The sequence below is a fragment of the Ideonella flava genome, from assembly GCF_051857595.1.
In the GTDB taxonomy this organism is placed as follows: domain Bacteria; phylum Pseudomonadota; class Gammaproteobacteria; order Burkholderiales; family Burkholderiaceae_C; genus Ideonella.
In genome coordinates this window covers 1-55937 of the sequence record NZ_JBPZHD010000006.1, presented here as the reverse complement: position 1 = coordinate 55937, position 55937 = coordinate 1, and the positions used below count along the sequence as shown (strand labels likewise).

Below are 55937 nucleotides of genomic sequence, written 5' to 3'. Positions count from 1 at the left end.
GAGTGCGCGCATGGGCGGCGGCGGCTCGAATTTCAACAACAGCGCTCAGTATGGGCCTGACCCCAGGCGCCGGCCCGGTCGCGCCGGCGCTTGCACGGTCGAACTCACCGAACCTCGTGTCCCGCTGATTCTGTCGGCTTGATCTCGACCATGTCATCCCCGGCCACACTCCACGTTCTCCAAGAATCGCCACGGACGGTTTCGCGATGGCGACGCCTTCCTAGGAGTGGTCGCCTCCCAGGCTGCGAGGCGCCACTGCTTCATCAAGTTAGGGAGTGGTGGCCACATTCCTCGCCCGATTCCGTCTGTGATCACAGCGGCGGGCTAGCGTCGCGAGCGCCACCGCAACATCCAACAAACTTCCCCCTGAGGAGAACCTTCCTTGCGTTCCAATCTTTTGTGGGCCGCGATCGTCGCGGCCGCGATGCTGCCGTTCGCGCCGGCCCGGGCAGCCGAGGCTGCGGGCGGCTGCGCCAAGCCGTCTTGCGTGCGGCCAGACACCCTGGTCTCGTCCACCGGCTACGGCCGCGCGCTGATCGCGGCCGATCCCGCCGAGGCCGGGCGGCTGGCCGTCGGCATGACCGACACGGATCTGTGCGGCTGGTACCGGCAGTCGGTGTCCGTCTCGCTGGACGACGGGGCCAGCTGGCAGGCGCATTGCCTGCCCTTCCCCGACGACGAGTTCTTCGGCTGGCCTCATGACAGCCCCGCCGTCGCGATGGGGCCGCAGGGCGTGCTGCTGGCGGCGGCCAGCTACGACGATGGTGCCGACTCGGACTTCGTCGGCCTGCATCGCAGCACCGACGACGGCGCGAGCTGGGAGTTCATCCACGCCGGCGGCACCGGCTATTTCAAGGGCGACGCCCAGAGCGTGCACATCACCGTCGACGACTCCGGCCCGAGCCCGTACCGCGGCAACGCCTACATCGTCTATGCCGCGGTCGGCGTGCAGGACGACGCCAGCCGCATCCGTCTCTCGCGCTCGACCGACGGCGGGAAGTCCTGGGGTGTGGTCAACGTGTCTCCGGAGTGGGACAACAGCCACCAGGTCGATTCACCCAGCCTCGCCATCGCGCGCGACGGCACGCTCTACCTCACCCACACCCTGTGCTCGTCCTTCCAGTGCACCGGGGGCGACGTGCTGCTCTACGTGTCGACCAACGGCGGGCTGAGCTGGCAGCCCAAGGGCACCATCGCCACGGTGTCGGCGAGCCACCGGCCCCTGCTGGCCATCGATGCATCCAAGGGGCCGTACCAGGGTCGCCTGTACCTGGTGACCGACGACGGCCAGCGGGTGAAGATCCGGCAGTCGTCGGACCAGGGCGTCAGCTGGAGCGCACCGGTGCAGGTCGCCAAGGGCCATTCGACCCAGTTCATGCCATGGGCCTGCGTCAGCCGCGCAGGCGAACTCGCGGTCAGCTGGATGGACACCCGCAACGATCCGCAGGGCAAGAGGTTCCAACCCATGGCCGCCGTGTCTTCCGACGGCGGGGCCAGCTTTTCCAAGCCGTTGGTGCTGGACCCGGACCTGAGCGACGCCTCGCAGACCTGGGGCAGCGACCGGGTCAGCCTCGCCTGGTCGGGCAAGCAGCTGCGCGCGGCCTTCCACGGCCCGAACGATGATGGTTCGGACGGTCTTCGCCTGGGCGGGTTGCGATGACCTTGGCCTCGGCCTGACGGAGCGAGCCAGCGCGCTTTCGCCCGTTGCTCAGGCCGGCGCGGTCGGGGCGGGCCAACGGACGACGAATCGCGTGCCGTCCTCGGCAGACGATGTGACCGAGGCCTGCCCTCCATGCGCTCGCGCGATGGCCTGCACGATGAACAGCCCCAGTCCTATGCTGTGGCTGCCCTCCTGCTCGCCACGCTGCAGAGGCTCGAAGACCGAGGGCAGCAGCTCCGGCGGGATGGGGTCGCCTAGGTTGTGGACGCTGATCTCGCCGCCGGACGCGTCGGCGCGGGTTGCCACGCTGACAGTGCTGTCGCGGGCGCCGTAGCTGACGGCATTGGCCACGAGGTTGCCTACGAGCTGCGTGAGGCGATCGCCGTCGCCATGGCAAGCGCCGCCTGCCTCGCGCTGGTGGACGATGTCCCGCCCCGGGAAGGCCAGCCGCAGGTCTGACACCACTTCCCCCACCCACTCGTGCAGGTCGATGGGGGCCAGCCTGACCACCAGGCCGCTGCCCAGGCGGACCTGGGTCAGGTCCAGCAGGTCCGCGATCATGCGGGCCGCCCGGCCGGTGGCGCTGGTGATGCGCTGCAGGGCCTGGCGGCGAATCTCCGCCTGCTCGCCGACGCCGAGGATCTGCGCGCTGGTGCGGATGACGTTCAACGGGTTGCGCAGGTCGTGGCTGACGACGCCCACCAGCAGCTCCGCCACCTTCGCCCGGTCCTCGGCGAGGCCGCGCTGGCGCTCCAGCTCCTGCCGTGCCTTGGCCAGGTCATCCAGCGCGCGCCGCTCATGCTCGAGCAGGCTTTCCGCCCGTTGCCTCGCCTTGAGCAGCTCCAGCTCGTACTGGTGCCTGTCCTGGGCGACGAAGAAGGCCAGCTCCCAGGTGCTAGCCGGCCCGTGCCCGCGGGCGATCGCGTTGAGCACCATGGGGACGGTGCCGCCGTCGCCCTTGACCACATCGAGCTTGACTTCCGACACCGAGCCCTGGATGTGCAGCAAGGGGGCCAGGTGGGTCTGGAAGAAGATCTGGCCGCCGATCGAAAGCAAGTGCTGCACCTTGCGACGCCCCACGAGCTCTTCGGCCCGCCGCTCCAGCCAACGGCACATCGTCCGGTTGATGCGCAGGATCTCGCCCAGGCCGCTGCACAGCATGAGGCCGCACGCTGCGTCATCGTAGAGCTCGTCGGCACCGGGAACGGACGGGGGTCCGGCGCCTGGCTCGGACATCTCAGCGGCCCAGGCCCGCGAGGAACTCGTCCATCGCGGCGGAGCTCGCGCTCGGCGCGCTCAAGTGCGGACAGTGACCCACGTTCTCGATGATGCGCAGGGCGGCCTGGGGCATCACCTGCTGCATGTACCGGCCCACGCTCACAGGGGCGATGAGATCGTCGCTGCATTGAAGCAGCAGCGCCGGCGTCTTCAGCCTCGGCAGGTCGGCGCGGTGATCGGACAGGAAGGTGACGCGAGCGAAGTGCTTGGCGATCTCCGGATCGGTCCGGCAGAAGCTGTTGGTCAGCTCGGTGGCGAGCTCCGGCTGGTCCGGCGCCCCCATGATGACCGGCGCCATGGTGCTCGACCAGCCGAGGTAGTTGCTCTCGAGGGTGGCCAGCAGGCCTTCGATGTCTTCGCGGGTGAACCCGCCCACGTAGTCGCCATCGTTCACGTAGCACGGCGAAGGGCCCACCATCACATGCCCGACGAAGCGGCCGTGGCTCGCGAGATCGGCCAGCAGGCCGATCATGGCGCTGACCGAATGCCCGACGAAGACCGCCGGGCCGGGGACACATTCGTCGACGATCCGGAGCACGTCTTCGGCATGCCCGTGCAGGCTGCTGTATCGATGGCGGTCGTATTGACCCAGATCTGACCTGCCGCTGCCCATCAGGTCGAACATCACGAGCCTGAAGCGGCCCTCGAAATGCGGCGTCAGCAGGCGCCACATGCTCTGGTCGCAACCGAAGCCATGGGCCAGGACCAGCGTGACCTCGCCATCACCTGTGACCGTCACGTGGTGGCTTTGCATACTGCTCATCGCTGGACCCCGTGGCGAAAGGAGGCGCGAGCTTAGCAGTCGCGCCAAGGCCACGCAGGCCCCATGTCGTGGCTAGCCGAACGTGAAGGCGTAGGCCCGCACGCCGGGGTCGAGGAACTCGATCTCGAAGGTCCGCTCCGCGGCGCCGGAGGCCTGGCGAACGAGTTGGTACAGGCGCTGGGCGCCGACGGTGCCCAGGCCTTGGTCGTCGGTGTCCGCGCCATGGTCGCGTCCCGGTGATTGGCCGTCGATTCGAACGCGAAATCGGATGGGTTGGCCGCTCCCGCTGCCGAGCACCAGGTGCAGGTCGCGGGCGCGAAAGCGGTAGGCGATGCGTCCGCCCGCCCGCCCGAGCGAAGCGAACTCTTCCTCGATGCGCCAGGTGCCCGTCAGCGTCCACTCCTCGGCGCGCAGCGCTGGCGCAGCGGAATAGGTGTGCTCGCGGGCGTCCCTCAGGCCGCCGTCCACCGACACGAAGCCACGCGCTCGCGCCGAACCGAGATAGGTCTCACCCGACTCGGCGGCGACCGCGCCGGCCGCCGCCTGAGTGCCTTGGCCCGTGGGGGAGACGAGGCCATCCGGCACGGAGCGCGCCCCCGATTCGTTCAGCAGCTGCTGGATCAGGCGCTCGGCTGGCGCATATCCCCCTTCGCCGTACTGGCGATGCCGGATCCGCCCCTGCGCGTCGACGAAATACAGCGCCGGCCAGGCGCGGTTGCCGAAGGCACGCCACAGGCCTTGCCGGCTGTCGAGCGCGACGGGGTATTCGATATGCAGGTCCCTGACGGCCTGCAGCACGTTGCCGGCCTGCTGCTCGAACTCGAATTCCGGCGTGTGGACGCCGATCACGACGAGGCCGGCGGCACGGTACTTCTGCGCCCAGGCCTTCACGTAGGGCAAGGTGCGCAGGCAGTTGATGCACGAGTAGGTCCAGAAGTCCACCAGCACGACCTTGCCCTTCAGGGCCTCGGTCGTCAGCGCACCGGAGTTGATCCAGCCGGTGGCCGCCTGCAGCGAAGGCATCGTGCCGGCGGCGGGCGGGCGCTGGACCCCAGCGAACAGGCTGGCCGCAGCGATGAGGCCTGCGAGCACGGACAGCAGCTTCTTCAAAGTCGCCTCTCTTCGCATCGGTTGCGATTTCATCGGATGCGATTTAGTCTAGTCGACGGATGTGATTTGTCAATCGGCAGCGATTCAATCGGATGCGATTTGCATGCCGACGCCAGGCCCCGCTTCGACCTCGCGACGGCCTACTCCGCCACCGGCCGCATCGACTCGACCAGCGAATCCCGCAGCCGGCTCACCGCCTTCTGCAGCTGCCTGAACTCCTGCGCGCCCAGCCCTGTCGCCCCGACGAGGTTCCTGCCCCGCGCCTGCTCCCGCAGCCTCCTGCCCTTGTCGGTCAGGCTGACGATCAGCACCCGCTCGTCCGCCTTGCTGCGCTGCCGCTTCACGTAGCCCATGGCCTCGAGTTTCTTGAGGATGGGCGTCAGGGTGTTCGACTCCAGGAAGAGCTTCTCGCCCAGCTCGCTCACGCTCTGCTCGTTCTGCTCGTGCAGGCAGACCAGCGTGATGTACTGCGTGTAGGTCAGGCCGAGCTGCTCGAGGAGGGGGCGATACGCCTTGCCGTAGGCCAGGTTTGCCGAGTAGATGGCGAAGCACAGGAAGTCGGCCAGCCGGGCATCGGCGGCCTTCGAAGAACTCGGGCTCATGCTGCATTCCTTCGTCGACGCGCCCCTCGCGCCCGGGCGGAAATTGTATCGCTTGCGATTCAAGCGGCTGCGCCTGAAGTCACGCGCAGCGGCGGATGCGGACCGGGCGCAGCCCCCCCAGTTCGAGGCGGCGGCCGCGTTGACGCTGCGCAAGGCAGAAGCCGAGAATCGTCTGCCTCGCGGTCCGCGGGCCGACAGGCGAACGGGCAAGGAGGCCACTCATGAGCATCGCACGTCGACAAGTGCTGGGCCTGGCCGCGGGCTGGCCCCTGCTGGGCACGGGCCTTCCGGCGGCAGCGCAGGTTCCGCGCCGGATCGCCCGGTCGGCCCCCGGCTTCACCCACACCCTCCTGCACGACTTCAGCGCGCAGGACGGGCGGCGGCCACCGCGGCGGCCATACTACGGCGTTCAGCTCGCCGGCGACGGGCTTCTCTACGGCTTGAACGGCGCCTGGGACGATCCCGGCACGGCTTTCCGGCTCGCCACCACGCCCGGCGGCGTCGATGTGCTGCATCGCTTCGGCGTCAAACCCTTCGACGGGACCTGGCCCAACGGGCGCCTGCTGGAAGGGCCCGACGGCCACTTCCACGGCGTCTGCGGAAGTGGCGGACGGTTCGGCAAGGGACTGCTGTTTCGCATGCATCCGAACGGTCACGTCCGGGCTGTGCATGATTTCGCCGGTGCCCCGGAGGATGGCTCCAGCCCGGAGGGCGGGCCGATGCTCGCCGCCGATGGCTGCCTCTACGGGACGACGGCCGGCGGCGGCAGCAGCCACGCCAGGCTGGGCCTCGGCCTGGGCACGATCTACCGCGTCCAGCCCACCGGCGAGTACGAGCTGCTGCATTCGTTTCGCGGCGGACGCCACGGCGACGGTTCCAGTCCGTATTCGCCCTTGGTGCAGACGCCCGACGGCTGGCTCCACGGCGTGACGCGCGAAGGCGGCGTGAACGATTGCGGAACGGTGTTCCGTATTGCCGGCGACGGCCGCTACGAGGTGCTGCACCACTTCGCGAAGGACTCGCTGGGCCGATCGCCCCACGTGCCGCTGACGGTGACCCGCGATGGTCAGGTCTACGGTGTCACGAGCCAGGCCGGCGGCAAGGGCGAAGGGGCGATCTTTCGTCTCGTGGACGGCGGCGGCCTCGAGCGGGTCCACGCGATCGACTTCGAACGCGACGGCGCGCTCGTCCTGGGAGCCCTCGCCGAAGGCGCCGACGGCCTGCTCTACTTCTGCACTTATTTCAGCGGCAGCAACGACTCCGGGATGGTCACGCGCCTGGACCGATCCACCGGCCGCACCAGCGTCGTCCATGCCTTCGACCGGGACGTGGAGGGCTCCGGGCCGACAGGCGCGCTCGCCGCAGGCCCGGACGGCAGCCTGTATGGCACAACCTACTACTCGCCGGATTCGAATGGCGCAGGGCTGGGAACGGTCTATCGCCTGACGCCTGCCTGAGCCCCGCGCCGCAGCGCGCCGTCAACCGCGGCGAGCCGCCTCTATCTTGGCGATGTCGATCCGCGTCATGTGCATCATGGCGTCGAAGGCGCGCTTGGCCGCGGCGCGATCGGGATCATTGATCGCGGCCGTGAGGACACGCGGCGTGATCTGCCACGAAAGGCCCCACTTGTCCTTGCACCAGCCGCAGGCGCTGGACATGCCGCCATTGGCGATGATCGCGTCCCACAGGCGATCCGTCTCGGCCTGGTCGTCGGTCGCCACCTGGAACGAGAAGGCCTCGTTGTGCCTGAAGGCCGGCCCGCCGTTCAAGCCCAGGCAGGGGATGCCCATCAAGGTGAACTCCACCGTCAGGACGTCGCCCTGCTTGCCGGCGGGATAGTCGCCCGGCGCGCGATGGACCGCGTCCACCGAGCTGTCCGGAAAGGTCTCGGCATAGAAACGTGCAGCTTCTTCCGCCGCGCCGTCGTACCAAAGGCAGATGGTGTTCTTGCTCGTCATGCGCGTTCTCCTGGCCAGCCCGGGAACGCGGGCAAATGGCGATCCGGGCGATCTTTCCATCTTGCGCCTTGCAGCTCCGGCCGCCATTCGTGTCCCTTGCCTCATCCGCTCAGGCTTTCGCCAAGGGCCTTCACGCGACGATGGCAAGATCAGCCCCAGGAGGAACGACCGTGCAGACCCTGGACGAAATGCTTGGCCGCAAACTGCTGACGCCTGCGCAGCACGCCGCCATCGCGGCGTGGATAGCCCAGGCCAAGACGCCGGAGGCGATCCGGCGCATGCCGGCGCCGCTGTGGCGCACGCTCGAACTGGCAAGCGTGTTGATGGACGTCGATGCCGACCTCACCCGTCCGCCGCCGATGAGCCTCGAGGCCTGAACAAGCCACGACGGCCGATCGTGACCCACGCAAGGGTTGCGGGAAGTTTGTTTTCGAAGATTCCGGCACGAGGGGCCAATGCCAAGTACATTCGACCTGTAGGAATGCTCAGGACCGTCTCTCGTAGGTCTCTTCTTCCGGTCGGCCGTTCTGGTCAGTCTGTCGAAATCCATCAGGTGAATCTCTTGGCGTCTCTGCATGCGTTGCATGTGCCGCGCATCACTTGAAAGGAATTGGTATGACAATGGAAACTGGCACCGTGAAGTGGTTCGACGAGGGCAAGGGTTTCGGATTCATCGCGCCCGATGGCGGCGGCAAGGATCTGTTCGCCCACTTCAGCGAGATCAAGGGCGGCGGCTTCAAGACCCTGTCCGAAAGCCAGCGCGTGGAGTTCGAAGTGACCAAGGGCCAGAAGGGCCTGCAGGCCTCGAACATCACCGTCGTCGCCTGATCGACGCCCCAGGCTCGTCCGCGAGCCCCAGCAAGACCGCGGCCTGGCCGCGGTTTTTTCATTCCGGAGCTCCCCATGAAGAACCTGCAGCAGGCCACCGAGATGATCTGCGACCTGAAGGGGAGCCTGGTGGCGATGGATGCACTCTTCACCGCGCTGGTGCGGCAGCTGCCGGCCGCGTCGCGTCACGAGTTGACCCAAGCGTTTTCATTGCATGCGGAGGTGGCGCGCACCGTGCTGCTGCATGCCCCCATCTCCGACTTCACCGTGGCCGCCTTCGAGCGCGACGTCTCACGCCTGTCGAGCGTCATCGACGCGTGATCGGGCGGCGCGGCGATCCCGCCGCGTGGCGGCCTTCGCGCCTACTTCCTGGTCAGCAGCAGTTGCCCGGCCTTCTCCAGCCGCCGCTTCAGGCCGCCGGCGATGACGCCGAGGATGCCGGGCAGCTCGATCTTGATGGTCACCGCCTCGTCCAGCACGGTGATCTCGCCGGAGATGGCCTGCCCCATCCCCCCGACGCTGAAGCTGAGCTTGTCGCCCTCCCAGCGTTCGCTGCTGGCGCCTGCCCCCGGCAACTGCCTGACGATGGTCGCGAAACCGCCCTCGATACGACGGCGCGCCTCGGCGCGGCCGAGCTGGTGCGGGACGCTGATGAAAAGAGGAGTCGACATGCTCCGTAGAGTGACCCGAAGTCGGGCTCGGCGCAAGTCGCTGGCGGGCCCGGCGGCACGAGAAGCCTGCCGGGCGCGTGACGCTCATCGGCGCCTGTGCTCCAGCAGCCAGGCGATGGCGTCCGCGCGCTCGTAGGCGGGCGTCCAGGCGTCGTGGCCGACACCGGCGAGCTCGGTGTACCGGACGTCCGCCCCGGTCGCCTTCAAGGCCGTGGCCATCCGCCGTGACTCCTCGACGCTGACCACCGGATCCGCGTCGCCGTGGAAGATCCAGACCGGCAAGCCGGCCAGTCGGCGCGCCACCTCGCGATACGGGTCCGCGGCGTCCGAAACGATCGCCGGGTACCGGATGCCGCTTTGCCGGCCGGTGAATTCGCCGACGAACCCGCAAACGACGAGGGCGGCGGCGAATCGGTCCGGGTCCTGGAGGGCCAGCGACCAGGCCCCGTTGCCGCCCATCGACAGGCCGGTGAGGTAGACCCGCGACTTGTCCGCCGCGTACTCGGCCAGGGTCTTGTCCAGGGCCGCGAGCGCGATGCGCCCTCCCAGGCCCTGGAATCCCGGCGTGCCGTCGGGCGGGACCTGCGGGAAGACGACCAGCGCCGGGAATCGCTCCGGGTGGCTGCGGATGGCCGGCCCGAGGCCGACCCGCGTCTGCGCGACGCCGTCGCGACCGTACTCGCCGCCGCCGTGCAGCGCCAGGATGACCGGCAGCGGACCGGCCAGGCCCTCTTGCGCGGGGACGTAGACCTGGTACCTGTACTCGGCCCCCGCGACGGCGACCGTGCGGTTCAGGAAGCCCGACTCCCGAACGTCCGCGCCCGATGCGCCCGGCAGGTGGCAGGCGATCAAGAAGGCAATGGTCAGGAGTAGGCGCATGCGCTGGCCCCGGTCTCGACCCGCATCGTACGGGTACCGGGCCTCGCCAGCGCCAGGCGGTGGGGGCTCAGGTGCGCATGAAACCCAGGTTGCGCCGGCCGTAGTTCCAGCGGGACAGGCCGGGCAACACCTCGAGCAGCTCGACGTTGGTCAGGCCGAACCAGGAACCGAGCGTGGCCGCATAGGCGTCGACACTGGTGCTCGGCAGCAGCATGCCGCCGGCCAGCTGGTCGTCGCTGGTGAAGCCGCCGTGGCCGTCCGCCGTGCCGTAGACCGGCAGCTGGCCATAGATGTCGCCGCCGCGCACCGCGCCGCCCATCACCATGTGGTGGCCACCCCAGCCGTGGTCGCAGCCGTCGCCGTTGGAGGCGAAGGTGCGGCCGAAGTCGCTCGCGGTGAAGGTGGTGACCATGTCGCCCACGCCCATCTGCGTCGTCACGTTGTCGAAGTAGGCCAGCGCATGCGCCAGCTGGGCCAGCAGCCGGGTGTGGCGCTGCTGCTGCGTGTCGTGGGTGTCGTAGCCGGAGACGCCGACGAAGAAGACCTGGCGCGACATGCCGAGCGTGCTGCGCGCGGCGATCATGCGGGCGACCGCCTGCAGCTGGGCCGCGGTGGGGTTGGGTGCCATCAGGCCGGTCTCGGGATCGAGGTACTGCAGCAGCGGGTCGGGCTGGCCCGGCGGCAGGCCTGGCGTGCCCCAGGGGCCGGCGCCGGCGCCCGGCATCGCACCGGAAAGCACGCCCTCGGCTTCCTGCGAGCGGCCGACGACGGCCGTGTGCTCGCGCTGGACCACGCTGTCGACGCGCGCCGTGCGCACCAGGCCCAGCAGCTTCTGCTGCACGGTGGCCGACCCGAAGGTCAGGCCATCGGCTCCGCCCATGTGGATGGGGCCGCTGGGCGCCATCTGGTAGGAGCGCACGCCCTGCCCCGACAGCCACACGCCGTTGCCGCTCAGGCTCACCCCGGTGAACATCGAATGGGCATTGCCGGACAGCAGGCGATCGGCCATCAGGCCGCCCCAGCCATGGCCGGTGCCTTCGGCGGAGAAGGACTGCCACACCGACTGCTGGTCGTTGTGCGAGAAGAGCTTAGGCGGCCGCGGTGCGGTGCCGGCGATGAAGGCCGCCTTGCTCGTCGGGCCGACCAGCGGACCGACGTTGCTGACGAAGGCCAGGCGCTGGCTGGCGAACAGCGACTGCACGCTCCCCAGCACCGGATGCACGGCCAGCGTGCGCCCCTGCGGGTTGAGCGGGCTGATGGGCAGCACGCCGCCCAGGCGCGCATGCAGCGATGCCTTGAGGTCTTGCGACGGAGGCGTGCCGGGCGCTGCCAGGGCGATGCCCTCGGTGCCGGCCTCGCGCTCCGCGGTGTAGGCGGCCCAGGAGGGGCTGTCGGTCGCCAGCAGGGTGTTGTAGGCGTCGTTGCCGCCCGTGAGGAACAGGCACACGAGCGCCTTGTAGCCCCGGGTGCTGGCGGCCGCGGCGGGCCCCATCGCGGCCAGGCTCAGGCCGAAGGCGCCGAGGCCGGCCAGGGCGGGCGGGGTCAGGGCCAGGGCGGCGCCCTGGCGCAGCAGGGCGCGGCGAGTCGGGTTGGAAAGCGGACGGTTCTTCATGGCTGGGGCAGGCTCGAATGACTTGCGGAGTCGGTCACCGCTGGACGATGAACTCGGGGCTCACCAGCGGCAGGGCCACGGCGGTCCACAGACGGTTGGCCTTGGCCTTGTCGATCAGGGCCTGGTTGGAGCCGTTCTTGTTCAGCGGCGGGATCACGATGGACGAGACCGCGGCGATGGTTTCGTCGCGCAGCGTGGCGTTGACCGGTTCGCCGAACAGGCGGTCGTTGACCGAGTCGACCAGCAGCGCCGGGTCGGTCACCAGTGGCTTCTGCGCGGTGTAGTCGAGCTGCAGGTCGGGCCGTGCGGCCTTCCCATCCACGCCCTTCTGCCCGACCCCGATGCGAACCGCCGTGACCATGAAGTTGACATAGCCGGCCACGCTGGACTCGTCGGTGATCTGCATCTCCGGCAGGGTCATGCCGATCGCCGCCGCCTCGCCGCCCGCGGGCACATAGCCGGGTCGGTAGAAGTTGAAGACGCTGGGCGAGCGCAGGGGCGTCTGGGCCAGCTCCAGGCCGGGGTCGTCGGTGATGTTCATCAGCACCTTGCCGCTGTCGCTCCTGGCGCCGAAGGCACGCAGGAAGGCCGTCAGGCGCAGCACCGGCTCCTTCACCTTGCCGTACTGCGGGTCGGCGGCCGCGTTCTCGGAGCGCGCCTCGTCGTCGAGCAGGATGGCGCGCACCACGGCCTTGAGGTCGCCGCGCGTGCCCAGGCCGTTGTTGTTGAACACCGCCGCCACTCGCCGCACGTAGGCGGGGCTGGGTGCGCTGGTGACCAGGCGCTGGATCAGGCGTCGGCTGATGAAGGGCCCGACGTTCGGGTGGGCGAAGATCGTGTCGATGGCGGCCTTCAGGCTGGCGGCCGGATCGGCGGGGCTCTGCGGCGGCACGACCGTGCCGAGGAAGCGCTTCTCCAGCATCGAGTGGAATTGCGGATAGCCCTGCATCGGCATGACCAGGCGCTCCGGGTCCTGCAGGTTGCCGTTGAAGCGGGCGTTCTGCGTGTCGGGGCCGTACCAGGAAAAGCCGGTGAAGACCGAGGACAGGCCTTCGATGTCGGCGGTCGCATACGTCTCGATGGGCGCGCCGTTGCCGTCGAGCTTGAGCGTGCCGTCGGTGTTGAGCTGCAGCAGGCCGATCGAGAACAGCTGCATGATCTCGCGGGCGAAGTTCTGGTCCGGCACGCGGCCGAGCAGCAGGTCCTCCTTGCGGTTCTTCAGGTGCGACAGGTACTGGCCCATCGCCGGGTGCATCGCGACGTCCTGCAGCAGCGTGCGGAAGTTGCCGAAGGCATCGGCCTCCAGCATGTCGTAGTAGGAGGCGACCGACTCGGCCCGCTCGCTCGCCAGGTCGACCATCGAGACGACGAAGATCTGCGAAAGCGCGTAGGCCATGCGCTGGCGCAGCTGGTCATCGGCCTGCAGCGCCTGCTGGTAGAACGACGACACCATGCTGGGCGCACCGGCGGTGTCCTTGGCCCTGCGGGCCTTGGCCTCCGCATCGTCGGCCCGCCACCGGGCCAGGTGCACCGCCTGGGCCGGCTTGGCCAGCTGCTCGTCGACCCAGCCGGCAGCCCCCAGGCTCATCACCTGGCCGATGTCGGATTCGACCGGGCCGAAGGTGGCCTGGGTCAGCAGGCGAAAGGCATCGGCGCGGGTGGTCCCTTCCACACCGTAGGCTCGACTGTTCACGTTCGACGCCGTGCGGCGCGCGCGCTGGGCCCCGCCGCCCTGTGGGGCACCCGCACCGGCGCCGGCAGACGCTTGAACCGACGAGCTGCCGTGGGTCGCCTCGGATGCCGCCGTGCCTTCACCCCCGCCGCCGCATGCGGCGAGGAAGGAGGAGGCCAGCAGCACGGCCAGGTGGAGGCGCCGGGTTCGCGCAAGGCAGGGCAAGTAGGGCATGGGAGGGTCTCGAACTGCGTGCAGTGCTTCCGGCACTGCTTCTGGCTCGAGCTATCGACACGCCCCCTGGGCCGTTGAGCCGTCGATCCCCTGAAATGTCCAGTCCTGACAGGCTGATTACCAGTTCTTACAACAGGTCAGGAATGGGTTACGACTGCCGAGCCAGGCCCACAGCAGGGTCGGGGGCACTCTCCTCATCATGAAACATAACGCCATTATTCAGCGGCACGCCCGAAGCGGCGGGATGAGTAGTCCAAAATCGGCCCGCGCCCGCCCACCGGTCGACAATCGACCTGCCCGAACCGGGCTGGCAGACCTGAAGTACCGATGACAGCACCGAACCGACAACTCCTGGCCCTCGCCGAAGCGCGACGCCTGGTGCGCGACCACGACATCAGCCGCGACGAACTGGTCGCCCTCGAAGTCCCGCGGGGCAGCTCCGCATGGGAACGGCAACGACGCATCGCGCTGGATCAATGCCGGCAACTGGTCGCCTTCTGGCACATCAGCCCCCGCGAGCTGCGCGATGCGCCGTCGGCCCCCCCGGGCCCCCTGCCCCCGAAGTACCGCCATCCCGTCGAGGGCCACACCTGGGACGGCGAAGGCCCGCAGCCCGAATGGCTCAAGAAAGCGCTGACCAAAGAGGGCTACACCGTCAGCGAGCTGCGCGTCGCCGAGGCGGCTGGGCTTTCATAGCGGGGAATGCTCATGGGCCATCGGCCGCATGGCCAGTCAGGCGCACGAGGTCCGCGCCCACCTGGGATGGACCAGGACGCTCGGGTCATTCGGGCTGGATGCCCGAGTCCCTGATGGTCTTGGTCCAGCGGGTCACTTCGCTGTCGAAGAACTTCCTGTGTTCCGCGGGGGCCAGGCGAGCGTCGGTCACCACGGTGAGGCCCACGGCCTCCTCGCGCTTGATCAGCTCCGGGTCCTTGAGCGCCGCGCGCAGGGCGGTGTTGATCTTCTCGATGACGGCGGGCGGGGTGCCCTTGACGGCGTACAGCCCGTGCCAGACCGAGAAGTTGAAGCCCGGCAGGCCGCTTTCAGCCAGGGTGGGCAGTGGCGCGAGCGCGGGCACCGTCATGCGCTGCGCGCTGGTCACCCCGTAGGCCTTGACCTTCCTGGCCTCGATCTGCGGCGTGCTGTTCGTGGCCTGCTCGCACATCAGGTCCACCTGCCCGCCCAGCAGGTCGTTCATCGCCGGCCCGGTGCCCTTGTACGGCACGAAGGTCATGTCGCTCTTCAAGGCGGTCTGCAGCATGAGGCTGCACAGGTGGGAGGCCGAGCCGATGCCGGCATTGGCCAGGTTGATCTTGCTGCCGCTGCTGGCGATGTACTTGCGCAGCTCCGCGAAGTTGGCCGCAGGCAGGCCTTGCTTGCCGATGAGCGTGGACGGCGCTTCGTTGATCAGGCCCAGGAACTCCAGGTCTTCGCTCTTGTAGCCCAGCTTCTTGTACAGCGCCGGCGCGGTGGCCAGGCCGATGTGGTGGATCAGCAAGGTGTAGCCATCCGGCGGTGCGCGCAGGACGCGCGCCGTGCCGAGGGTGCCGCCGGCACCGGCGGTGTTGTCCACCACGACCGCCTGCCCCAGCGACTTCTGCAGGGCTTCCGCGATGTCCCTGGCGATCTTGTCGGTGGGGCCGCCCGCGGAGAAGGGCACGACCAGCACGATGGGCTTTTCGGGATACGCGGCCTGGCAGATGACGGGAAGGGCGACGCTGCAAGCGAGCAACAGTCGAGCGGCGCGCGCCCCCCTGGCGCGTGGGGTGTGGATCATGGTGTTCTCTCGGTGGGTCGGGCGGCGCGGCGTCAGGCCGAAAGGGCCTTCATCTCGGCATACAGATCGGCCTTGCCTTCGAAACCGATGCCGGGCAGGTCGGGCAAGGTGACGAAGCTGTTGTCGACCTTCACGCCGTCCGGAAAGCCGCCGAAGGGCTGGAAGAGGTCCGGGTAGCTCTCGTTGCCCCCCAGCCCCAGGCCCGCGGCGATGTTCAACGACATCTGGTGGCCGCCGTGCGGGATGCAGCGGCTGGGCGACCAGCCGTGTTCCCTGAGCATGTCGAGCGTGCGCAGGTACTCGACCAGGCCATAGCTCAGCGCGCAGTCGAACTGCAGCCAGTCGCGGTCCGGGCGCATGCCGCCATAGCGGATCAGGTTGCGCGCGTCCTGCATGGAGAACAGGTCTTCGCCCGTCGCCATCGGGTTCTTGTAGTAGTTGCGCAGCGTCGCCTGCAGCTCGAAGTCGAGCGGGTCGCCCGGCTCCTCGTACCAGAACAGGTCGTACTGCGACAGGGCCTTGGCGTAGGCGATCGCCGTGTCGAGATCGAAGCGGCCGTTGGCGTCCACGCACAGCTTCTGGCCGTCCTGCAGCACGCTCAGGATGGAGTCGATGCGGCGCAGGTCTTCGTCGAGCGAGGCGCCGCCGATCTTCTTCTTGACCACGGTGTAGCCGCGGTCGATGTAGCTGCGCATCTCGTCCTTGAGCTTGTCGTGGTCCTGCCCGGGGTAGTAGTAGCCGCCGGCGGCGTAGACGAAGATCTTGCGGTTGGGCTTGCCATCGCCGTAGCGGTCGGCGAGCAGCTGGAACAGCGGCTGGCCCTCGATCTTGGCCACCGCATCCCACACCGCCATGTCGATGGTTCCGATGGCGACGGAACGCTCGCCATGCCCACCCGGCTTCTCGTTGGTGAACATGGCGGCCCAGATCTTGTGCGGGTCGAGGTTCCGGCCGCTGGGATCCACCAGCGAGTCGGGGCTGGCCTCCATGATGCGGGGGATGAACCGCTCGCGCATCAGCTTGCCCTGGCCGTAGCGCCCGTTGGAGTTGAAGCCGTAGCCGACCACCGGTTTACCATCCCGGATCACGTCGGTGATGACCGCCACCAGGCTCAGCGTCATCTTGCTGAAGTCGATGTAGGCGTTGCGGATGGGGGAGCTGATCGGGATGGTCTTCTCGCGGATTTCAACGATCTTCATGGCGGTCTCTGGCGATGGGTGGTGGACGACGGAGCGAATGATCGGCGCCGTGTCTTCGAACGGCCAATGCTGTTTTTTTCGTCTTTGATGCCCTGAAAGCACCGGCTGCGAAATGTCGATGAACCTGTCGTGGTTGGAGGACTTCCTGGCCCTGGCGGCGAGCGGCAATTTCTCGCGCGCGGCCGAGGAGCGGCACATGACGCAACCGGCCTTCAGCCGGCGCATCCGGGCACTGGAGGAATGGCTGGGAACGGAGTTGTTCGACCGCACCAGCCAGCCCGCCAGGCTCACGGCGGCGGGCGAGTGGTTTCGCCAGGCCGCCCACGAGATGCTGGCCCGTGCGGCGCGCCTTCCGGGCGAGGCCAAGGCGGTGGCCGAGGCTCACTCGACGACGTTGCGCTTCGCCGCCACCCATGCCTTGTCGTTCACCTTCATGCCGGGATGGCTGCGCCGCCTGGAGGCGAGCACGGCCGTCGGCCCGATCACCCTGGTCTCCGACGTGTTCGCGCGATGCGAAGCCATGCTCCTTCAGAGCCAGGTGCAGTTCGTGCTGAGCCACGCTCACCCGCTGTTCGCCAGCGAACTTGAGGGACAGGACTATCCCTTCGCCAGGGTGGGGACCGACGTCCTCGTCCCCGTGTCTGCACCTGATGCGCAAGGGCAGCCGCGCTATCCGCTGGCCCAGGACGTGCCGGGTGTTCCGCTGCCCTTGCTGAGCTACAGCCCGGAGTCCGGTATCGGCCGCATCCTGCGAGAAGTCCGTGGCGCCGCGCTCGAACGTAGCGCGGCGCAGAGCGTCTTTCAGGCCCACCTGGCCTCGGTCCTGCGAACCATGGCGCTGGACGGCCGCGGCGTGGCGTGGCTGCCCGAGACGCTCATCGCCGAAGACCTGGCCAGCCGCCGACTGGTGGAAGCCGCGCCCCCGGATTGGTCCATCGAGATGGAGATCCGTCTGTACCGCGACCGATCAAGCCTTGGAAAGGCGGCAGAAGACTTCTGGACTGCCGTCTGCGACGCCACGACATAGAGACGTCCATTCACACTCCCTGCGATGCCCGCCGCCAAATCCGCCATCCCGGTCGACGTCCCTCCGACCTTGTTCAAGAGCGCCAAGGCTTTCGAGACCTGGCTGAAGAAGCATCACGCCAGCTCCGACGGCCTCTGGCTCAAGATCGCCAAGCGGGGCGCCGATGAACCCAGCGTCACCTACCCCGAGGCGGTGGAGATCGCGCTCTGCTGGGGCTGGATCGACGGCCAGAAGAAGGCCTTCGACGACCAGCACTTCCTCCAGCGCTTCACGCCGCGGCGCGCGCGCAGCATCTGGTCGAAGATCAACGTCGACAAGGCCGCTGCGCTCATCGAGGCGGGCCGCATGCAAGCGCCGGGTTATGCCCAGATCGAGGCCGCCAAGGCCGACGGCCGCTGGGCCCAGGCCTACGACGGAGCGCGCACGTCCGCGGTGCCCGAGGACCTTCTGCTGGCGCTGGAAGCCGAGCCGAAGGCCAAGGCCTTCTTTGCGACGATCAATGCGGCCAATCGCTACGCCGTCCTGTGGCGCATCCAGACAGCCGTGAAGCCCGAGACGCGCGCCAGGCGCGTTGCCCAGCTGGTGCAGATGCTGGCGCGCGGCGAGACCATCCACGCCACCAAGGCCTGAGCGCCAGATTCCGCCTGGCCGGCCGGTGACGGCCAGGTCATTCCCCCGCGCCGGCGCTCGCTCGCCAGTCGACCGAGCCGAAGCCTTGCTGCCCGAGCAGGACGTAGCCGATCATCACCGTGCCGATGGACGGAGTGCTGTCGGGCTGCAGGCGTGAACTGGTGCTGCGGTGCGACCACTGGTAGCCGATGCCGATGGCGTGAGGACCGTGGATCCGCCAGGTGAGCGCGGCCTCGATGCGCGAGAGGTTGTCTCGGCCGGCGTTGCGACGCGCGATGCTGCCGAGGGCCACCGTCTGGGCGGAGACGTCGAAGGCCGCGCTCTGGCCGCTGGTCAGGCGCAGCGACAGCCCCGCCTGCGGCGCGACGCCATAGTGGTAGTTGCGATCGGTGGCGGCGGTGCCGCGGCCGCTGCTCGCCGCCGAGTAGCCGAGGCCGATCAAGGCCGTGCCCTGCAGCGCGAACTGCCGGCTCATCCACCACTGCGCGGTCGTGCCGACGGACAAGGCGGTGCTCGAGACATCGAAGATCTGCGGCGCGAGGTAGTCGTAGCTCGCATAGAGGCCCCACAGTCCTCGCACCTTGTCTCCGGCGGCGTAGTCGGTGCCGAACAGCAGGCCGCGCGACTGCAGGCTTTCCACGCTGTTGGCGCTCGACAGCAGCGCATGGAAGCTGAAATAGTCGAACGGCCGGCGGTAGCTGTAGCCGGGCTTGCCGGGCAGCCCGTAGTCCATCGCGAAATCGAGCTGGCCGGTGCTGGTGTCGAAGCTCGGCGAGGGCTCGAAGGTGGTCTGCGTGGCGTGCGCCGCGCCGATGCGCAGGCGGCCGTAGTAGGCCGGGTCGTTGTCGCTGAAGGCCTTGTCGAAGCGGCCGCCGTAGAGCAGCCGGTTCAGGCCCAGCGGCGGCGAGATCGCCGCGGCCAGGCCGTAACGCCAATGGTCCGGCAGGTCGCTGCGGTCCATCACCAGGCGCGCCATGCGGAACAGCGGCTCGCCGAAGAAACTGCCCGCTATGCCGCTGGCCACCTGGTCGTTGACGGCGGGGGGCGTGCGCTCGCCGGTGATCTCCCACCACGCGCTGCCGAGGAAGGTCATCGCCGAGGCCTCCCAGTAGTTCAACCCGGCCGAACGCGCCGCGCCGTGGTAGAGCGAGCCCTGGTAGGGATGGGCGAACTGGTTGACCTGAAAGGGGTCGTTGTCGGTGACCCAGGAATGTTTCAGGTTTCGTTGGATCGATTCCCAGGACACGTCGTAGTCGGAGCTGCCGCTGAAGTGGCGGTTGTAGGCACTCAACGACAGGTCGAAGACGATGATCTCCGCGGCCGGGATGGCGTAGCTGCTGTCGGGCTCCGGATCGTCCGCGGCATTCGATTGGCCGGCGGCCAGCGAAGGCAGCAGCAACGCAAGGGTCCACAAGGGGATGCTGGCGGCGGCTCGCATGCGCTCGAGCGGCAATCGGCGGACCTGCGAACCGCGTGGGCCGCAGGAATGGCGCTTGCTGCCCACCGCCTGTCAAGACACCAGAAGAAAGGACTGCGATGAACACCCGACCGATGATGCTGGCGGCCCTGCTGGGCGCGCTGCTCGCGCCTGCCGTCTCGCATGCCGAGGATCAGGACAAGGACCGCGACCACCCGAAGGCCTTCGTCAAGGATTCGGCGATCACGACCAAGATCAAGGCCAAGCTGGCCGCCGAGCACCTCGGCTCCCTGGCCAAGATCCACGTCGAGACCGATGCGAACGGCGTGGTGTGGCTCAGCGGCACGGCCGTCAGCCAGGCCGAAGCCGACAAGGCCGTCTCGATCGCGCGCGCCACCGAGAACGTGCGCGACGTGAAGAGCCAGCTGGTCGTCAAGGCAGACAAGTAGGCGACAGCGGGCCCGCTGCGCTTATTGCAACGTATGCCGGGCCAGCCTCACCGCATCCAGGATGCGGATGTCGCGCTTGTCGATGGCGATGAGGCCTGCGGCCTCGAGATCGTGCAGCACGCGCGAGAAGTACTCCGGCGTCAGCGACAGGCGCGAGGCGATGGTGGCCTTGCTGACGGGCAGGCAGACCCGCCACTCCCGGCGCTCAGGCGCAGGCGCGGTGGCGCAGCCGGCATCGGCGAGACTGAAGCTGGCGGCGTCGTCGGCCTCTTCCGGCAGGTCGCGCAACAGGTAGCCGATCACGCGTTGCATGCCGCTGTGCAGCGCATAGGCCTGCACGTCGTGCACCAGGCCATGCAGCCGCCGGGAGATGCCGGCGAGCATGCGCATCGCGAAGCGCGCGTCGCGCTCGATCTCGCCCACCACGGCCTGCTTGTCGACCGACAGCAGCAAGGTGTCGGTCAGCGCCTGCGCGTTCACGATGTAGGGCTTGCCGGTGAACATCAGCGCCTCGGCGAAGGTGTTGCCAGGGCCGATGAGCTCGATCACCTTCTCCTGGCCTTGCGGCGACAGGGCGTAGAGCTTGACCTGGCCCATCACGGTGACGTGGAACTGTTCGCAAGCCTCGCCGACACGGAAGACATGGTCGCCACGTGCCAGGCGCTGCAGCCGGCAGCCCTCGGCCAGCCGCTGCAGCTCGCCAGGCGACATCTCCTGGAACAGCGGAAGCACCGACAGGTATCGAGGCACGTCGAAGGTTCGCTCCACGGCGCGATTGTGGGCAGCGCCCTCGCCGGCCCGGTTGACGCTTGTCAATCGGCCCGGGTCAGCGTCGCATACAGGCCGGCCAGGCGCTGCACCAGGTCCTGCGGGCGATGGACCATCGCATAGCCCTGGCGGCCGAACAGCATCGGCAGGTAGTCGTGGGCCTGTTCGTCGATGGTCACGGCAAACGGCGTCAGGCCCGCGGCGCGCGCGGCCTGCACCGCATGGCGCGTGTCCTCCAGCCCGTAGCGGCCTTCATACACGTCGAGGTCGTTGGGCTTGCCGTCGGTGAGGATGAGCAGCAGGCGCTGGCGCTCGGGCCGCGCGGCCAGGCGGTGGGTGGCATGGCGGATGGCGGCGCCCATGCGGGTGTAGTAGCCGGGCTTGATGGCGCCGACGCGGTCGCGCGCCGCGCCGCTCCATGTCTCGTCGAAGCCCTTGAGGTGCTGCAGGCGCACGTGCTGCCGCCGCACCGACGAGAAGCCCAGCATCTCGAACGGATCGCCGCTGGCCGCGAGCGCCTCGCCGAAGACGAAAAGTGCATCGCGGATGAGGTCGATCACGCGGGCACTCTGGGTGGCATAGGCGTCGGTCGACAGCGACAGGTCGGCGAGCAGCAGCGTCGCGAGGCTGCGTTCGATGCGCTCGTGCCGGCACCACACGGGCGGTGTGTCCAGCGCGGTGCGAGCCGCGGCATCGCTGCGATGGCGCACCCAGGCGTCGACATCGAGCTGGTCGCCGTCGCGCTGGCCGTGCAGGCGGCGGGGGGCCGCTCGCAGCAGCTCCATCCGGCGGCGCACGCGGCGGGCGATGGCGCGCAACGCCGGTGGTGGCGCGTAGGGCTCGGCCGGCGTGGCGACGAGCGTCTGCACGGCGCAGTGGTCGGCGATGAGCCGGCGCGCGCGCCAGTCCCACTCGGGCAGGCGCAGGCCGGGGCCGAGCGGGCGGTCGTCGGCGGCGGCGCTCGGCAGGTCGAGGTCGAAGCGCACGCGCGAGGCGGCTCGCTGCCCGCCGTCGGCCACGGCCAGGGTGTCCACGTCGTCCGCAGCGGCGCGAGCCTGGCCGTCGTCGCTGTCGTCGTCGGCCCGGTTGACGCGCGTGAACTCGCCCCAGCTGAGGATGGACTCGGCGCGGAAGAACATCATCAGCGGCGCGCGATGGCGGTCGTCGGTGACGCGTTCGGCGCGGCGGCGTTGAAGGTCGGACGCGGCTGGCGCGGCGGCGGCCGATGGCTCGTCGGGATCGGGGCGCGGGGCCGCGGCGCCTGCAACGCACTGGCCGGTTGAATCCAGCCACAGCCACACGGGGGCGACGTCGACCGGGGCCAGGCGCATCGACGGAGCAGCCTCACCCAGCAGCGCGCGTTGCACGGCTTGTTCTGCTTCAGCGGCCGCGCCACGCAAGCGGGTCACGTCGGGCCGCAAGGCGAGCTGCGCCGCCACCAGGCGCGCGTGGCGTGATGCCAGGCCCGGGAAGGCCGCGAGCGCCTCTCGTGTGGCGGCCAGGTTGTCCGCCACCCAATCGCCCTGGGATATCCACCGCGAGGCCAGGGCCGCGAGCCACAGGTAGAGCTCGCGGTTGAGCGTGGCCGAGTCGAACACCGCCAGCTCGGGGGGCAGCGCGAAGACCTCGTCCTGCAAGCCGGCGAGGTGGGCCCGTTGACCGCTGCCGCTCAGTCGCTCCAGCCAGCTCCGCGGCCCGCCGGTCTGGCGCTGCCCCGCCGGGGCGAGCCGCACGGCCGGCGCGCCGCCGCCGGCGCGGAACAGCATGCCGATGGAGCGCTGCATCTGCTCCAGCCGCACGGTGGCCTCGACGTGGCGAGGCGGCGCGGCCAGGCGCGTGACCGCGCGATGCCACTGCCAGCCGATCCACTCTTCCATGGTCTCAGCCCGCCTCGACGCCTTGGGCCAGCACGCGGGCGCCCTGGCCCTCGCGGAGGGTTTCGCGCAGGGCCTCGACGCCGATCGCGTGGTACAGCAAGGGCTCTCGGCGCTGCGCCGCTTGCGAAGCCTCGCAGGCATCGACGCACAGGCCGCATTGCACGCACGAGAACTTGCGCCGCTTGAGGTTGCGCGGCTTCAGGCGCATGGGGCAGGCGCGGTCGCAGGCGTTGCCGTGGGGCAGGTCGCAGGTCCGGCAGTGGGACGGATGCGCGCGCTCCAGGCCGATGGTCATGGTGCGGGGCAGGCTTCCCACGTGCGGCGAACCGGCGCGAGGGAAGGCCACCACCCGCCCGCGCGGATTGGCCATCCACGCCAGGCTCTGGAACAGCCCCACCGCGCAGCCGAAGCGGCAGAAAAAGTGGCGCGCCAGCAGGAACTCGGCGCTGAAGACCAGGGTGGCGATGCCGAGGAAGCGCGCCTGGTTGCCGGTCAGCGTGCCATGGACGAGGTTGGCCCAGATCTCGGCCGGCGGCAGCAGGTAGCTCAGCAGCGTGATGGCCCAGGTGAAGCCCAGCAGCACGCAGGACGCCAGGAAGACCGGCCACCAGCGCGCGTCGGGCGTGCGGCCGCCTGCCATCGGCGTCTGCTCGCGTTCCCACAGGCTCAGGCGCCCGCAGGCGCGCTGCAGCAGGCCGTTCAGCAACTCGACGAGCGAGAAGTGCGGGCACAGCCAGCCGCAATACAGGCGCCCGTAGCGCCACGCCACGCCGAGGAAGATCGCCACCAGCAGCAGCGCCGGCACGAAGGCCCGCAGGACGATGCGCAGCGCCATCTCGTTGGCGCTGATCTCGCCGGCGCGGAAGGCATCGATGCCGAGCGTCCATCGCATGCCGAGCACCCACAGCTGCGTCTCGTGCAGGTCGAAGCGCAGCAGGTTCAGCGCCGGCGCCGCGAGGAACAGCGCGAAGAAGGCCAGCTGGAAGGCGCGGCGCTGGCGTTGCATGGCCGTCAGGCCAGCACGGCGGCCACCACCTCATCGAGGGCGGCGGCGGTGTCGGCATCGTCGGTGAGCGCATCCACGATGGCGGCGCGGCAGGCTTCGTGCAGCGGCAGGCCCGAGACGACGAGGCGCGCGGCCATCACGAGCAGGCGGGTGCTGGCCGTCTCTTCGAGGTCGTGCTCGGTGAGGCGCCGCAGGGCGGTGCCCAGGCGCACGAGCATCGCGGCCAGCTCGGGGCTCGCACCGGCCTCGGTTTCGAGCACGGCCTGCTCGATCTCCGGCGCCGGGTAGCCCAGGTTCAGCGCAATGAAGCGCTGCCGCGTGCTCGGCTTGAGGCTCTTGAGGATGCTCTGGTAGCCCGGGTTGTACGAGACGACCAGCATGAACCCGGGCGGCGCGACGAGCAGCTCGCCGGTGCGTTCTATCGGCAGCACGCGGCGGTCGTCGGCCAGCGGATGCAGGACGACGGTGGTGTCCTTGCGCGCCTCCACCACTTCGTCGAGGTAGCAGATGGCGCCGGTTCTCACCGCCCGGGCGAGCGGGCCGTCGGACCAGGCGGTGCCCTCGGGGCCGATCAGGTGCCGGCCCACCAGGTCGGCGGCGGCGAGGTCGTCATGGCAGCTCACGGTGACGAGCGGGCGGCCCAGGCGGGCCGCCATGTGCTCGACGAAGCGGGTCTTGCCGCAGCCGGTCGGGCCCTTGACCAGCAGGGGCAGCTGCTGACGCCAGGCGTGTTCGAACAGCGCGATCTCGTTGGATTGCGCTGCGTAGAACGGCGCCTGGGCCAGACGGGCTTGTTCGCTGTGGCCCATCAGGCCCTGCCTTCCTTCACGACGTCCGCTGTGCCGGCTGCGTGCCGAGGAAGCCACCGCCCTCGCGGGTGCGCTCGGCCGCCGTCGCCGTGACCGGATCGCCGCCGATGAAGAAGCTCGCGAAGTACAGCAATTGCCCGATGAGGAACACCACGCCGCCACCCATGCGCGCCCAGTAGAAGAAGCGCAGCTGGTCCTGCGTGGCCATGAAGCCCATGGCGCCCTCGGTGGGCAGGCGTTGCAGCCAGACCTGCAGGATGCCGGCGCCCGTCAGCGACAGCACCATGATCGCCATGCCTATGGTCATCACCCAGAAGCTCCACATCTCGGCCGCCTGCGAGCGGGCGCTGTTGGCCAGGCGGCCGCGAAGCGTCGGCATGGCGTAGCTGATGATGGTGATCACCACCAGCACGTAGGCACCGTAGAAGGCCAGGTGGCCGTGGGCCGCCGTCACCTGCGTGCCGTGGGTGTAGTAGTTGACCGGGCTCAGCGTGTGGATGAAGCCCCACAGGCCCGCGCCCAGGAAGCCCATCACCGAGGTGCCCACCGCCCACAGCACGGCCGCCTGGTTCGGGTGGTCGCGCCGGCGCCGCTGCACCATGTTGAAGGCGAACACCGTCATCATGAAGAAGGGGATGGGCTCGAGCGCCGAGAAGACGCTGCCTATCCACTGCCAGTAGCCCGGCAGGCCGATGAAGTAGTAGTGGTGCCCGGTGCCGAGGATGCCCGTCATCAGCGCGAAGGCGATGATCACGTACAGCCACTTGTCGATCACCTCGCGGTCCACGCCCGTGGTCTTGACCAGCACGTAGGCCAGCAGCGCGCCGAGGATCAGCTCCCACACGCCCTCGACCCACAGGTGGACGACGAACCACCAGTACATCTTGTCGCGCACCAGGTTGTGCGGGTTGACGAAGCTGAACAGGAAGAACAGCGCCAGCCCCCACAGGCCCATCAGCAGCACGAGGGAGATGCTCGTCTTGCGGCCCTTCAACACCGTCATGCTGATGTTGTAGAGAAAGCCCAGGGCCACGACCACGATGCCGAGCTTGGTGGGCAGCGGCTGCTCCAGGAACTCGCGGCCCATGGTCTGCAGCAGCTCGTTGCCCGTGAGCTCGGCGAGCTTGGCGTAGGGCACGGCGAGATAGCCGACGATGGTGAGCGCGCCCGCGGCGAGGAAGATCCAGAACAGCGCGATCGCCAGCTTCGGCGAGTGCAGCTCGGTCTCGGCCTCTTCCGGGATCATGTAGTAGGCCGCGCCCATGAAGCCGAACAGCAGCCACACGATCAGCAGGTTGGTGTGCACCATCCGCGCCTGGTTGAACGGGATGTAGGGGAACAGGAAGTCCCCCACCACGTACTGCAGGCCCAGGCCCAGGCCGAAGAGGATCTGCCCGGCGAACAGCGCCATCGCCGCGATGAAGTACAGCTTCGCGACCGACTGGCTCTTGTACTTGAGGACTTGGTTCGTCATGACGTCACCCCTCGATGTTCGGCGGCCACTTTTCGGTGTTCACCTGGCTGGTCCACTTGAGGAACTCGACCAGCTCGTCCAGCTGCTGCTCGTTCAGGTTGAACTGCGGCATCTGCCGCCGCCCCGGTGTGTGCGTCGGCTGGATCTTCATCCACGCCTTGATGAAGTCGGGGCCCCGCCGCAGGTAGACGTTGCCCAGCTCCGGCGCGAAGTACGCGCCCTCGCCGAGCAGCGTGTGGCAGCCGATGCAGTTGCGCGTTTCCCAGATCTTCTTGCCCGCCACCACCTGCGGGGTAATCGCGGCGCTGTTCGAGCGCTGGGGGATTCGCTGCTCGCTGTGGAACACGATCGCGGCGAACAGCAGCGCGAAGAAGACGCTGCCGCCATAGAACACGTTGCGCGCCATCTGCTTGGTGAATCCGGCCTGGCCGTGGCCCATCGCAGCCTCCTCGGGAAACCCGGTGATCGGGGGTGGCACATGGTCCCGGCCCGCCGCCGGATCGGCCTTGATTTATTTCAAGAAACGCGGCGCGCACCGGCCATCGGCGGGAACTTGATCCCCCAGGTGTCGACCGCTCCGCCGGTTGAAGGCCCCCCGCCGCCCGGCTTGCGCCAGATCAACCCCGAGGGAAATGGGCGCTTCCAGAATAGATGCATTCCAAATGCATCTTCAATGTGGAGCATGACATGACCCTTCCTCGACGACCCGCCGCCACAAGACTGTGGCGATGGCTTGCCCTCGTCTGCGTGCTGTCGTTCGGCGCGCTCGGCTACCTCGGCTGGCAGATCTACCTGTCGGCGCCTCCCATCCCCAGGGCCGTCGTGACGGCCGAGGGCCGGATCGTCTTCACCGGCGAGCAGATCCAGTACGGCCAGCAGGCCTGGATGGCCGCGGGCGGCCAGCAGCTGGGCACCGTCTGGGGCCACGGCAGCTACGTGGCGCCGGACTGGTCGGCCGACTGGCTGCACCGTGAAGCGACCGCCCTGCAGCGCATCCGCACCGCTGAACTGAAGGGCGCCCCCGATGCCGCCGCCGACGCCCTCGTGCGCGAGGAGATGCGCCGCAACACCTACGAAGAGGCCACCGGCACGTTGACCGTCTCGACCCAGCGCGCCGAAGCCATCCGCGAGGTGACGGAACACTACGCCGGCCTGTTCGGCAGCGAGCCTTCGCTGGCTCACTTGCGCGAGCAGTACGCGATGACAGAAGGCGCGCTGCCCGAGGCCGCCGACCGCCAGGCGCTCACCGCCTTCTTCTTCTGGACCTCCTGGGCCGCCGCGACGGACCGGCCGGGCGAGCCGGGTCTTTCGTACACCAGCAACTGGCCGCACGAGCCGCTGGTGGGCAACACCATGACGACCTCGGCCGCGATGTGGTCCATGGTCAGCGTGATCCTGCTGCTGGCCGGCATCGCCGCCATGCTGTGGCTGCACAAGGGCGACGAGCATGAGGAGCGCGCGCGGGTGCCTGCCGCCGACCCGCTGCTGGGCGCCCGGCCGACGCCTTCGATGAAGGCCACGCGCAAGTACTTCTTCGTCGTGATCGGCCTGATGCTGCTGCAGATCGCCATGGGCGCCATCACCGCCCACTACGCAGTCGAGGGCCAGGCCTTCTTCGGCATCCCGCTCGCGCAGATCCTGCCCTACACCGTCAGCCGGACCATCCACACGCAGATCGGCGTGTTCTGGATCGCCACGGCCTGGCTGGCCACCGGCCTGTATGTCGCGCCGCTGCTGTCAGGCAAGGAACCCAAGCTGCAGAAGCTCGGCGTCGACGCGCTCTTCTACGCGCTGCTCGTCGTCGTGCTGGGCTCGACCATCACCGGCTGGCTGGGCACGCTGCAGCACCGCGGCGTCGACTTCAGCTTCTGGATCGGCAACCAGGGCCTGGAGTTCACCAGCATGGGCCGCGTATGGCAGCTGCTGCTGTTCGTGGGCCTGCTGTTCTGGGTCTACCTGCTCGGCCGCGCGCTGTGGCCGGCACTGAAGAAGCCTTCGGAAACGCGTGGCCTGATCGCCATGGTCTTTCTCTCGGCCAGCTGCATCGGCGGCTTCTACGCCACCTCGCTGACCTGGGGCCAGCACACCCATTACTCGATGATCGAGTACTGGCGCTGGTGGCTGGTGCACCTGTGGGTCGAAGGCTTCTTCGAAGTGTTCGCCACCGCCGTGGTCGCGCTGATCTTCACCAACCTCGGCCTGGTCCGCGCCGCTTCGGCCAACCGCGCCATCGTCGCCGAGACCATCGTGTTCCTCTTCGGCGGCATCCTGGGCACGCTGCACCACCTGTACTGGACGGGCACGCCGACCTCGATCATCGCCGTGGGCTCGGTCTTCTCCGCGCTCGAAGTGGTGCCGCTCACCCTCATCGGGCTGGAGGCGCTGCAGACCTGGCGGAAGGCGAAGAACGTCGCCTGGCTGGGCGCCTACAAGTGGGTCATCCTGTGCTTCGTCGCGGTGGGCTTCTGGAACACGGTCGGCGCCGGCCTGCTGGGCTTCGCCATCAACCCGCCGGCATCGCTGTACTACGTGCAGGGCCTGAACATGACGGCGGCCCACGGCCATGCCGCCTTGTTCGGCGTGTACGGCATGTTGGGCATCGGCCTGCTGCTGTTCTGCCTGCGAGGCTTGTACGAGCGCGGCCTGCACGTGGACAAGCTTCTCAAGCCCGCCTTCTGGAGCCTGAACATCGGCCTGGGCATGATGGTCTTCCTGTCGCTGCTGCCCGCCGGCATCTACCAGGCCTGGACCAGCATCACCAAGGGCCTGTGGTACGCCCGCTCGCCGGAGATCATCCACTCGAAGCTGATGGAGACGCTGGTGTGGCTGCGCGTGCCGGGCGACATCGTCTTCGCCGCGGGCGCCGTGCTGCTGGCCGTGTATGCGCTGCGGCTGCTGGTGCCGGCACGCCGGCAGCGCGTGGCGGGCGTCGTCTCGGCGGCGTTCCGCTGATGCAGCGACGCCGCTGGGTGGGCTTCGACAGGCTCAGCCCGAACGGTGAGGAGTAGGCCGTTCCCCCACCGTCACCCTGAGCTTGTCTAAGGAGCCACCGGCACCAAGGCCCCGCACCGTTCGCCCTGAGCCTGTCGAAGGGCCCACTGGCAAGAAGGCTTCGACAAGCTCAGCCCGAACGGAGGAGAGGGACCCGTTCCCACTCCCTGCCGTTCACCCTGAGCCTGTCGAAGGGCCCTCCGTACACTTTGCTCGGCGTGGCCGAAGTGGCGGCGGCGCGCCCCCACCACCGTTCACCCTGAGCTTGTCGAAGGGCTCACCGGCAAGTAGGCTTCGACAAGCTCAGCCCGAATGGAGGAGAGGGATCCGTTCCCACTCTCTGCCGTTCACCCTGAGCATGTCGAAGGGCCCTCCGTACACTTTGCTCGGCGTGGCTGAAGTGGCGACGGCGCCCCCCACCACCGCTCACCCTGAGCTTGTCGAAGGGTCCACTGGCAAGAAGGCTTCGACCAGCAGCCCGAGCGGAGGAGAGGAGCCTGTCGATGGGCCCATCGCCCACGCAGCTCGACCTGGACACGAAGAGCTTCACGTCATGGCTTTGACGCAGCACAAGCTCCCTCGCCCTGTTGTGCCGGACATTAGATGCATCCACGATGCATCTTCAATGGAGCCTGCATGAGCACTGCCACCCTTCCCGTGATCGATGTGCGCACCATCGAGCCGCGCCAGCGGCACGCCCTCATCTTCTCGACCTTCCAGTCGCTGGCGGCCCACGAGGCGATGGAGCTGGTCAACGATCACGATCCGCGGCCGCTGTACCACCAGTTCCAGGCGCAGTACCCCGGCCGCTTCGCCTGGGATTACGTCGAAGCGGGACCCGAGACCTGGCGCGTGCGCATCACCCGGCTCGCCCCTGCCGGCGGCTGCTGCGGCGGATGCGGTGGACACTGAACCTTTCTATCGACGACACCATGCGCCTGACCGCCTTCACCGACTACAGCCTGCGCGTCCTCATCTACCTGGCCGCGGAGCCGGGGCGCCGCGCCACCATCGGAGAGATCGCATCCTCCTTCGGCGTGAAGGAGAACCACCTGACCAAGGTGGTCCACTTCCTCGGCAAGGCCGGCTTGCTCGCCAATGTGCGCGGCAAGGGAGGTGGGCTGGACCTGGCGCAGGCACCCGAGGACATCGTCGTCGGCACCGTCGTGCGGCTGACCGAGGGCGAGGCGATGCCGGCCGAATGCTTCGGCGAAGGTGGTGGCGATTGCCGCATCGTGCGCAGTTGCAAGCTGCGCGGCGTGCTGCGCGAGGCGGTGGACGCGTTCTACCTGGTGCTCGATGCCTACACGCTCGAAGACCTGGTGAGCAACCGCAAGACGCTGGCACCGCTGCTGTTCGTGCCGCCGGAGATCGTCAAGCGGGCCCGCGCTGCCCGGAGTCTGTCGTGAGCGACGCGTCCTTTCCCTACGACGGTCCGGAAGATCTCCGCCAGCCGGTGACGGCCGCGCTGTCGCGCGTCGTCGACCCCGAGGTGGCCTTGAACATCGTCGACATCGGCCTGGTCTACGGCGTGCGCATCGAGGCCGATCGGCTCGAGTTGCGGCTGACCATGACCTCGGCCGCCTGCCCGGTGGCCGACGTGATCGTCGACGATGCGGCGGCCGAGCTGGAGCGCGTGCTGCCGGCCGAGATCGGCGTCGAGGTCGAGCTGGTGTGGGAGCCCGCCTGGACGCCCGAGCGCATGAGCGAACGGGCGCGGCGCTTCATGCGCTGGTGAGCGCGATGACACGGCTGACCGCGAGCACTGCCGGCCACCGAGCCGTGCCTCGTGTCAAGCCTGTGCGCCGGCCGTGGCGCCTGCTGTTCGCAGCCCTTGTCCTGCCCGTACTCATCGCGAGCCTGCTGGGCGGCCTGCTGCGCGCGGGCGTGGCGGTGCCGTTGCCAGCGGGTGCGGCGTGGGCAGGTCACGCCGTGATGGCCCATGCGGCGTTGATGATGGCCGGGTTCTTCGGGACCCTGATCGCCCTGGAGCGCGCGGTCGCGCTCAAGTGGCCGCCGGCCTATGCCGGACCCGTGGCTTCGGCCGGCGGGGCGCTGCTGATCCTGGCGGGTCATGCCGAGGCTGGGCGCCTCGCGATGCTGGGCGCGGCGCTGCTGTTCTGCGTGGCCAGCGCGATGATCCTGCGCCGCCAGCGCGCAGCGCACACCGCGCTGCTGCTCGTCGCCGCAGTGGCATGGGCCGTGGGGAGCGGGCTGCAGGCCTGGCGACCCGAATCGGCCGCGCCGCTGCCGTGGTGGTTCGCCTTCCTCCTCCTCACCATCGCGGCCGAGCGGCTGGAGATGACCCGGCTCACGCGACGCCACCCGGCCGCCCTGCCCGCCTTCGTGGCCATCGTCGGCACGCTGCTGGCGGGGGCTGCCGCGAACGGGGTCTTCTTCGGTGCCGCGCTCGTGGGCCTGGCGCTGTGGCTCTTCGCCTTCGACATCGCCCGCCACACGGTGCGCAGCAGCGGCCTGCCCCGCTACATGGCGATCTGCCTGCTCTCGGGCTACGGGTGGCTCGCCGTGGGCGGCGTCACGTGGATCGCATGGAGCCTGGGCATGCCTTCGCGAGATGCCGCGCTGCATGCGCTCGGCCTGGGCTTCGTCTTCAGCATGGTGATGGGCCATGCGCCGGTCATCCTGCCGGCCCTGGCGCGGGTGAAGCTGCGCTTCGGACCTTGGTTCTACCTGCCGCTCGCGGCCCTTCATGGCACGCTGGCCTGGCGGCTGGTCGCCGGCTGGGGCGATACCGCGTCGCGCGCTCAAGGCGCACTCGGCAATGCGCTGGCGATTGCGCTTTTCTTCCTGACCGTGCTGGGCGCCATCGCGGCCTGGCGGTTCACTTCTGCCTCACGCTCATGAGCACCACGCCGATGATCCGCATCGAAGAGCCCTTGCGCCGGCCCGGCGCCCCTGCGCCGACAGGCTTCGCGCTATGGCAGCTGGGCTTCCGTCCTTTCTACCTGCTGGCGAGCGTGTTCGCCGCGCTGTCGGCGTCGCTGTGGGCACTGCAGTTCGCGGGCCTCGTCACCACGCCGTACCTGCGCGGGCCGCAGTGGCATGCGCACGAGATGGTGTTCGGCTTCACGCTGGCGGTGGTGGTGGGCTTTCTCCTCACCGCGGGGCGCAACTGGTCGAACCAGCCGACGCCCACCGGTGGCCGGCTGGCGGCGCTGGCCCTGTTGTGGGTGGCCGGGCGGGTGCTGGTGCTCACCCCTTTCGCGCTGGCCGCTGCGGTGGTCAATGTGGCCCTCCCGCTGGCCGCGGCGGTAGCGCTGGCCGTGCCCTTCTGGCGAGGCAAGAACCGGCGCAACTACTTCTTCGTCGGGCTGCTGGGGCTGATGGCCTTCGCGCAGGCAGCGTTTCATGCGTCGCAGCAAGGCCTGCTGGACCTGCCCGGCGGCTTCGGCCTGCAGATCGCGCTGGACGTGGTGCTGTTCATCATGGCGGTCATGGGTGGCCGGGTGATCCCCATGTTCACCAACAACGGCGTGCCGGGTGCGGGTGCGCAACGGCGGCCGATGGTCGAGAAGCTGGCGCTGGGCAGCGTGCTCGCCCTGCTGGCGGCCGATGGGCTGATGCTGCCGCCGGTGCTGCTGGCGCTGGTCGCCGCCGTGGCCGCGGTCGCGCACCTCATCCGCTGGGCGCTGTGGCGGCCGCAAGCCACCTGGCGCACGCCGCTGGTGTGGGTGCTGCACCTGGCCTACCTATGGATCCCCTTGCACCTGGCGTTGCGCACCGGTGCCTCGCTAGGCGCGGTGGCGCCCTCGGTGGCGACGCATGCGCTGACCGTCGGGGCCATCGGCGGTCTGATCATCGGCATGATGACCCGTACCGCCCGCGGCCACACCGGCCGAGCCCTGCGCGCCGAAGCGGCCGAGGTGGTGAGCTACGTGCTGGTGGCCTTCGCAGCGCTGGTGCGGGTGGCGGTGCCTCTTGTCGCGCCAGAGGCGACGGTGGCAGCCGTGCTGGCTTCGGCCGCGCTTTGGGCTGCGGGCTTCGGCCTGTATGCGGTGAGCTACTGGCCGGTGCTGAGCCGGCCCCGGCTGGATGGGCAGCCCGGGTAGATTCGGGCGATGGACTACGCCCTCGTCAAGCTCGTGCACCAGAGCGCCGTCGCGCTGTCGATCTCCGGCTTCTTCGTCCGCGGCCTGGGTGCGCTGGGCGATGCGGCGTGGGTGAAGAGCCGCGCCGCGAAGACGCTGCCGCACGTCGTCGACTCGGTGCTGCTGCTGTCGGCGCTGACCCTGGCCTGGCTGCTGCGGCTGCATCCCGGAAATGCGCCATGGCTGCTCGCCAAGATCATCGGCCTGGTGCTCTACATCGGGCTCGGCATGCTCGCTCTGAAGCCGGGCCGGCCGTGGGCGCTGCGGGCGGCGGCCTGGCTGGGCGCATTGGCCGTCTTCGGCTGGATCGTCTCGGTGGCGCTCACGAAGAACCCGATGGGCTTCCTCGGCTGAGCCGGCTAGGCTGTCGGCCATGAAGCTGCGCCGCCGCGATGCCGCGCTCGGACTGGCCGCCTGGGCCGGGCTGGGCATTCCGATGATGGCCTGGGGTGAGGGTCCCCTGGCCGCACCCAATGTGGTCCTCATCACGCCGAAGCTCGTCACCTCGGGCCAACCCAGCGCCGAGGCGCTGGCGCGGCTGGGCGAACAGGGCTTCCAGGCCGTGGTCTACCTGGCGCCGCTGAGCCTGCCCAATGCGGTGAAAGACGAGCCCGGGATCCTGGCTCGCCAGCACATCGAGTTCGTCAACATCCCCATCAACTTCGGCAAGCCGAGCGCGGAGGATTTCGAGCAGGTCGCCGCGACGCTGGACCGCTGGCAGGACAGGAAGGTGCTGGTGCACTGCGAGGTCAACATGCGCGCGTCGAGCATGGTGTTCCTCTACCGCACCCTCAGGCTGAAGGAGAAGCCGGAAGTGGCTTACGAGGCGGTGGAGAAGGTGTGGTCGCCGCGCGGGGTCTGGCGCGAGCTGATCGTGGCACAGCTCAAGCAGGGTGGGGTCGCCTTCGAGCCGTATTGAGGATTTCAACGGTGGCAGGACTTCGCAGTCGCCACCCGTCGCCATCGCCGGCATGCCTTTCTCGTCCGCGCTGGTCGTCATAACTTCGCGCCTCCCCTAGCGACGCTTTCCTGTCTGTCGACGACCACCGGGTGACACGAAGCTTTCTATCCGCTTGCCACGGCGAGAGCTGCGCATTTATGATGATACAAATTGACGCATCGATTTGCGGCCGGCTGGATGTCGGTCGCTTGACCGCTGAACGGAGGGATCCGTCATGGCCCACGTGATCGTCGCGACCAACCCCGCCAAGAGGGTGTTTCCGAAGGATGGTGTCTGGCCCGACACCCGCTGCGCAAATCGCCCGCGCCGCCGCCGAGCCCGCTGAGGCGGGACCGTGAACCCCGATTCGCCCCGTGAGGGGCGGCCACGGCGCGGGACCGAGATCCTGCTGGCCGTGAGCTTTGACCACCCGCGCGTGCCGGTGGACCTTCGCGTGGACGCGCCGTACAAGCTGACCCTGCGCGAGGTGGACGGTCCGCAAGCGCTGGAAGCGGCGCTGCGCGAGCGCTCGCCGCGCATGCTGCTGATCGACGCGGACCTGTGTTTGCTGCTGGGCCTGTCGGCGCTGCGCCAGCTGCACCGCCTGCACCCGGAGACCGACTGGCTGATCGGCTGGGACGAGCCCTCGCCGCGCTGGATCGAGACCATCGTGCACAGCCGGGCGCGTGGCGGCATCGAGTGGCGCGATGCGCTGACCGAATTGCCGCGCGCGCTGGACACCATCATGGCCGGCGGGCTGTGGTTCCCACGCAGGGTGCTGCAGTGGCTGTACGGGTCGCTCATCGGCACCGAGCCCGAGCAGGACGAGGACGCATCGGGCCCGCACACGCAATGGCCCCTGACGGCGCGCGAGGCCGAGGCGCTGGCGCTGGCCGGCCAGGGCTTCACCAACAAGCAGATCGCGCAGGAGCTGGAGATCAGCGTGAACACCGTGAAGAAGCACCTGGCCAGGGCATTCGACAAGCGCGGGCTTCGCAGCCGGCGCCAGACGATGTGCTGACGCCGGGCCGCCCGGCTGGGCGCCTCACTTCACGGTCAAGCCGATGGTTTGCTGCGAGGTATTGCCGGCCTTGTCGTAGGCGCGCGCGCTGAGGGTGTGCGCCCCTGGGCCCGCCTTGCGCGTGTTCCACGTCGCGCTGTAGGGCGCAGTCGTGTCGCGCGCAAGGAGCACGCCGTCGGCGTAGAACTCCACGGCCTGGATGCCCGAGGTGTCCGTGGCGCTGGCCGAGACGGCCAGGTTCGTGCGGCCGACCGTGGCCCCGTTGGCCGGCGACGTGATGTTCACGCTGGGTGGCGTCCCGTCGGCCGCATAGACGACGTCGGTCGCGCTGACGGCACTTCCGACGCCGGAGGCTTGATCCGTCGTGCGGGCCGTGATCGTGTAGGTGCCTTGCGGAGTGTCCGACAAGGTCGAGACCGTCCACGCTGCGTCCGCCTTCGCGCCGGGTGCGATGGCCAGGCTCGCGGGAGAGAAACTGCCGGTGAAACCGGCGGGCAGTGTCTGCGTCAGCGAGAAGGTGCCGGTGCCGCAGGCGGTGGAGTTGGTGTTGGTCACGCTGACGCCGTAGGTGAGCTTGCCTCCCGGCGCGCACGTCTGCGTGGCCGGCGAGACGACGATGCCCGGCGTGCCCGGTACGCATGTCTTCGCGGGGTCGGTGTAGACGATGTCGCTCGCGTGGGCGAAGGCCGACAGGCCCGAACCGGAGTCGGTCGCGCTCGCCGTCAGCGTGTAGGTGGCGTCGGGCACGGTCGCCGCCGACCTGACCGTCCAATCCGTGGTGGCGCGCGCACCGGCGCCCACGATCAGCGCGTTCACGCCGAAGGTACCGGTGAAGTCCGCCGGCAGCGTCTGCGCGAGGTTGAAGACCGAGTTGCCGCAGGCGGCGCTGTTCTGGTTGGTGACCGTGACGGAATAGCTCAGCGCGGAGCCGGGCCCCGCGGTCTGCGAGGCCGGCGTGACCTCCACCATCGGTGCGACACGGTTGCAGGTCTGGCCCCCCTTGCTGATGTTGACCGTGGCGACGCCGCCGGCAACACCCTGGTTCGTGATGGTGATGCCGTTGGTCTCGTCGACGAAGCTCTGCCCGACGGCCAGGTTCTGCAGCAGGTAGGTCCGGGCCGGCAGCGTGCCGGTCGAGCGATGGATGCTGATGTTGTCGACGTAGTAGTTGCTCAGGCCGACGTCGAGGTTCATCGCCTGACGCATGCTCACGTAGTACAGCTCGGCCGTGTCGGGCTTGGCCAGGCGCAGGACCTGGGGCGACGACCCCGGCGCGTTCAGGGAAATCGTGGCGAGCGAGTACGAGCCGCCGGCCGAGATGTCCTGCACCGTGCCGTCCGGCATCCAGCCGGCCATCACGCGGTTGGCGGCGTTGTGGTCCACCACGCGTGCGCCGCCCATCGGGTCGGAGCCGTCTCCGTACTCCGCGCCCGGCGTCGCGGCGTGATCGAGCGAGAGGTTGTGGCCCAGCTCGTGGCTGAAGACGCCGGTGAGCGCGCAGGCCTGCACCCAGGATTGCGTGCCCGGCATCGAGGCCATGCCGGACCAGCCGCACGAGGCGTTGGGCGGCGTCACGTAGTTCACGTGCATGTACTGGGCCGGGTCGATGCCGGCAGCCTTGGCAGCGGCCTGCGCGGCGCTGGCCCAGCCCATGTAGTCGCAAGGGCCGGTGCTCGCATAGGCGATGGTGTACGGGCCCGCCGTTCGGCCGGAGAAGCTCACCAGCCCCTGCGATGACTCGCGGTAGTTGTTGTTGACGGTCGCGCCGGTGGCGCCGAAAAGCCGGTTCGTGAGGTCGGAAGCGGTGCAGTTCAGCGCGGCGTCGCTGAAGTTCACCAGGATGGACAGCGTGGTCTGGTTGCCCTGGATCGGCGCGGCCAGCGCGCCCTCCTCGTCCGACGACAGGGCGGAGAGCCTGAGCTTCTTCTTGTCCAGCAGCACGAGGTTGTCGCCCACGCGCATGGCATGGAACGACATCTTCTTGCCGGCCATGTTCGACAGGTCGCGTGGCGAGGAGCTGACGTCGGCCACGTAGACGGTCTTCGGCATCTCGCCCAGGCGGCCGCGGACCTTGAGCACACGCTGCGAGGCCCCGTTGGCGAAGTTGTCCGACACATGCAAAGCGCTGTTGCCCAGCACGTGGACCTCGTCTTCGACGTAGGCCGCGGCGGCCGCGGGCACGCGGGCGCGCAATGGGCGCGGCAGCATTCGCGTGCCGGCCACGGTCGGGTCGATCTGCAGCAGGGCGACCATCGACCGCTGGCGGGCCTGCGCGAGCTGCACCAGGTTCTCGATGGCCGCCTCCTTCTGAGGCGGGGGCAGCTTCTGGTACTGCTGCAATGCCGAGAGAAAGCGGTCGGTGGCGGCCACCAGCTGCTGGTCGGCTGCGAGGGATTCGCCGATGTGGTGCGCCGAGGCGCCCGTGGCAAGGAGCGCGGCGGCGGCGCACAGCACCACCTCGCGCGCAGCACGGCGTGCTGCGCGAACATCAAACTTCATTGAAACGACCCCCAACGACAACGTGGACCTGGACGGCGTGTCCATCGGCCACGGCGGGCGGACGTTAATGCCCGCCCGCACGTCGAAACTGACGCGCTGGGCGCTTCGCGGGGGCGGGTGTTACAAGCGGGAAGCGGCCTGCCGGCGAGGGTCAACGCCTGCCCGCCGCCAGGGCGACGGGACGGTTGTAACAGGCGTAGCCATACTTTCGGCGTGTTTCAGCATGTACGCCGAGTGGGCGTCCGGGGGACGCGGTGACAGGGGCGTCAGCGGACGGCTGTCCTGGTCGCCGGCCGGTCGGCCTGCAGCCGGCAGTCAGTTTCGAAGGCCTCGGTCCCCTGCACGCGCCGGTAGTTCAGCCGGGTCAGGCGCGCAGGGCCCGTGCCGGTCGGGCCGGCATACAGCGCGATGGTCTCGGAAGTCACCGTGGGGGCCGTGCTGGTGCGGCTGATGCGCAGGCCGGGGCCGGCGGTGGCCGCGGGTTCGGTCGTGGGCTGCAGGTAGCGCGCGAACCGGCCGCCGAACGGGCCCGCTGGCGCGTCGGGCTCGATGGTGATGTTCGGCCCGGCCTGCACGAAGCGGTACTGGCCACGGGTGGCCGCCACCTTGAGCGTGCAGGCCTGGCCTTGGGGCGTGGTGCCGCGGTAGGTGCCGGCCGCGCAGTCGAAGTCGAGCCGCTGCTGAGCGGCGGCGGGCGTGGCGAGCAGCCTGGACACCTTCTCGATGCAGCCCGCCGCTTCGGCCGCGCTGACCTGGACGGCGGCGGCGCTGGCCGGATCGGCGGGGCGCGCCGCGCTGGCGGCGACGGATGGGCCCGCGGATGCGGTGCCCGCGCTGACATCGCCTTGCGTCGGCGTGGTCGCCCGTTCGCCGGCGATGCGTGGCGTGGCTGCAGCCATGCGCATCGACATCTCGACGGCCCGTGCCTTCTGTTCGGCCGTCGGCCCGCTCTTGTCGTCCTCGTCTTCCGACGATCCTCCGCAGCCGGCCAGCAGCACGGCGAGCGCACATCCTGCCCCGATGAACCTGTTCATGTCCGCTCCTCGCGCGCAGCGAAAAAGCCCGGCCGGAGCCGGGCTTGGATCACGCTGTGGAACTCATTGGCAAGCGCCGGGCCGGTTGTTGTTGTAGTCGTCCAGCGTCTTGGCCGTGTTGTTGGCCGTCGTGGCATCCGCCTTCGACACCTTGCCATGAGTCGTGCCGTTGAAGTTGTACGTCGACAGCAGGCCGTTGGCGGTGTTGATGGCCGTGGTCACCTTCGGGCAGGTGTACGCACCGGCGCCGATGTTCAGCTCGGCCGCCACGAGCTGCGCTGCCATGTTGAACAACGGGTCGCTCGATTGGCTCTTGCCAGCGAAGTTCTTCTTGCTCAGCAGGCTCACCGCGTGCGGGCAGTCCCGCGTGGCGTTGGCGTTCTCGCCCCGCATGCCGACGACGCCGTCGATGACCGAGGTGACGCCGTTGGGCGTGCCGGCGAAGACACGCTTGCCAGCCTGGTACATCGTGTACATCGTCTGGTCGAGGGTCGGCTTTTGCTTGCCCTTGCTTTGGGCGCAGCTGGCCCAGTTTCTCCAGAAGCCGATCGTCAGCGCGCGTCCTCCCGGCGGCGGCGAGTTGTCGATCGTGAAGGTCTTGGTCCCACCTGCGCCCACCGTGAAGTTCCCGCACAGGATGCTGTTGTCCACGTCGGGGTTGGCCGGCACGCCATCCGGCGGCATGAACGCGTTCGGCACGAAGTCGCCGAGCGTGGTCAGCCATCCGGGCATCACGATCTCGCACAACTGGTAGGTCTGGCCCGGCACCAGCGCCGTGGCGAAGTTCAGCACGCCACCGTTGCCGGCGTTGGCCACCAGCTGCTCGAGGGTCGTGCCGACGTTGATCGGCGTGGCGTCCTTGCGCAACTGGAAGGTGAACGCCTGCGAGCCGGCCGGCGGTGCATTGAGCACCGTCTTCACCACCTTGGCATGGCCGCGCTTGGTGTTCGTGAACGTGCACGAGAAGGTCGTGCCCTGATCCTGCGGCAGGTTCACGGTGAAGGCACAGATCGGCGGGTTGCCACCGCCGCTGGGCACGGCGCTGGTCTCGTCCCACCCGGTCTTCTGGGTCTCGGTGACCGTGTAGTAGCCCTCCAGGTTGATCGGCACGCCGAAATTGACGTAGCCGGCACCGGCGCCCGCGCTGACCTGCACGCTGCCGAAGGCGCCCGGGCCGGTCAGCGTGAACGTCCAGTTGTAGTCCGGATCGCCGCCGGTCAACACCGGGTCGGTGATCTTCTGCACCTGGGCCTGCGGGAAGGCACCCTGGCGGATCTCGTTGACGAAGGAGGCCGTTCCCGTGCAGTGGGCGACCACGTCATCCGCGTCGGCGCTCAGGTCCACGGCCCGCTGGTTGCCGCCGACCGGTGTCAGCCCGGCATCGAAGCTGCACGACGAGTCGTTGCAGCCGTTGGGGAAGAACACCGCGGACGTTTCCGTGACGGTGTACACGTCAGGCACGAGGCCGGTCAGGTCGGTGCTCTGCGAGGTGGCTCCGCCTCCCGTGAAGGTCAGCGTGACGTCCCGCGAGTACGTCGCATCGTTCGCCCGCGAGATGTGGAAGGTCACCTCGATCCGCTCGCCAGCCCCCAGGATGGCGGGGATCACCTTGCTCAGCGTGAGCTTGGCCTTCGCACTCGAGACGATGTTCACGTTCACCGGGCCGGACTGCAGCGCGATCGGCACGGTGTCCGTCGTCACCAGGTAGGCCGTGTCACTCAGCGTGCCGCTGGTGATCTTCTTCGGCGACAGCATGACCGTCTTGTCGAACACCACCTGGCCGCTGCTGGTCTGGATGTCCGAGGACCACAGCACCGGGCCGACCGTGGGCGTGCCCGCGGTGTAGTTGGTGTAGGCACCGATGTTCGGCGCGGCGGCCGAGAAGGTCAGCGCCGAGCCGGTGATGGACTCGCTGTCGGTGATGTTCGCCGCCGTGTTGGCATCCACGCCGGCCGCGATCTGCGTGCTGGCGGTGGCGGTGGTCGTTCCCGGCACCGGCAGGCCCGTGGCCTTGTCGGTGTAGGTGGCGGTGGCGACGTCGTTGAGGTAGTCGCCGACGGCACCGGCCACGTTCGGCGGCAGGGATACCGTGTGCGTGAGCACCAGCGACTCGGTGACGGCAGGCACGTCGACGTTGCCCGAATTGGCGGAGTCGAGCGGCGTGTTCTGGTCCGTGCCCTTGTAGATCACGTCGGTCACGTTGACCGTGATCGTGCGAGCCGCGGGGTTCTTCGCATACACGTGGGTCGTGATGTTGACGTTGCCCTGCGTGCCCGCGGAGCGGGTCCAGGTGACGGTGACCTGCACCGGCAGCGAAGTGGTTGGGTTCGCCGAGCACATGTCGCCGAAGTCCAGCTTGTCGGTGCTGGCGGTCTTCTGCAGCGTCCACTGGTGGTCGCTGTCGGCCTTGGCGCTCATGTCCTTGCGCAGGCTCTGCGGCAGGATCTCATTGACCGGGATCGACACTTCCTTGGATCCGACGCCGCCGGTCCCCAGGTCCTCGTTGAGCAGGTTGAAGTGCAGTGATGCCCCGGGATACAGGTGCGATCCAAGGGCCAGGCGCGCATAGAAGTCGTACACGCAGGTCGTGTTGCGCGACTGGGTGACGGTGATCGTGCGGTACAGCGTCGTACCGGTCCCGCCCACGCCGGGAGTCTTGTAGGCCGGTGCGCTCGATATCGCCGCCGAGCACGAGCCCGCCGACTTGGCCGCATTGAGGGTCAGCTCGGACAACACGTCGTAGCCCGGCCGGCCGGCATCCATGTTGTCGACGGCGACGACGAAGGCATGCACCTGAATCGCGGGCGCCGAGTTGCCGGCATCGAGGGTCACGCGCCCGGGCACCAGGTCGAGCTCGTTCCAGGTCTTGCCGAGGTTGCCTGTGGTGTACAGGTTGTCCGGGCAGATGAACGGCCCGTTGTCCGGGAACGTCACCGGGTTCTGGGCGGTGGGCCGACAGCCTTCCAGCGTGTAGCTGATGCCGACGCCGGCCGCGGCCGACGCAGGCGGCGAGGCCAGAGCCCACAGGCACGCGGCCGAGAAGGCGAGTGCCAGCCTGCGCGTGAAGCGCATCTCGAAGCAGGACATTTTTGTTCCCCTCCATTCACGGGCAGGCTGCGGCGCAGCGCTGCCATGGAACGCCGCACCCGCGCCGCGGGCCGGCAGGCGTTGCGCGCATGTGCGGGCAGGCCGGGCGAGGCAGGTGTGGGGGCAAGGTAGCCAGGCGCCAAACTTGCTGCAATGGCCCAAATGGGTAAGGCGGGCGAGGTACCTTAGGGGGGCCTGCTGGGCTGACCGGTCCGCCGCCCTACTTGAACGCGGCCGGGTATTGCAGGCGATACCAGTCGCCGATCGCAGCATGGTCGAGGCTCAGGAATTCCTTCAGGCGCGGGACGGCGAGGAAGCCCAGGACGCAGGTGGCCATGAGCAGGCCCCAGGACGTGTACACCCAGGTCACGCTGTAGCGCGCCAGGGCCATCCCGACCAGGGCCGGGCCGATGGCGCCGGCGACCTGCGTGGTCATCGAGGCGGCGGCGAACATGCGCACGCGGTACTCCCGGGGGATGGCCAGCGCGCGATGGGTGGCCCCCACCAGGGCCATCGAGGCGTTGCAGAAGCCGGCGATCGTGAGTCCCAGCAGCATGAGGTACGGCGAGGCGACCCAGCCGACGAACGCAAGCGCGATGCCCTCGAGGAACCCCAAGCCCACGCGGACGCGGTACCGACCGAAATGGTCGACGAGCCTCTGCGAGCCGAAGATGCTGCCGAGCAGCACGCCGAGCGACAACGCCCCCAGGCCCAGGCCGAGCCAGTGGCCCGGCAGTCCGAGCGAATGCACCTTGATCGGGATGAGCAGGCCGACGGCTGGACCCTGGAAGATCCACACCGCGAAGTTCACCAGCGTCCAGCCTCGTTCCATCGGCACCAGCCACTTCGCGGCGAGACCTGCGCGGAGCTCGCTCCACCACCCACCGAGTCCCTTGCGTTGAGACCGGGAGGCCGTGGCTCGCGGGATGCGGGAGCCCGTGACCAGGGCCACAGCCAGCAAGCCGCCGTAGAAGCACAGGGCTCCGGTGACGCCCGCCGATCCCATCGCTGCGCCAGCCAGAAGCGGACCGAGGATGCCGCTGATGGCCAGCGTTGTCTTGCGCATGCGGATCGCTACCGGCAGCTGCGCCTGTGGCAGGAGTTCGGTCAACACGGCGTCGCGTGCGGGGTTCACGAACGATGCAGCCAGGACCTGCACGACGGCCAGCGTCGTGAGGGCAGGCAGGCTGAAGACGCCGGCGAACGAAAGGCCGACTTGCGCTGCGGCCACCAGGCAGAGGCAGCCGAGTCCCCAGGTGATCTGCCTGCCCTTGCAGATCCGGTCACCGAAGGGAGACACGGCGGGCGCGACGAAGAAGGTCGCGATCGCCAGCGTGACACTGAAGGCCGCGATCGCGTGGGCGCCACCACGGCTGGTGATCCACCAGGGGAGGATCACCACCGCACTCAGTTCAGAGAGCAGGAAGAAGAAGTCGGTCAGCAGCACGACGCGCAGCGCGCGATTCGAGACGAAGGCTTCACGGATCTCGGCTGGGAAGACATTCATGCGCGCGCAGCGTAGCAGCTGCGTTATGCGAGGCTTCGACAAGCTCAGCCCGAACGACGGGGAATCACCGCCCCTCCCCATCCGTTCTCCCTGAGCTTGTCGAAGGGCCGCTGGCATGAAGGCTTCGACGGGCTCAGCCCGAACGGCGGGGAATCAACGCTCCTCCCCATCCGTTCACCCTGAGCTTGTCGAAGGGCCACTGGCACAAAGGCTTCGACACGCTCAGCCCGAACGGCGGGGAATCAACGCTCCTCCCCATCCGTTCACCCTGAGCTTGTCGAAGGGCCGCTGGCATGAAGGCTTCGGCAGGCTCAGCCCGAACGGCGGGGAATCACCGCGCCTCCCCATCCGTTCACCCTGAGCTTGTCGAAGGGCCACTGGCATGAAGGCTTCGACAGGCTCAGCCCGAACGGCGGGGAATCACCGCGCCTCCCCATCCGTTCACCCTGAGCTTGTCGAAGGGCCACTGGCATGAAGGCTTCGACAGGCTCAGCCCGAACGGCGGGGAATCACTGCTCCTCCCCATCCGTTCACCCTGAGCTTGTCGAAGGGCCGCTGGCACAAGGCTTCGACAGGCTCAGCCCGAACGGCGGGGAATCACTGCTCCTCCCCATCCGTTCACCCTGAGCTTGTCGAAGGGCCGCTGGCATGAAGGCTTCGACAGGCTCAGCCCGAACGGCGGGGGAATCACCGCTCCTCCCCATCCGTTCACCCTGAGCTTGTCGAAGGGCCGCTGGCATCAAGGCTTCGACAGGCTCAGCCCGAACGGCGGGGGAATCACCGCTCCTCCCCATCCGTTCACCCTGAGCTTGTCGAAGGGCCACTGGCACGAAGGCTTCGACAGGCTCAGCCCGAACGGGTGGAGGTCGAAGAGGGTCGGCCCGAAGGGGCAGCGAGACAGGCCGAGTCGATTTCGTTGAAGATGGCGCCCTCCTCGGCTTCGCCCAGGCCCGCATACGGCCCGGTGCCGGCATGATCGGCAAGCGAAGCGGGCACGAATGCGCCGGCGGCGACGTCGAAGACATGCACCTCGCCGTCCTCGATCACGTAGTGCCAGCCGTGCAGCGAGAGCTCGCGTGCCTCCACTCTCCGGCGGACCATCGGGTAGTCCATCAGGCGTTCGAGTTGAAGGACCACCGCGCGCTGCTCGGTGCGTCGCAAGGCCTCTGCCGTGGGCTGCACCGGCAGCGTGGCGTCGCGCCCCAGGTCCAGCCAGGCGCGCAGATTGATGGCCTCGGGCGAGACGTCTTCGTATAACGCCTTGATCGCCCCGCAATGGCTGTGGCCGCAGACCACGATGCGGCGGACTTTGAGGTTCAGCACCGCGAACTCGATCGCGGCCGCGGTGCCGTGATGGCCGAGCGCGCCGTGACCGTTCGCCTTCGTGCCGCAACACGGCGGCACGAAGGCGCCCACGTTGCGCACCATGAACAGCTCGCCCGGCCCGGCGCCGGTGAGCAGATAGGGCACCAGGCGCGAATCGGAGCAGCCGATGAACAGCGTCGTCGGATGCTGGCCGTCGTCGACCAGCGCCCGGAAGTGCGCCTCGTGGCGCGGGAAGGCGTCGTCGTGGAAGCGCCGCAGGCGTTGCAGCAGCTCGTCGGGCATGGGGCTACTGGACCAGCGGCGTCTCGGCCGCCTCCAGCGACACGCCTTCGAGCTCGGCCTCGCCGGCCAGCAGCTGCAGGTACTGGCGCAGGGCGTTGATCCAGGCCTGCTGCTTAAGCGACAGCACCACCGCGCCCCGCACCTCTTCGAAGGCAGGCGCGCGGCCGGGATCGCGCTCCAGCAGCTCCACGACGTGCAGGCCGAAGCGGCTGTGCACCAGGCGAGGCAGCACACCGAGACCCTCGTGGGCGAAGACCTCGCGGGCGAACTCGGGCGCGCAGTCGGCGCGGCTGAGCCAGCCGAGCTCGCCGCCCGCCTCCCGGCTCGGGCAGTTGGAGTGGGCCTCGGCGGCGCGGGCGAAGGCCTCGCTCGCGGTCTCGGCGCAGCGCAAGTCGAGCAGCACGCCCTCGGCGTGGCGGCGCAGGGCCTGCACGTCCACGCCCGGCGTGACGGCAAACAGGACGTGGCGAAGGCGCAGCCGGTCGCCCTGGACGTAGGCGGTGCGGTTCGCCTCGTGGTGGCGGCGCAAGGCTTCTTCACTGGGCTCGGGCACGTGGAGCTCGCGCTCCAGCAGGGCCTCGATCGCGTCGCCGCTGGAGCGGCCATCGAGCAGGCCGGCACGCTCGGCTGCCTGTCGAAGCAGCTCGGTGCAGGCCCGCTGGCGCAACGTCGATTCGTCGAGATGTTCTTCGGGTCCGTTCAGCGCGATGCCGTTGACGCGGGCTTCGGGCAGCAAAGTGGTCGGGTTCATCACTTGCCCCTCCCGGCGGCCGGACGCACGGCCACCGTCGGCGGCACGGCGGGTGCGGCGGCTGGCGCCGCGGCGCGGCTCGGCGTCGGCAAGCTGCGGCGCGAGGCCAGGTGCCCGGCCGGCAGGTTCAGCCGCCGGCTGCGCACCAGCTGGTAGGGCCTGAAGGCATAGACCACCGTCGCGAAGCCGCTCCACACGTGCACCAGCCGGGTGAACGGGAAGATCAAGAACACCGTCATGCCGAGGATCATGTGCAGCTTGAACACCGTGTCGACATCGGCAATCAGCTCGACGCCGCCGGCGCGCAGCGTGACCACGCGCTGCGCCCACTCGGCCAGCTTCAGCATCACGCTGCCGTCCAGGTGGTGGGCCGACAGCGGGATGGTCGCCAGGCCGAGCGCGAATTGCAGCCACAGGATCACCAGCAGCGCCACGTCGCTCGACTTCGAGGTGCGGCGGATGCGCGGGTCGGTCAGGCGCCGATGCAGCAGGATGCTCACGCCGGCGAAGCCCAGCAGGCCGAACAGGCCGCCCGTGACCATCGCCACCACCTGCTTGCCGCCGGAGGAGATGAAGGGCTCGTAGACCGCGTGCGGCGTCAGCATGCCGACCGTGTGCCCACCGAGCAGGAAGAGGATGCCGAGGTGGAACAGGTTGCTGCCCCAGCGCAAGGAGCCGGCGCGCAGCAGCTGCGACGAGTCGCTCTTCCACGAGTACTGGTCGCGGTCGAAGCGCAGCAGGCTGCCGACGAAGAAGACCGTCAGCGCGATATAGGGGTAGTAGCCGAAGAAGAAGGTGTCGAACCACGAGGCGTTCACAGCGACGCTCCTTGCACGGGGGTGGTCGAGGAAGGTGACTTGCGCACGATGTGGATGGGCTGCGGCGTGTCGGGCCGCGCCTGGCCGCGCGTGGAGCAACCGTCGAACGCGGGCGGCTCGGCCCAGGCCTCGTCCATCTCGGGCTCGGGCGCGACCGGCACGGCCTGCACCCGCTCGCCCGCCAGCTCCAGCACCGCCGCGATGACGCTCGCATACGGGCTTTCACGCTGCAGCAAGGCGCTGAAGATGGCCGTCAGGATGTGCGCCATCTCGGCCAGGAACTCGCGCGCCGCGGCATCCGGCTGGGTGGAGGCGTACTCCAGCACCACCGGCAGGTGGTCGGGCAGCTCTTCGCCCTGCAGCACCAGGCCGGCGCGCTCGTAGGTCTGGCCCAGGTCGACCAGGGCCGGGCCGCGCTCGCGCGAGTCGCCGTGCACATGCTCGAACAGGTGCAGCGAGGTGGCGCGGCCGCGGTCGAAGGTGTCGACATAGCGGCCTTCCGCCTCGAACGGATCCATGGCGCCGAGCTGCCGGGCGAGTGCCGCGATCTCGGCCAGGCGCGCCGGCTTGAGCATGCGCTCGGTGTGCAGGACGGTGACGATGGCGGGCAGCGCTTCGCGCAGCTCGGCCCCGGGGTAGCCCAGCAGTGCCGCGAGGGCCCGCAGGGTCAGGCGCTGATGGTGGCCTGGACGGTGGCTTGTCTTGCTCATGTTGTTGTCCCTTTTCACACCGTCGCCTGGATGGGGATGGTGCGGCGCTTCTTGCCGCCGAAGAGCGACGTTTCCGTCTGCCCGTCGGAGCAGCCGTTGCCGAACGAGAAGCCGCAGCCGCCGCGCATGTCGAAGGTGTTCTCGGCGTACTCGCGGTGCGTCGACGGGATGACGAAGCGATCCTCGTAGTTGGCGATCGCCATCACCTGGTACATCTCTTCGACTTCGTCGACCGTCAGGCCCGCCGACTTCAGCGCCGAGAAGTTCTCGATGCCGTCGACGTGCTTGCCGCGCTGCCAGGCCCGCATGGCCAGCATGCGCTCCAGCGCGCGGATGACCGGCGCGGTGTCGCCCGCGGTCAGCAGGTTGGCCAGGTACTGCACCGGGATGCGCAGCGACTTCACGTCCGGGATCTCGCCGTTGATGCCGATCTGGCCGGCGTTGGCGGCCGCGGTGATGGGCGACAGCGGCGGCACGTACCAGACCATCGGCAGCGTGCGGTACTCGGGGTGCAGCGGCAGGGCGATCTTCCACTCCATCGCCATCTTCCACACCGGGCTCTTCTTCGCAGCCTCCAGCCAGGCCTCGGGGATGCCGTCGGCGCGGGCCTGCTCGATCACCTTGGGGTCGTTCGGGTCCAGGAAGATGTCGCACTGCGCTTGGTACAGGTCGCGGTCACGCTCGGTGCTCGCAGCCTCGGCGATGCGGTCCGCGTCGTAGAGCATCACGCCGAGGTAGCGGATGCGACCGACGCAAGTCTCGGAGCAGACCGTCGGCTGCCCGGCCTCGATGCGCGGATAGCAGAAGATGCACTTCTCGGCCTTGCCGCTTTCCCAGTTGTAGTAGATCTTCTTGTAGGGGCAGCCCGAGACGCACATGCGCCAGCCGCGGCACTTGTCCTGGTCGATGAGGACGATGCCGTCCTCCTCGCGCTTGTAGATGCTGCCGCTGGGGCACGAGGCCACGCACGCCGGGTTCAGGCAGTGCTCGCACAGGCGCGGCAGGTACATCATGAAGGTGTTCTCGAACTGGCCGTAGATGTCCTTCTGCACATCCTCGAAGTTCGCGTCCTTGGAGCGCTTGCTGAACTCGCCGCCGAGGATCTCCTCCCAGTTCGGGCCCCACTCGATCTTCTCCATCCGCTGGCCGGTGATCAGGCTGCGCGGGCGCGCGGTGGGCGCGGCCTTCGATTCGGGCGACGACTGCAGGTGGTCGTAGTCGAAGGTGAAGGGCTCGTAGTAGTCGTCGATCTGCGGCAGGTTGGGATTGGCAAAGATGCGCATCAGCAGCTTCCACTTGCCGCCCTGCCTCGGCTCGATCGAGCCATCCGGGTTGCGGATCCAGCCGCCGTTCCACTTGTCCTGGTTCTCCCACTCCTTGGGGTACCCGATGCCGGGCTTGGTCTCGACGTTGTTGAACCAGGCGTACTCCATGCCCTTGCGATTGGTCCAGACGTTCTTGCAGGTGACCGAACAGGTGTGGCAGCCGATGCACTTGTCCAGGTTCAGCACCATGCCGATCTGTGCGCGGACTTTCATTGCGAGGCTCCTTGTTCTTCGGCGGCGACCACGTCGTCATCCAGCCAGTCGACCTTGTTCATCTTGCGCACCAGCACGAACTCGTCGCGGTTGGTGCCTATGGTTCCGTAGTAGTTGAAGCCGTAACTCAGCTGCGCATAGCCGCCGATCATGTGGGTCGGCTTGGTGACGATGCGGGTCACCGAGTTGTGGATGCCGCCGCGCTGGCCGGTGATCTCGCTGCCCGGCGTGTTGATGATCTTTTCCTGTGCGTGGTACATGAGCGTCATGCCCGGCTTCACGCGCTGGCTCACCACCGCCCGCGCCGCGATGGCGCCGTTGGCGTTGAAGAGTTCGATCCAGTCGTTGTCGACGATGCCGGCGTCCTTCGCGTCGTCCTCGCTCAGCCACACCACCGGCCCGCCGCGGTTGAGCGTGAGCATCATCAGGTTGTCGCTGTAGGTGGAGTGGATGCCCCACTTCTGGTGCGGCGTGATGAAGTTGAGCGCGATCTCCTTGTGGCCGTTGGGCTTGACGCCGCCGAAGCCGCGCAGCGCCTTCATGTCGATGGGCGGGCGGTAGCTGGTGAACTCCTCGCCGAAGGCGCGCATCCAGGGGTGGTCCTGGTAGAACTGCTGGCGGCCGGTGAGCGTGCGCCAGGGGATCAGCTCGTGCACGTTGGTGTAGCCGGCGTTGTAGGAGACTTTCTCGCTCTCCAGCCCGCTCCATGTCGGCGAGCTGATGATCTTGCGCGGCTGGGCCTGCACGTCGCGGTAGCGGATCTTCTCGTCCTCGCGGTGCAGCGCCAGGTGGGTGTGGTCGCGGCCGGTGATCTTGCCCAGCGCCTCCCAGGCCTTGACCGCCACGTGGCCATTGGTCTCGGGCGCCAGCATGAGGATCGTCTCGGCCGCATCGATGTCGGTCTCGATCTTCGCCATGCCCTTGGTCGGGCCGGCCGTGTGCACCTTGCCGTTGAGCTCGGCCAGTTGCCGCACTTCGTCCGCCGTGTTCCAGCCTATGCCCTTGCCGCCGTTGCCCACCTTCTCCATCAGGGGGCCCAGCGCGGTGAAGCGGGCGTAGGTGTTGGGGTAGTCGCGCTCGACGACGGTGATCTGCGGCGCGGTCTTGCCGGGGATGAGATCGACCTCGCCGCGCTTCCAGTCCTTCACATTCAGGGCCTGAGCGAGCTCGGCCGGCGTGTCGTGCATCAGCGGGGTCAGGACGACGTCCTTCTCGACGCCGAGGTGGCCCACGCAGACCTCGCTGAAGGCCCTGGCGAAGCCCTTGTAGATCTCCCAATCGCTCTTCGCCTGCCAGGCCGGATCCACCGCGCAGGACAGCGGGTGGATGAAGGGGTGCATGTCGCTGGTGTTGAGGTCGTTCTTCTCGTACCAGGTGGCCGTGGGCAGCACGATGTCCGAATACAGGCACGTGGTACTCATGCGGAAGTCGAGCGTGACCAGCAGGTCGAGCTTGCCCTCGGGGCCGTGCTCATGCCAGTGCACCTCGTCGGGCTTCGCATCATCCGGCCCCAGGTCCTTGCCCTGCACGCCATGCTCGGTGCCCAGCAGGTGCTTGAGGAAGTACTCGTGGCCCTTGCCCGACGAGCCCAGGATGTTGGAGCGCCAGACGAACATGTTGCGCGGCCAGTTGGCCGGCTCGTCCGGGTCCTCGCAGGACAGGCGCAGCGAGCCGTCCTTCAGCCCGCGCACCACGTAGTCCTTGGGCTCGAGGCCCGCCGCGGATGCCAGGCCGGCGATCGCCAGCGGGTTGGTCTCCAGCTGCGGCGCGCTGGGCAGCCAGCCCATGCGCTCGGCGCGCACGTTGTAGTCGATCAGGCTGCCACCGAACTCCTGGCGGTCGGCCAGCGGCGAGAGGATTTCGCCCACGCCCAGCTTCTCGTAGCGCCACTGGTCGGTGTGGGCGTAGAAGAAGGAGGTGGAGTTCTGCTGGCGCGGCGGGCGGTTCCAGTCGAGTGCGAACGCCAGGGCCGTCCAGCCGGTCTGCGGGCGCAGCTTCTCCTGCCCCACGTAGTGGGCCCAGCCGCCGCCGCTCTGTCCGACGCAGCCGCACAGCATCAGCATGTTGATGATGCCGCGGTAGTTCATGTCGCAGTGGTACCAGTGGTTCATCGCCGCGCCGATGATCACCATGGACTTGCCGCGCGTCTTGTCGGCGTTGTCGGCGAACTGCCGGGCCACGGCGATGACCTGGTCGCGCGGCACGCCGGTGACCTTCTCCTGCCAGGCGGGCGTGTAGGGGGCGTCGTGGTCGTAGCCCTGGGCGCCGTCGCCGTAGCCGCGCTCGATGCCGTAGTGCGCAGCCATCAGGTCGAACACCGTGGCGACCAGCACCTCGCGCTGCTCACCCGCCGGCACGCCCTCCTTGCACAGCCGCAGGCGCTGCACGGGGACCTTGCGCAGCAGCACGTCGCCGCCTTGCTCGTTGGCGTCGAAGTGCGGGGTCTCGATGCCGCCGAAGTAGGGGAAGGCGACCTCGGCCACCTCGTGGGCGCCGCCCTCTTCGATCGACAGGCGCAGCTTCACGTCCTCGCCGCTGCGGGCTTCACGAGCCTCGAGGTTCCACTTGCCGATGTCGTCGCCCTTCTCTCCCCAGCGGAAGCCGATGGAGCCGTTGGGCAGCACGACCTTGCCGTGCTCGTCGAAGGCCAGCGTCTTCCACTCGGCGTTGTTGCCCTGGCCGAGCTGGCCGTTGAAGTCGCTGGCGCGCAGGTAGCGCTGGCTCGCCAGCGCCTTGCGGCCGTCGGGCAGCGTGCGCTCCTCGAGCATCACGAGCATCGGCAGGTCCGTGTACCGACGAACGTAGTCGTCGAAATACTCGCTCCGCCGGTCGAAATAGAACTCCTTGAGGATGACGTGGCCCATGGCCATCGCCAGCGCTGCGTCCGTGCCCTGCTTGGGGTGCAGCCAGAGGTCGGCGAGCTTGCTGACCTCGGCATAGTCGGGCGTCACCGCCACCGTCTTCGCGCCCTTGTAGCGGACCTCGGTGAAGAAGTGCGCATCCGGCGTGCGGGTCTGGGGCACGTTGGAGCCCCAGGCGATGATGAAGGTGGAGTTGTACCAATCGGCCGATTCGGGCACGTCGGTCTGCTCGCCCCAGACCATGGGGCTGGACGGCGGCAGGTCGCAGTACCAGTCGTAGAAGCTCATGCACACCCCGCCGATGAGCGAGAGGTAGCGCGAGCCCGCGGCGTAGCTCACCATGCTCATCGCCGGGATGGGCGAGAAGCCGATGATGCGGTCCGGCCCGTGCTTCTTGGCGGTGTAGACGTTGGCGGCGGCAACGAGCTGGTTCACCTCATCCCAGCTGGAGCGCACGAAGCCGCCGTGGCCGCGCTGGCCTGTCCATTCGGCGCGCTTGGCCGGGTCCTCGACGATGCGGGTCCAGGCCTCGACCGGGTCGTGGGCGATCTGCAGCGCGGCGCGCCAATGCTTGAGCAGCCGTCCGCGCACCATCGGGTACTTGACCCGGTTCGCGCTGTAGAGGTACCAGGAGTAGGAGGCTCCGCGGGCACAGCCACGCGGCTCGTGGTTGGGCAGGTCGGGCCGGGTGCGCGGATAGTCGGTCTGCTGGGTCTCCCAGGTGACGATGCCGCCCTTGACGTAGACCTTCCAGCTGCACGAGCCGGTGCAGTTGGTGCCGTGGGTGGAGCGCACGATCTTGTCGTGCTGCCAGCGGCTGCGGTAGGCGTCTTCCCAGGTGCGGTCTTCGCCGGTGGTCTGGCCGTGGTCGCCGGCGAACGACTCGCGGGGCTGCGAGAAGTGCGTGAGGCGGTCCAGGAAATGGCTCATGGGGTTCTCCGAAGGGTCGGCCTGCAGTCTCGGCAGGCCGGTGCGTTCCGGTGCGACAGCGGCGGAACGATGCGTGTCGCTCGGTAAACGATCTGTGTCAACGGGCCGGGATCAGCACGGCATCGGGGCGTTCTTGCGGCTGTAGAACCACCAGGTGATCGCGACGCAGGTGACGTAGAAGGCGATGAAGCAGTACAGCGCCGCGTCGGGGCTGCCCGTCATCGAGATCGAGGTGCCGTAGCTCTTGGGGATGAAGAAGCCGCCGTAGGCACCGACAGCCGAACTGAAGCCGAGTACCGCTGCCGCTTCCTTGTTGGCATCCTTGATGGCCTGTTCCTTGAACTGCGGGCCCTTGCCCGCGGCTTCGCGGGTGCGTTCGGTCAGGAAGATCACCGGGATCATGCGGAAGGTCGAGCCGTTGCCGATGCCCGAGGCCGCGAACAGAAGCAGGAAGGAAGCGAGGAAGCCGGTGAAGTGGCCGCCCTGGCCGTGCGAGGGCAGGAACTGCAGCACCGCCACCACGCCCACCGCCATCGCGATGAAGTTCCAGAAGGTCACGCGGGCGCCGCCGACCTTGTCCGACAGCCAGCCGCCGACCGGCCGGATGAGCGCGCCGACCAGCGGGCCCAGCCAGGCGTACTGCAGCGCGTTGACGCCGGGAAACTGGCTCTTGATCAGCAATGGGAAGCCGGCCGAGTAGCCGATGAAGCTGCCGAAGGTGCCGAGGTAGAGCCAGCACATCCACCAGTTGTGCTGGCGCTTGAAGATCACCGCCTGGTCGGCGAAGGAGGCCTTGGCTTCGGCCAGGTCGTTCATGCCGAACCACGCAGCCAAGGCGCTGGCGGCAATGAAGGGCACCCAGATGTAGCCGGCGTTCTGCAGCCACAGCACCATGGAGCCACCGACCTTGGTGACCGCCTGCGGCTCGCCGCCGAGCTCGCCGAACAGGCCCATGTTGATGACCACCGGCACCACGAACTGCACCAGCGACACGCCGAGGTTGCCCAGGCCCGCGTTCAGGCCCAGCGCCGTGCCCTTCTTGTCCTTGGGGAAGAAGAAGCTGATGTTGGCCATGCTGGAGGCGAAGTTGCCGCCGCCGAAGCCGCACAGCAGGGCCAGCAGCACAAACACCTCGTAGGGCGTGCCGGGGTTCTGCACCGCCAGGCCGATGCCGCCCGCGGGCAGCAGCAGCGAGGCGGTGGAGACCGCCGTCCAGCGCCGGCCGCCGAAGATGGGCACGGCGAACGAATAGAAGATCCGCAGCGTCGCGCCGCACAGCGCCGGCAGCGAGGCCAGCCAGAACAGCTGGTTGGTCGAGAAGCGGAAGCCCACCTGCGGCAGGTTCACCACCACCACCGACCAGACCATCCAGACGGCGAAGGCGAGGGTCAGCGCGGGGATGGAGATCCACAGGTTGCGCTGGGCGACGGACGATCCGCGCGACTGCCAGAAGCCCCGGTCCTCGGGGTTCCATTGCGCGATGAGGGAGGTAGAAGCCATGAAGTGCTCCTTGAAGGGATGAGGGAGTCAGGCGGCCGCGGCGGCGGCGGTGTCGCCCATGAGGCGGGTGCGGCGCACTTCGGTGAAGTACATCCAGATGAGCGAGACCCAGACCACGCCGTACATCAGCATGAAGGCCGAGGAGCGCACGCCCGTGAAGTCCAGCAGGGCGCCGAACATGATCGGCAGGACGAAGCCGCCCAGCCCGCCGGCCAGGCCGACGATGCCGCTGATGGCGCCGATGTTGGTGGGGTAGTCGTCGCTGATGTACTTGAAGACGCTGGCCTTGCCGAAGGCCCAGGCCACGCCCAGCACGGCCATGATGGCGGTGAAGGTGTAGACGTTCAGGCCGATGTGGAAGGTCTGCGGGCCCTTGACGGTGAGCACGGTGAAGTCGGTCTGCGGGTAGCTCAGCAGGAACAGGCAGATCCAGCTCACCCACATCACCCACCAGGTGACGCTGTGGGCGCCGTACTTGTCGGACAGCCAGCCGCCGATGGCGCGCAGCACGCCGCCGGGCAGCGAGAAGCAGGCGGCCAGCAGCGCGGCCACGCGGATGTCCAGGCCGTACTCGCCGACGTAGTACTGCACCATCCACAGGCTCAGGCCCACGTAGCCGCCGAAAACGATGGAGTAGTACTGGCAGTACTTGAGGACCTTGGGGTCCTTCAGCGCCTTGAGCTGCTCGCGGAAGCTGATCGCCGAAGGCACCTGGTGCGCCGGGTCGCTCGCGCTGAACAGCCAGAACAGCACCAGCGTGCCGAGCATGATGGCCGCGTAGACCTGCGGCACCATGGCCCAGCCGAAGGCCACGACGAGCGCCGGTGCGACGAACTTGTTGACCGCCGCGCCGGAGTTGCCCGCGCCGTACACGCCCATCGCCAGGCCCTGGCGGCTCTTGGGGAACCAGCGGGCGACGTAGGGCGTGCCGACCGAGAACGAGCCGCCGGCCAGGCCGACGAACAGGCCGATGGTGAGGAAGTGCCAGTACTGCGTGGCATAGCTCATCAGCCAGATGGCCGGCACGGTGGCCGCCATCAGCAGGGCCATCACGATGCGGCCGCCGAAGCGGTCGGTCCAGATGCCCAGCGGCACGCGCACCAGCGAGCCCGTGAGCACCGGCATGGCGGTGAGCAGGCCGAACTCGGTGGCGTTGAGGTTGAGCGCCTTCTTGATCGGGATGCCGATGACGCCGAACATCATCCACACCATGAAGCACACGGTGAAGGACAAGGTGCTGACGACGAGCACCGACATCGCGCGGCGCGAGGCCTTGGCGGGCGCGGTGCGTGCTGCCGCGGGTGTGCGTGCGGCGACGTGTCGGTGGGGATGGGTGGCGATGGCCATTCGTGGCTCCTTCTTGGGTGATGTCACTTTGCCGCGTTAGGTCCGCGGCGTGCATCCACCGGTGGGGGTGAGCCAGGAGTGCCGGAAGTGGGATGCCTCCGGGTGGGGGCATACGCCTGAAGGAGTAGTGGGCGGGGGTCGTGGGCGGGGCTTGCGCGGCGTCAAGGCTTTCGTCTTCGCGGCGTGCGACAAACCCCACCCTCCGTTCGCCCTGGGCTTGTCGAAGGGGCCGTTCATCTGGAACTTCGCGAAGGACATTCGCACCGCGCCGGCTTCGACAGGCTCAGCCCGAACGGGGTGGGGACTCAGGCCGAACGGATCCCATTTCCGTTCACCCCGAGCTTGTCGAAGGGCCCATTCATCTCCACCTGGCCGAGGGCATCGCATCTCGCCGGCTTCGACAGGCTCAGCCCGAACGGGGTGGGTACTCAGCCCGAACGGACCCCACCTCCGTTCACCCTGAGCTTGTCGAAGGGGCCATTCATCTCCACCTGGCCAAGGGCATCGCATCTCGCCGGCTTCGACAGGCTCAGCCCGAACGGGGTGGGGGCTCAGGCCGAACGGACCCCACCTCCGTTCGCCCTGAGCTTGTCGAAGGGCCCATCCATCTCCACCTGGCCAAGGGCATCGCACCGCGCCGGCTTCGACAGGCTCAGCCCGAACGGGGGTGGGGACTCAGCACAAACGGACCCCACCTCCGTTCGCCCTGAGCTTGTCGAAGGGCCCATTCATCTCCACCTGGCCGAGGGCATCGCATCTCGCCGGCTTCGACAGGCTCAGCCCGAACGGGGGTGCGGACTCAGCCCGAACTGCCGTGGTCAAGCCATTCCGGACACTCAGATAGGTAGGGAAGCGCGCTGAACCAGAAGGCAGCGCTCGTAGTCGGCAGGTGAGCGATAACCCAGCGTGGAGTGCAGCCGCGTGGGGTTGTAGAAGCGGACGATGTAGTCGGCGATGTCGTTCTGGGCCTCGGCGTGATTGGCGTA

The 55937-nt window shown here is 68.6% G+C and carries 49 protein-coding genes; 18 read left to right on the top strand and 31 right to left on the bottom strand.

Annotated elements, in window-relative coordinates:
• The first annotated feature begins 382 nt into the window (after window positions 1–382).
• Window positions 383–1660 (top strand): sialidase family protein, encoded by a 1278-nt coding sequence (locus ACS5PM_RS14060; RefSeq protein ID WP_439388269.1) that lies wholly within the window; start codon window positions 383–385, stop codon window positions 1658–1660.
• Window positions 1661–1708: 48 nt separating this feature from the next.
• On the opposite strand, the gene ACS5PM_RS14055 is transcribed toward ACS5PM_RS14060, so the two are convergent.
• From ACS5PM_RS14055 to ACS5PM_RS14040, 4 genes are all read right to left on the bottom strand, one after another.
• Window positions 1709–2821 carry a sensor histidine kinase gene (locus tag ACS5PM_RS14055; RefSeq protein ID WP_439388268.1) on the bottom strand — a complete coding sequence of 371 codons (1113 nt, stop codon included), beginning with the start codon at window positions 2819–2821 and terminating at the stop codon, window positions 1709–1711.
• A 76-nt stretch (window positions 2822–2897) separates the two neighbouring features.
• Window positions 2898–3701, bottom strand: coding sequence for an alpha/beta fold hydrolase (locus tag ACS5PM_RS14050; RefSeq protein ID WP_439388267.1), 804 nt, complete (start codon window positions 3699–3701; stop codon window positions 2898–2900).
• 72 nt (window positions 3702–3773) lie between these two features.
• Window positions 3774–4844, bottom strand: coding sequence for a thioredoxin family protein (locus ACS5PM_RS14045; RefSeq protein WP_439388266.1), 1071 nt, complete (start codon window positions 4842–4844; stop codon window positions 3774–3776).
• A gap of 107 nt (window positions 4845–4951) precedes the next feature.
• Window positions 4952–5413, bottom strand: coding sequence for a MarR family winged helix-turn-helix transcriptional regulator (locus ACS5PM_RS14040; protein ID WP_439388265.1), 462 nt, complete (start codon window positions 5411–5413; stop codon window positions 4952–4954).
• Window positions 5414–5634: 221 nt separating this feature from the next.
• Between ACS5PM_RS14040 and ACS5PM_RS14035 the strand changes: the two genes are divergently transcribed.
• A complete protein-coding gene (locus ACS5PM_RS14035; protein WP_439388264.1) occupies window positions 5635–6870 on the top strand; it encodes a choice-of-anchor tandem repeat GloVer-containing protein in 1236 nt (411 codons plus the stop codon).
• Window positions 6871–6891: 21 nt separating this feature from the next.
• Here the strand turns inward: ACS5PM_RS14035 and ACS5PM_RS14030 are convergent, their stop codons facing one another.
• Window positions 6892–7371 carry a VOC family protein gene (locus ACS5PM_RS14030; RefSeq protein ID WP_439388263.1) on the bottom strand — a complete coding sequence of 160 codons (480 nt, stop codon included), beginning with the start codon at window positions 7369–7371 and terminating at the stop codon, window positions 6892–6894.
• Window positions 7372–7541: 170 nt separating this feature from the next.
• Between ACS5PM_RS14030 and ACS5PM_RS14025 the strand changes: the two genes are divergently transcribed.
• The 3 genes from ACS5PM_RS14025 to ACS5PM_RS14015 all read left to right on the top strand — a co-directional run bounded on the left by ACS5PM_RS14025 (window position 7542) and on the right by ACS5PM_RS14015 (window position 8520).
• Window positions 7542–7748: a hypothetical protein gene (locus ACS5PM_RS14025; protein WP_439388262.1), complete on the top strand. Its 207-nt coding sequence runs from the start codon at window positions 7542–7544 to the stop codon at window positions 7746–7748.
• Between the two features lie 238 nt (window positions 7749–7986).
• Complete coding sequence (locus tag ACS5PM_RS14020) at window positions 7987–8199, top strand: cold-shock protein (protein ID WP_439388261.1); 213 nt, start codon at window positions 7987–7989, stop codon at window positions 8197–8199.
• A gap of 75 nt (window positions 8200–8274) precedes the next feature.
• Window positions 8275–8520: a hypothetical protein gene (locus tag ACS5PM_RS14015; protein ID WP_439388260.1), complete on the top strand. Its 246-nt coding sequence runs from the start codon at window positions 8275–8277 to the stop codon at window positions 8518–8520.
• Between the two features lie 41 nt (window positions 8521–8561).
• On the opposite strand, the gene ACS5PM_RS14010 is transcribed toward ACS5PM_RS14015, so the two are convergent.
• The 4 genes from ACS5PM_RS14010 to ACS5PM_RS13995 form a co-directional block, all read right to left on the bottom strand.
• Complete coding sequence (locus tag ACS5PM_RS14010; RefSeq protein ID WP_439388259.1) at window positions 8562–8870, bottom strand: polyhydroxyalkanoic acid system family protein; 309 nt, start codon at window positions 8868–8870, stop codon at window positions 8562–8564.
• A gap of 84 nt (window positions 8871–8954) precedes the next feature.
• Window positions 8955–9749, bottom strand: a complete 795-nt coding sequence (locus ACS5PM_RS14005; protein ID WP_439388258.1) for a carboxylesterase family protein — start codon at window positions 9747–9749, stop codon at window positions 8955–8957.
• 67 nt (window positions 9750–9816) lie between these two features.
• Complete coding sequence (locus ACS5PM_RS14000; RefSeq protein WP_439388257.1) at window positions 9817–11361, bottom strand: DUF1501 domain-containing protein; 1545 nt, start codon at window positions 11359–11361, stop codon at window positions 9817–9819.
• A gap of 34 nt (window positions 11362–11395) precedes the next feature.
• Window positions 11396–13267, bottom strand: coding sequence for a DUF1800 domain-containing protein (locus ACS5PM_RS13995; RefSeq protein WP_439388256.1), 1872 nt, complete (start codon window positions 13265–13267; stop codon window positions 11396–11398).
• Window positions 13268–13594: 327 nt separating this feature from the next.
• On the opposite strand from ACS5PM_RS13995, the gene ACS5PM_RS13990 reads away from it, so the two are divergent.
• Window positions 13595–13963, top strand: coding sequence for an H-NS family nucleoid-associated regulatory protein (locus ACS5PM_RS13990; RefSeq protein WP_439388255.1), 369 nt, complete (start codon window positions 13595–13597; stop codon window positions 13961–13963).
• Window positions 13964–14048: 85 nt separating this feature from the next.
• Here ACS5PM_RS13990 and ACS5PM_RS13985 read toward each other — a convergent pair whose 3' ends face one another.
• Both ACS5PM_RS13985 and ACS5PM_RS13980 read right to left on the bottom strand, forming a co-directional pair.
• Window positions 14049–15044, bottom strand: coding sequence for a tripartite tricarboxylate transporter substrate-binding protein (locus ACS5PM_RS13985; RefSeq protein WP_439388254.1), 996 nt, complete (start codon window positions 15042–15044; stop codon window positions 14049–14051).
• 32 nt (window positions 15045–15076) lie between these two features.
• Window positions 15077–16243, bottom strand: a complete 1167-nt coding sequence (locus tag ACS5PM_RS13980) for a mandelate racemase/muconate lactonizing enzyme family protein (RefSeq protein ID WP_439388253.1) — start codon at window positions 16241–16243, stop codon at window positions 15077–15079.
• 118 nt (window positions 16244–16361) lie between these two features.
• On the opposite strand from ACS5PM_RS13980, the gene ACS5PM_RS13975 reads away from it, so the two are divergent.
• Both ACS5PM_RS13975 and ACS5PM_RS13970 read left to right on the top strand, forming a co-directional pair.
• Window positions 16362–17270, top strand: a complete 909-nt coding sequence (locus ACS5PM_RS13975; RefSeq protein WP_439388252.1) for a LysR family transcriptional regulator — start codon at window positions 16362–16364, stop codon at window positions 17268–17270.
• 24 nt (window positions 17271–17294) lie between these two features.
• A complete protein-coding gene (locus ACS5PM_RS13970; protein WP_439388251.1) occupies window positions 17295–17900 on the top strand; it encodes a YdeI/OmpD-associated family protein in 606 nt (201 codons plus the stop codon).
• Between the two features lie 37 nt (window positions 17901–17937).
• Here the strand turns inward: ACS5PM_RS13970 and ACS5PM_RS13965 are convergent, their stop codons facing one another.
• Window positions 17938–19338: a DUF3943 domain-containing protein gene (locus tag ACS5PM_RS13965; protein ID WP_439388250.1), complete on the bottom strand. Its 1401-nt coding sequence runs from the start codon at window positions 19336–19338 to the stop codon at window positions 17938–17940.
• 98 nt (window positions 19339–19436) lie between these two features.
• Between ACS5PM_RS13965 and ACS5PM_RS13960 the strand changes: the two genes are divergently transcribed.
• Window positions 19437–19766 carry a BON domain-containing protein gene (locus ACS5PM_RS13960; protein ID WP_439388249.1) on the top strand — a complete coding sequence of 110 codons (330 nt, stop codon included), beginning with the start codon at window positions 19437–19439 and terminating at the stop codon, window positions 19764–19766.
• 21 nt (window positions 19767–19787) lie between these two features.
• On the opposite strand, the gene ACS5PM_RS13955 is transcribed toward ACS5PM_RS13960, so the two are convergent.
• The 6 genes from ACS5PM_RS13955 to ACS5PM_RS13930 all read right to left on the bottom strand — a co-directional run bounded on the left by ACS5PM_RS13955 (window position 19788) and on the right by ACS5PM_RS13930 (window position 26139).
• The gene (locus ACS5PM_RS13955; protein ID WP_439388616.1) at window positions 19788–20477 is read right to left on the bottom strand and encodes a Crp/Fnr family transcriptional regulator; all 690 of its coding nucleotides are present in this window, start codon (window positions 20475–20477) and stop codon (window positions 19788–19790) included.
• A 101-nt stretch (window positions 20478–20578) separates the two neighbouring features.
• Window positions 20579–22411, bottom strand: coding sequence for a nitric oxide reductase activation protein NorD (locus tag ACS5PM_RS13950; protein WP_439388248.1), 1833 nt, complete (start codon window positions 22409–22411; stop codon window positions 20579–20581).
• Between the two features lie 4 nt (window positions 22412–22415).
• Window positions 22416–23417 carry a 4Fe-4S binding protein gene (locus ACS5PM_RS13945; RefSeq protein WP_439388247.1) on the bottom strand — a complete coding sequence of 334 codons (1002 nt, stop codon included), beginning with the start codon at window positions 23415–23417 and terminating at the stop codon, window positions 22416–22418.
• A 5-nt stretch (window positions 23418–23422) separates the two neighbouring features.
• On the bottom strand, window positions 23423–24226 hold the full coding sequence (locus tag ACS5PM_RS13940) for a CbbQ/NirQ/NorQ/GpvN family protein (RefSeq protein ID WP_439388246.1): 804 nt from the start codon (window positions 24224–24226) through the stop codon (window positions 23423–23425).
• Window positions 24227–24242: 16 nt separating this feature from the next.
• Window positions 24243–25700 (bottom strand): cbb3-type cytochrome c oxidase subunit I, encoded by a 1458-nt coding sequence (locus ACS5PM_RS13935; RefSeq protein ID WP_439388245.1) that lies wholly within the window; start codon window positions 25698–25700, stop codon window positions 24243–24245.
• Window positions 25701–25704: 4 nt separating this feature from the next.
• The gene (locus tag ACS5PM_RS13930) at window positions 25705–26139 is read right to left on the bottom strand and encodes a c-type cytochrome (protein WP_439388244.1); all 435 of its coding nucleotides are present in this window, start codon (window positions 26137–26139) and stop codon (window positions 25705–25707) included.
• A 248-nt stretch (window positions 26140–26387) separates the two neighbouring features.
• On the opposite strand from ACS5PM_RS13930, the gene ACS5PM_RS13925 reads away from it, so the two are divergent.
• From ACS5PM_RS13925 to ACS5PM_RS13885, 9 genes are all read left to right on the top strand, one after another.
• A complete protein-coding gene (locus ACS5PM_RS13925) occupies window positions 26388–28652 on the top strand; it encodes a nitric-oxide reductase large subunit (RefSeq protein WP_439388243.1) in 2265 nt (754 codons plus the stop codon).
• 675 nt (window positions 28653–29327) lie between these two features.
• Window positions 29328–29603, top strand: a complete 276-nt coding sequence (locus ACS5PM_RS13920) for a DUF2249 domain-containing protein (RefSeq protein WP_439388242.1) — start codon at window positions 29328–29330, stop codon at window positions 29601–29603.
• Window positions 29604–29623: 20 nt separating this feature from the next.
• Window positions 29624–30100: an RrF2 family transcriptional regulator gene (locus ACS5PM_RS13915; RefSeq protein ID WP_439388241.1), complete on the top strand. Its 477-nt coding sequence runs from the start codon at window positions 29624–29626 to the stop codon at window positions 30098–30100.
• Window positions 30097–30429: a metal-sulfur cluster assembly factor gene (locus ACS5PM_RS13910; protein WP_439388240.1), complete on the top strand. Its 333-nt coding sequence runs from the start codon at window positions 30097–30099 to the stop codon at window positions 30427–30429. The genes ACS5PM_RS13915 and ACS5PM_RS13910 overlap by 4 nt, the downstream gene beginning before the upstream one ends.
• A 5-nt stretch (window positions 30430–30434) precedes the next feature.
• Window positions 30435–31556, top strand: a complete 1122-nt coding sequence (locus ACS5PM_RS13905) for a DUF8744 domain-containing protein (RefSeq protein ID WP_439388239.1) — start codon at window positions 30435–30437, stop codon at window positions 31554–31556.
• A complete protein-coding gene (locus tag ACS5PM_RS13900) occupies window positions 31553–32761 on the top strand; it encodes an NnrS family protein (RefSeq protein WP_439388238.1) in 1209 nt (402 codons plus the stop codon). Before ACS5PM_RS13905 ends, ACS5PM_RS13900 begins: the two co-directional genes overlap by 4 nt.
• A 9-nt stretch (window positions 32762–32770) precedes the next feature.
• On the top strand, window positions 32771–33154 hold the full coding sequence (locus ACS5PM_RS13895) for a SirB2 family protein (protein ID WP_439388237.1): 384 nt from the start codon (window positions 32771–32773) through the stop codon (window positions 33152–33154).
• Between the two features lie 19 nt (window positions 33155–33173).
• Window positions 33174–33719, top strand: a complete 546-nt coding sequence (locus ACS5PM_RS13890) for a protein tyrosine phosphatase family protein (protein ID WP_439388236.1) — start codon at window positions 33174–33176, stop codon at window positions 33717–33719.
• 376 nt (window positions 33720–34095) lie between these two features.
• Window positions 34096–34761, top strand: coding sequence for a helix-turn-helix transcriptional regulator (locus ACS5PM_RS13885; RefSeq protein ID WP_439388235.1), 666 nt, complete (start codon window positions 34096–34098; stop codon window positions 34759–34761).
• Window positions 34762–34785: 24 nt separating this feature from the next.
• Here ACS5PM_RS13885 and ACS5PM_RS13880 read toward each other — a convergent pair whose 3' ends face one another.
• The 13 genes from ACS5PM_RS13880 to ACS5PM_RS13820 form a co-directional block, all read right to left on the bottom strand.
• Window positions 34786–37260, bottom strand: a complete 2475-nt coding sequence (locus ACS5PM_RS13880; RefSeq protein WP_439388234.1) for an Ig-like domain-containing protein — start codon at window positions 37258–37260, stop codon at window positions 34786–34788.
• Window positions 37261–37526: 266 nt separating this feature from the next.
• Window positions 37527–38294 (bottom strand): hypothetical protein, encoded by a 768-nt coding sequence (locus tag ACS5PM_RS13875; protein WP_439388233.1) that lies wholly within the window; start codon window positions 38292–38294, stop codon window positions 37527–37529.
• A 63-nt stretch (window positions 38295–38357) separates the two neighbouring features.
• On the bottom strand, window positions 38358–41381 hold the full coding sequence (locus ACS5PM_RS13870) for a hypothetical protein (protein WP_439388232.1): 3024 nt from the start codon (window positions 41379–41381) through the stop codon (window positions 38358–38360).
• A 220-nt stretch (window positions 41382–41601) separates the two neighbouring features.
• Window positions 41602–42888 (bottom strand): MFS transporter, encoded by a 1287-nt coding sequence (locus ACS5PM_RS13865; RefSeq protein ID WP_439388231.1) that lies wholly within the window; start codon window positions 42886–42888, stop codon window positions 41602–41604.
• An 846-nt stretch (window positions 42889–43734) separates the two neighbouring features.
• A complete protein-coding gene (locus tag ACS5PM_RS13860; protein WP_439388230.1) occupies window positions 43735–44496 on the bottom strand; it encodes a carbonic anhydrase in 762 nt (253 codons plus the stop codon).
• Between the two features lie 4 nt (window positions 44497–44500).
• On the bottom strand, window positions 44501–45247 hold the full coding sequence (locus ACS5PM_RS13855) for a peptidylprolyl isomerase (RefSeq protein ID WP_439388229.1): 747 nt from the start codon (window positions 45245–45247) through the stop codon (window positions 44501–44503).
• Entirely contained in the window at window positions 45247–46065 is an 819-nt protein-coding gene (narI, locus tag ACS5PM_RS13850; RefSeq protein WP_439388228.1) for a respiratory nitrate reductase subunit gamma, read from the bottom strand. The genes ACS5PM_RS13855 and narI overlap by 1 nt, the downstream gene beginning before the upstream one ends.
• Window positions 46062–46775: a nitrate reductase molybdenum cofactor assembly chaperone gene (narJ, locus tag ACS5PM_RS13845; protein WP_439388227.1), complete on the bottom strand. Its 714-nt coding sequence runs from the start codon at window positions 46773–46775 to the stop codon at window positions 46062–46064. Before narJ ends, narI begins: the two co-directional genes overlap by 4 nt.
• Before the next feature lie 14 nt (window positions 46776–46789).
• On the bottom strand, window positions 46790–48313 hold the full coding sequence (gene narH, locus ACS5PM_RS13840) for a nitrate reductase subunit beta (RefSeq protein ID WP_439388226.1): 1524 nt from the start codon (window positions 48311–48313) through the stop codon (window positions 46790–46792).
• Entirely contained in the window at window positions 48310–52104 is a 3795-nt protein-coding gene (locus ACS5PM_RS13835) for a nitrate reductase subunit alpha (protein WP_439388225.1), read from the bottom strand. Before ACS5PM_RS13835 ends, narH begins: the two co-directional genes overlap by 4 nt.
• Before the next feature lie 111 nt (window positions 52105–52215).
• Window positions 52216–53604 carry a NarK family nitrate/nitrite MFS transporter gene (locus ACS5PM_RS13830; protein ID WP_439388224.1) on the bottom strand — a complete coding sequence of 463 codons (1389 nt, stop codon included), beginning with the start codon at window positions 53602–53604 and terminating at the stop codon, window positions 52216–52218.
• Window positions 53605–53631: 27 nt separating this feature from the next.
• On the bottom strand, window positions 53632–54951 hold the full coding sequence (locus ACS5PM_RS13825) for an MFS transporter (RefSeq protein WP_439388223.1): 1320 nt from the start codon (window positions 54949–54951) through the stop codon (window positions 53632–53634).
• Window positions 54952–55787: 836 nt separating this feature from the next.
• A partial coding sequence (locus ACS5PM_RS13820) for an IS3 family transposase (RefSeq protein WP_439388615.1) occupies window positions 55788–55937 on the bottom strand: 150 nt, incomplete at its 5' end.

Coding starts and splice junctions, on each gene's coding strand:
- ACS5PM_RS14055 (WP_439388268.1), bottom strand. CDS start 2,821: ATGCTGTGCAGCGGCCTGGGCGAGATCCTGCGCATCAACCGGACGATG.
- ACS5PM_RS14050 (WP_439388267.1), bottom strand. CDS start 3,701: ATGAGCAGTATGCAAAGCCACCACGTGACGGTCACAGGTGATGGCGAG.
- ACS5PM_RS14045 (WP_439388266.1), bottom strand. CDS start 4,844: ATGAAATCGCAACCGATGCGAAGAGAGGCGACTTTGAAGAAGCTGCTG.
- ACS5PM_RS14040 (WP_439388265.1), bottom strand. CDS start 5,413: ATGAGCCCGAGTTCTTCGAAGGCCGCCGATGCCCGGCTGGCCGACTTC.
- ACS5PM_RS14035 (WP_439388264.1), top strand. CDS start 5,635: ATGAGCATCGCACGTCGACAAGTGCTGGGCCTGGCCGCGGGCTGGCCC.
- ACS5PM_RS14030 (WP_439388263.1), bottom strand. CDS start 7,371: ATGACGAGCAAGAACACCATCTGCCTTTGGTACGACGGCGCGGCGGAA.
- ACS5PM_RS14020 (WP_439388261.1), top strand. CDS start 7,987: ATGACAATGGAAACTGGCACCGTGAAGTGGTTCGACGAGGGCAAGGGT.
- ACS5PM_RS14015 (WP_439388260.1), top strand. CDS start 8,275: ATGAAGAACCTGCAGCAGGCCACCGAGATGATCTGCGACCTGAAGGGG.
- ACS5PM_RS14010 (WP_439388259.1), bottom strand. CDS start 8,870: ATGTCGACTCCTCTTTTCATCAGCGTCCCGCACCAGCTCGGCCGCGCC.
- ACS5PM_RS14005 (WP_439388258.1), bottom strand. CDS start 9,749: ATGCGCCTACTCCTGACCATTGCCTTCTTGATCGCCTGCCACCTGCCG.
- ACS5PM_RS14000 (WP_439388257.1), bottom strand. CDS start 11,361: ATGAAGAACCGTCCGCTTTCCAACCCGACTCGCCGCGCCCTGCTGCGC.
- ACS5PM_RS13995 (WP_439388256.1), bottom strand. CDS start 13,267: ATGCCCTACTTGCCCTGCCTTGCGCGAACCCGGCGCCTCCACCTGGCC.
- ACS5PM_RS13990 (WP_439388255.1), top strand. CDS start 13,595: ATGACAGCACCGAACCGACAACTCCTGGCCCTCGCCGAAGCGCGACGC.
- ACS5PM_RS13985 (WP_439388254.1), bottom strand. CDS start 15,044: ATGATCCACACCCCACGCGCCAGGGGGGCGCGCGCCGCTCGACTGTTG.
- ACS5PM_RS13980 (WP_439388253.1), bottom strand. CDS start 16,243: ATGAAGATCGTTGAAATCCGCGAGAAGACCATCCCGATCAGCTCCCCC.
- ACS5PM_RS13975 (WP_439388252.1), top strand. CDS start 16,362: ATGAACCTGTCGTGGTTGGAGGACTTCCTGGCCCTGGCGGCGAGCGGC.
- ACS5PM_RS13970 (WP_439388251.1), top strand. CDS start 17,295: ATGCCCGCCGCCAAATCCGCCATCCCGGTCGACGTCCCTCCGACCTTG.
- ACS5PM_RS13965 (WP_439388250.1), bottom strand. CDS start 19,338: ATGCGAGCCGCCGCCAGCATCCCCTTGTGGACCCTTGCGTTGCTGCTG.
- ACS5PM_RS13960 (WP_439388249.1), top strand. CDS start 19,437: ATGAACACCCGACCGATGATGCTGGCGGCCCTGCTGGGCGCGCTGCTC.
- ACS5PM_RS13955 (WP_439388616.1), bottom strand. CDS start 20,477: ATGTCGCCTGGCGAGCTGCAGCGGCTGGCCGAGGGCTGCCGGCTGCAG.
- ACS5PM_RS13950 (WP_439388248.1), bottom strand. CDS start 22,411: ATGGAAGAGTGGATCGGCTGGCAGTGGCATCGCGCGGTCACGCGCCTG.
- ACS5PM_RS13945 (WP_439388247.1), bottom strand. CDS start 23,417: ATGCAACGCCAGCGCCGCGCCTTCCAGCTGGCCTTCTTCGCGCTGTTC.
- ACS5PM_RS13940 (WP_439388246.1), bottom strand. CDS start 24,226: ATGGGCCACAGCGAACAAGCCCGTCTGGCCCAGGCGCCGTTCTACGCA.
- ACS5PM_RS13935 (WP_439388245.1), bottom strand. CDS start 25,700: ATGACGAACCAAGTCCTCAAGTACAAGAGCCAGTCGGTCGCGAAGCTG.
- ACS5PM_RS13930 (WP_439388244.1), bottom strand. CDS start 26,139: ATGGGCCACGGCCAGGCCGGATTCACCAAGCAGATGGCGCGCAACGTG.
- ACS5PM_RS13925 (WP_439388243.1), top strand. CDS start 26,388: ATGACCCTTCCTCGACGACCCGCCGCCACAAGACTGTGGCGATGGCTT.
- ACS5PM_RS13920 (WP_439388242.1), top strand. CDS start 29,328: ATGAGCACTGCCACCCTTCCCGTGATCGATGTGCGCACCATCGAGCCG.
- ACS5PM_RS13915 (WP_439388241.1), top strand. CDS start 29,624: ATGCGCCTGACCGCCTTCACCGACTACAGCCTGCGCGTCCTCATCTAC.
- ACS5PM_RS13905 (WP_439388239.1), top strand. CDS start 30,435: ATGACACGGCTGACCGCGAGCACTGCCGGCCACCGAGCCGTGCCTCGT.
- ACS5PM_RS13900 (WP_439388238.1), top strand. CDS start 31,553: ATGAGCACCACGCCGATGATCCGCATCGAAGAGCCCTTGCGCCGGCCC.
- ACS5PM_RS13895 (WP_439388237.1), top strand. CDS start 32,771: ATGGACTACGCCCTCGTCAAGCTCGTGCACCAGAGCGCCGTCGCGCTG.
- ACS5PM_RS13890 (WP_439388236.1), top strand. CDS start 33,174: ATGAAGCTGCGCCGCCGCGATGCCGCGCTCGGACTGGCCGCCTGGGCC.
- ACS5PM_RS13880 (WP_439388234.1), bottom strand. CDS start 37,260: ATGAAGTTTGATGTTCGCGCAGCACGCCGTGCTGCGCGCGAGGTGGTG.
- ACS5PM_RS13875 (WP_439388233.1), bottom strand. CDS start 38,294: ATGAACAGGTTCATCGGGGCAGGATGTGCGCTCGCCGTGCTGCTGGCC.
- ACS5PM_RS13870 (WP_439388232.1), bottom strand. CDS start 41,381: ATGTCCTGCTTCGAGATGCGCTTCACGCGCAGGCTGGCACTCGCCTTC.
- ACS5PM_RS13865 (WP_439388231.1), bottom strand. CDS start 42,888: ATGAATGTCTTCCCAGCCGAGATCCGTGAAGCCTTCGTCTCGAATCGC.
- ACS5PM_RS13860 (WP_439388230.1), bottom strand. CDS start 44,496: ATGCCCGACGAGCTGCTGCAACGCCTGCGGCGCTTCCACGACGACGCC.
- ACS5PM_RS13855 (WP_439388229.1), bottom strand. CDS start 45,247: ATGAACCCGACCACTTTGCTGCCCGAAGCCCGCGTCAACGGCATCGCG.
- narJ (WP_439388227.1), bottom strand. CDS start 46,775: ATGAGCAAGACAAGCCACCGTCCAGGCCACCATCAGCGCCTGACCCTG.
- narH (WP_439388226.1), bottom strand. CDS start 48,313: ATGAAAGTCCGCGCACAGATCGGCATGGTGCTGAACCTGGACAAGTGC.
- ACS5PM_RS13835 (WP_439388225.1), bottom strand. CDS start 52,104: ATGAGCCATTTCCTGGACCGCCTCACGCACTTCTCGCAGCCCCGCGAG.
- ACS5PM_RS13830 (WP_439388224.1), bottom strand. CDS start 53,604: ATGGCTTCTACCTCCCTCATCGCGCAATGGAACCCCGAGGACCGGGGC.
- ACS5PM_RS13825 (WP_439388223.1), bottom strand. CDS start 54,951: ATGGCCATCGCCACCCATCCCCACCGACACGTCGCCGCACGCACACCC.